The 56,079-nt window shown below is 70.6% G+C and carries 50 protein-coding genes, 4 tRNA genes, 1 other RNA gene and 2 pseudogenes (1 of these 57 only partly in view); 26 read left to right on the top strand and 31 right to left on the bottom strand.

The annotated features are described in order from the left end of the window. Positions 1-1,621, top strand: partial view of a long-chain fatty acid--CoA ligase gene (locus tag KVT44_RS28805; RefSeq protein ID WP_217569744.1) — the 3' portion only. It extends 56 nt beyond the left edge of the window; only the last 1,621 of its 1,677 coding nucleotides appear in the window; the start codon falls outside the window, past its left edge; the stop codon is at positions 1,619-1,621. Positions 1,622-1,722: 101 nt separating this feature from the next. On the opposite strand, the gene KVT44_RS28800 is transcribed toward KVT44_RS28805, so the two are convergent. Together KVT44_RS28800 and KVT44_RS28795 are read right to left on the bottom strand one after the other, a co-directional pair. Then, a complete protein-coding gene (locus tag KVT44_RS28800) occupies positions 1,723-5,817 on the bottom strand; it encodes a PAS domain-containing protein (RefSeq protein WP_217569742.1) in 4,095 nt (1,364 codons plus the stop codon). Positions 5,818-6,019: 202 nt separating this feature from the next. Beyond that, on the bottom strand, positions 6,020-6,517 hold the full coding sequence (locus KVT44_RS28795) for an SSI family serine proteinase inhibitor (protein ID WP_099921785.1): 498 nt from the start codon (positions 6,515-6,517) through the stop codon (positions 6,020-6,022). Between the two features lie 218 nt (positions 6,518-6,735). On the opposite strand from KVT44_RS28795, the gene KVT44_RS28790 reads away from it, so the two are divergent. The 4 genes from KVT44_RS28790 (at position 6,736) to KVT44_RS61095 (ending at position 8,104) form a co-directional block, all read left to right on the top strand. Further along, a tRNA-Ser gene (locus KVT44_RS28790) sits at positions 6,736-6,826 on the top strand. A 194-nt stretch (positions 6,827-7,020) separates the two neighbouring features. Beyond that, positions 7,021-7,093 (top strand) — tRNA-Arg (locus KVT44_RS28785). Between the two features lie 91 nt (positions 7,094-7,184). Next, positions 7,185-7,652: a VOC family protein gene (locus KVT44_RS61100; RefSeq protein WP_368857594.1), complete on the top strand. Its 468-nt coding sequence runs from the start codon at positions 7,185-7,187 to the stop codon at positions 7,650-7,652. Next, a complete protein-coding gene (locus tag KVT44_RS61095; protein WP_368857595.1) occupies positions 7,649-8,104 on the top strand; it encodes a putative Ig domain-containing protein in 456 nt (151 codons plus the stop codon). The genes KVT44_RS61100 and KVT44_RS61095 overlap by 4 nt, the downstream gene beginning before the upstream one ends. On the opposite strand, the gene KVT44_RS28775 is transcribed toward KVT44_RS61095, so the two are convergent. Next, a complete protein-coding gene (locus KVT44_RS28775) occupies positions 7,998-8,660 on the bottom strand; it encodes a hypothetical protein (RefSeq protein WP_217569738.1) in 663 nt (220 codons plus the stop codon). The genes KVT44_RS61095 and KVT44_RS28775 overlap by 107 nt on opposite strands. Positions 8,661-8,995: 335 nt before the next feature. Here KVT44_RS28775 and KVT44_RS28770 point away from each other — a divergent pair, with 335 nt between their 5' ends. Beyond that, entirely contained in the window at positions 8,996-10,096 is a 1,101-nt protein-coding gene (locus KVT44_RS28770; protein ID WP_217569736.1) for a Bro-N domain-containing protein, read from the top strand. Between the two features lie 151 nt (positions 10,097-10,247). Here the strand turns inward: KVT44_RS28770 and KVT44_RS28765 are convergent, their stop codons facing one another. Then, positions 10,248-10,733, bottom strand: a complete 486-nt coding sequence (locus KVT44_RS28765; protein WP_190173652.1) for a MarR family winged helix-turn-helix transcriptional regulator — start codon at positions 10,731-10,733, stop codon at positions 10,248-10,250. 105 nt (positions 10,734-10,838) lie between these two features. Here KVT44_RS28765 and KVT44_RS28760 point away from each other — a divergent pair, with 105 nt between their 5' ends. The 10 genes from KVT44_RS28760 (at position 10,839) to KVT44_RS28715 (ending at position 22,505) form a co-directional block, all read left to right on the top strand. Beyond that, positions 10,839-11,207 (top strand): HGxxPAAW family protein, encoded by a 369-nt coding sequence (locus KVT44_RS28760; RefSeq protein WP_308314138.1) that lies wholly within the window; start codon positions 10,839-10,841, stop codon positions 11,205-11,207. Between the two features lie 70 nt (positions 11,208-11,277). Further along, positions 11,278-12,147, top strand: a complete 870-nt coding sequence (locus tag KVT44_RS28755; RefSeq protein ID WP_190173653.1) for a DUF2797 domain-containing protein — start codon at positions 11,278-11,280, stop codon at positions 12,145-12,147. A gap of 147 nt (positions 12,148-12,294) precedes the next feature. Then, positions 12,295-12,648 carry an antibiotic biosynthesis monooxygenase gene (locus tag KVT44_RS28750; RefSeq protein ID WP_190173654.1) on the top strand — a complete coding sequence of 118 codons (354 nt, stop codon included), beginning with the start codon at positions 12,295-12,297 and terminating at the stop codon, positions 12,646-12,648. A 56-nt stretch (positions 12,649-12,704) separates the two neighbouring features. Further along, on the top strand, positions 12,705-13,655 hold the full coding sequence (locus tag KVT44_RS28745; protein WP_217569733.1) for an amidohydrolase family protein: 951 nt from the start codon (positions 12,705-12,707) through the stop codon (positions 13,653-13,655). 135 nt (positions 13,656-13,790) lie between these two features. Beyond that, positions 13,791-14,531 (top strand): response regulator transcription factor, encoded by a 741-nt coding sequence (locus KVT44_RS28740; protein ID WP_054235077.1) that lies wholly within the window; start codon positions 13,791-13,793, stop codon positions 14,529-14,531. After that, positions 14,528-16,144 (top strand): HAMP domain-containing sensor histidine kinase, encoded by a 1,617-nt coding sequence (locus KVT44_RS28735; RefSeq protein ID WP_217569731.1) that lies wholly within the window; start codon positions 14,528-14,530, stop codon positions 16,142-16,144. Before KVT44_RS28740 ends, KVT44_RS28735 begins: the two co-directional genes overlap by 4 nt. A gap of 14 nt (positions 16,145-16,158) precedes the next feature. Next, positions 16,159-17,724 carry a bifunctional glycosyltransferase family 2/GtrA family protein gene (locus KVT44_RS28730; RefSeq protein WP_217569729.1) on the top strand — a complete coding sequence of 522 codons (1,566 nt, stop codon included), beginning with the start codon at positions 16,159-16,161 and terminating at the stop codon, positions 17,722-17,724. Beyond that, positions 17,721-19,991: a glycosyltransferase family 39 protein gene (locus tag KVT44_RS28725; RefSeq protein ID WP_217569727.1), complete on the top strand. Its 2,271-nt coding sequence runs from the start codon at positions 17,721-17,723 to the stop codon at positions 19,989-19,991. Before KVT44_RS28730 ends, KVT44_RS28725 begins: the two co-directional genes overlap by 4 nt. A gap of 149 nt (positions 19,992-20,140) precedes the next feature. Then, positions 20,141-21,646 carry an MFS transporter gene (locus tag KVT44_RS28720; protein WP_099925548.1) on the top strand — a complete coding sequence of 502 codons (1,506 nt, stop codon included), beginning with the start codon at positions 20,141-20,143 and terminating at the stop codon, positions 21,644-21,646. A gap of 85 nt (positions 21,647-21,731) precedes the next feature. Beyond that, entirely contained in the window at positions 21,732-22,505 is a 774-nt protein-coding gene (locus tag KVT44_RS28715) for a TetR/AcrR family transcriptional regulator (RefSeq protein WP_217569725.1), read from the top strand. A 33-nt stretch (positions 22,506-22,538) separates the two neighbouring features. Here the strand turns inward: KVT44_RS28715 and KVT44_RS28710 are convergent, their stop codons facing one another. From KVT44_RS28710 to KVT44_RS28695, 4 genes are all read right to left on the bottom strand, one after another. Beyond that, positions 22,539-23,009 carry a PPOX class F420-dependent oxidoreductase gene (locus KVT44_RS28710; RefSeq protein WP_054235072.1) on the bottom strand — a complete coding sequence of 157 codons (471 nt, stop codon included), beginning with the start codon at positions 23,007-23,009 and terminating at the stop codon, positions 22,539-22,541. 143 nt (positions 23,010-23,152) lie between these two features. Then, entirely contained in the window at positions 23,153-23,974 is an 822-nt protein-coding gene (locus KVT44_RS28705; RefSeq protein WP_217569724.1) for a YceI family protein, read from the bottom strand. A gap of 106 nt (positions 23,975-24,080) precedes the next feature. Next, positions 24,081-26,612, bottom strand: a complete 2,532-nt coding sequence (locus KVT44_RS28700) for an MFS transporter (RefSeq protein WP_217569722.1) — start codon at positions 26,610-26,612, stop codon at positions 24,081-24,083. 18 nt (positions 26,613-26,630) lie between these two features. Next, positions 26,631-27,122 carry a MarR family winged helix-turn-helix transcriptional regulator gene (locus KVT44_RS28695; RefSeq protein WP_217569720.1) on the bottom strand — a complete coding sequence of 164 codons (492 nt, stop codon included), beginning with the start codon at positions 27,120-27,122 and terminating at the stop codon, positions 26,631-26,633. A gap of 1,251 nt (positions 27,123-28,373) precedes the next feature. On the opposite strand from KVT44_RS28695, the gene KVT44_RS28690 reads away from it, so the two are divergent. Continuing rightward, positions 28,374-28,571, top strand: a complete 198-nt coding sequence (locus KVT44_RS28690; RefSeq protein WP_054235117.1) for a hypothetical protein — start codon at positions 28,374-28,376, stop codon at positions 28,569-28,571. Between the two features lie 45 nt (positions 28,572-28,616). Here KVT44_RS28690 and KVT44_RS28685 read toward each other — a convergent pair whose 3' ends face one another. The 9 genes from KVT44_RS28685 to KVT44_RS28645 form a co-directional block, all read right to left on the bottom strand. After that, complete coding sequence (locus KVT44_RS28685) at positions 28,617-29,348, bottom strand: hypothetical protein (RefSeq protein ID WP_217569719.1); 732 nt, start codon at positions 29,346-29,348, stop codon at positions 28,617-28,619. Between the two features lie 54 nt (positions 29,349-29,402). Continuing rightward, positions 29,403-30,311, bottom strand: a complete 909-nt coding sequence (locus tag KVT44_RS28680) for an RNA polymerase sigma factor SigF (RefSeq protein ID WP_054235068.1) — start codon at positions 30,309-30,311, stop codon at positions 29,403-29,405. Positions 30,312-30,555: 244 nt separating this feature from the next. Next, on the bottom strand, positions 30,556-31,500 hold the full coding sequence (locus tag KVT44_RS28675; RefSeq protein WP_254650019.1) for an RNA polymerase sigma factor SigF: 945 nt from the start codon (positions 31,498-31,500) through the stop codon (positions 30,556-30,558). 196 nt (positions 31,501-31,696) lie between these two features. Further along, the gene (locus tag KVT44_RS28670; RefSeq protein WP_060899671.1) at positions 31,697-31,990 is read right to left on the bottom strand and encodes a Dabb family protein; all 294 of its coding nucleotides are present in this window, start codon (positions 31,988-31,990) and stop codon (positions 31,697-31,699) included. A gap of 40 nt (positions 31,991-32,030) precedes the next feature. Further along, complete coding sequence (locus tag KVT44_RS28665) at positions 32,031-32,210, bottom strand: hypothetical protein (protein WP_067377012.1); 180 nt, start codon at positions 32,208-32,210, stop codon at positions 32,031-32,033. Positions 32,211-32,363: 153 nt separating this feature from the next. Next, positions 32,364-32,448 (bottom strand) — tRNA-Ser (locus tag KVT44_RS28660). Between the two features lie 62 nt (positions 32,449-32,510). Continuing rightward, positions 32,511-32,942 carry a tRNA adenosine(34) deaminase TadA gene (gene tadA, locus KVT44_RS28655; protein WP_060899669.1) on the bottom strand — a complete coding sequence of 144 codons (432 nt, stop codon included), beginning with the start codon at positions 32,940-32,942 and terminating at the stop codon, positions 32,511-32,513. 174 nt (positions 32,943-33,116) lie between these two features. Next, positions 33,117-33,662: a hypothetical protein gene (locus KVT44_RS28650; RefSeq protein WP_054235064.1), complete on the bottom strand. Its 546-nt coding sequence runs from the start codon at positions 33,660-33,662 to the stop codon at positions 33,117-33,119. Between the two features lie 287 nt (positions 33,663-33,949). After that, a complete protein-coding gene (locus KVT44_RS28645) occupies positions 33,950-34,258 on the bottom strand; it encodes a hypothetical protein (protein WP_217569885.1) in 309 nt (102 codons plus the stop codon). A gap of 96 nt (positions 34,259-34,354) precedes the next feature. Here KVT44_RS28645 and upp point away from each other — a divergent pair, with 96 nt between their 5' ends. Continuing rightward, the gene (gene upp, locus KVT44_RS28640; RefSeq protein ID WP_054235115.1) at positions 34,355-34,990 is read left to right on the top strand and encodes a uracil phosphoribosyltransferase; all 636 of its coding nucleotides are present in this window, start codon (positions 34,355-34,357) and stop codon (positions 34,988-34,990) included. A 198-nt stretch (positions 34,991-35,188) separates the two neighbouring features. On the opposite strand, the gene KVT44_RS28635 is transcribed toward upp, so the two are convergent. Both KVT44_RS28635 and KVT44_RS28630 read right to left on the bottom strand, forming a co-directional pair. Further along, positions 35,189-35,833, bottom strand: a complete 645-nt coding sequence (locus KVT44_RS28635; RefSeq protein WP_099921803.1) for a LytR C-terminal domain-containing protein — start codon at positions 35,831-35,833, stop codon at positions 35,189-35,191. A 142-nt stretch (positions 35,834-35,975) separates the two neighbouring features. Next, positions 35,976-36,272, bottom strand: coding sequence for a type II toxin-antitoxin system VapB family antitoxin (locus KVT44_RS28630; RefSeq protein WP_003999914.1), 297 nt, complete (start codon positions 36,270-36,272; stop codon positions 35,976-35,978). 105 nt (positions 36,273-36,377) lie between these two features. Between KVT44_RS28630 and KVT44_RS28625 the strand changes: the two genes are divergently transcribed. Continuing rightward, positions 36,378-37,982 carry a helicase HerA-like domain-containing protein gene (locus KVT44_RS28625; protein ID WP_217569715.1) on the top strand — a complete coding sequence of 535 codons (1,605 nt, stop codon included), beginning with the start codon at positions 36,378-36,380 and terminating at the stop codon, positions 37,980-37,982. A 146-nt stretch (positions 37,983-38,128) separates the two neighbouring features. On the opposite strand, the gene KVT44_RS28620 is transcribed toward KVT44_RS28625, so the two are convergent. The 5 genes and pseudogenes from KVT44_RS28620 to KVT44_RS28600 all read right to left on the bottom strand — a co-directional run bounded on the left by KVT44_RS28620 (position 38,129) and on the right by KVT44_RS28600 (position 40,555). Continuing rightward, positions 38,129-38,275, bottom strand: a complete 147-nt coding sequence (locus tag KVT44_RS28620; protein ID WP_180292934.1) for a hypothetical protein — start codon at positions 38,273-38,275, stop codon at positions 38,129-38,131. A 71-nt stretch (positions 38,276-38,346) separates the two neighbouring features. Beyond that, entirely contained in the window at positions 38,347-38,688 is a 342-nt protein-coding gene (locus KVT44_RS28615; protein WP_190173667.1) for a hypothetical protein, read from the bottom strand. Positions 38,689-38,814: 126 nt separating this feature from the next. Continuing rightward, the gene (locus tag KVT44_RS28610; protein WP_190173668.1) at positions 38,815-39,459 is read right to left on the bottom strand and encodes an HdeD family acid-resistance protein; all 645 of its coding nucleotides are present in this window, start codon (positions 39,457-39,459) and stop codon (positions 38,815-38,817) included. A gap of 198 nt (positions 39,460-39,657) precedes the next feature. Next, positions 39,658-40,242: an HhH-GPD-type base excision DNA repair protein gene (locus tag KVT44_RS28605; RefSeq protein WP_099921806.1), complete on the bottom strand. Its 585-nt coding sequence runs from the start codon at positions 40,240-40,242 to the stop codon at positions 39,658-39,660. Between the two features lie 36 nt (positions 40,243-40,278). Beyond that, positions 40,279-40,555: pseudogene (locus tag KVT44_RS28600) on the bottom strand (SIP domain-containing protein). A gap of 78 nt (positions 40,556-40,633) precedes the next feature. On the opposite strand from KVT44_RS28600, the gene KVT44_RS28595 reads away from it, so the two are divergent. The 3 genes from KVT44_RS28595 (at position 40,634) to KVT44_RS28585 (ending at position 45,524) form a co-directional block, all read left to right on the top strand. Further along, a complete protein-coding gene (locus KVT44_RS28595) occupies positions 40,634-42,781 on the top strand; it encodes a penicillin acylase family protein (RefSeq protein ID WP_217569713.1) in 2,148 nt (715 codons plus the stop codon). Beyond that, complete coding sequence (locus KVT44_RS28590) at positions 42,771-43,436, top strand: GNAT family N-acetyltransferase (protein ID WP_217569711.1); 666 nt, start codon at positions 42,771-42,773, stop codon at positions 43,434-43,436. The genes KVT44_RS28595 and KVT44_RS28590 overlap by 11 nt, the downstream gene beginning before the upstream one ends. A 132-nt stretch (positions 43,437-43,568) precedes the next feature. Continuing rightward, positions 43,569-45,524, top strand: coding sequence for a copper resistance protein CopC (locus tag KVT44_RS28585; RefSeq protein WP_308314136.1), 1,956 nt, complete (start codon positions 43,569-43,571; stop codon positions 45,522-45,524). An 18-nt stretch (positions 45,525-45,542) separates the two neighbouring features. Here the strand turns inward: KVT44_RS28585 and KVT44_RS28580 are convergent, their stop codons facing one another. The 3 genes from KVT44_RS28580 to KVT44_RS28570 are packed head-to-tail and all read right to left on the bottom strand — an operon-like array spanning position 45,543 to position 48,293. After that, positions 45,543-46,646 carry a CU044_5270 family protein gene (locus KVT44_RS28580; RefSeq protein ID WP_217569707.1) on the bottom strand — a complete coding sequence of 368 codons (1,104 nt, stop codon included), beginning with the start codon at positions 46,644-46,646 and terminating at the stop codon, positions 45,543-45,545. Next, the gene (locus KVT44_RS28575) at positions 46,643-47,299 is read right to left on the bottom strand and encodes an RNA polymerase sigma factor (RefSeq protein WP_190173674.1); all 657 of its coding nucleotides are present in this window, start codon (positions 47,297-47,299) and stop codon (positions 46,643-46,645) included. The genes KVT44_RS28580 and KVT44_RS28575 overlap by 4 nt, the downstream gene beginning before the upstream one ends. A 58-nt stretch (positions 47,300-47,357) precedes the next feature. After that, the gene (locus KVT44_RS28570; RefSeq protein WP_217569705.1) at positions 47,358-48,293 is read right to left on the bottom strand and encodes a phosphorothioated DNA-binding restriction endonuclease; all 936 of its coding nucleotides are present in this window, start codon (positions 48,291-48,293) and stop codon (positions 47,358-47,360) included. A 252-nt stretch (positions 48,294-48,545) separates the two neighbouring features. Here KVT44_RS28570 and KVT44_RS58405 point away from each other — a divergent pair. After that, positions 48,546-48,644: pseudogene (locus KVT44_RS58405) on the top strand (superoxide dismutase); the annotation flags it as partial. A 19-nt stretch (positions 48,645-48,663) separates the two neighbouring features. Here KVT44_RS58405 and KVT44_RS28565 read toward each other — a convergent pair. The 3 genes from KVT44_RS28565 to KVT44_RS28555 all read right to left on the bottom strand — a co-directional run bounded on the left by KVT44_RS28565 (position 48,664) and on the right by KVT44_RS28555 (position 51,648). Beyond that, the gene (locus KVT44_RS28565) at positions 48,664-49,266 is read right to left on the bottom strand and encodes a GtrA family protein (RefSeq protein ID WP_254650004.1); all 603 of its coding nucleotides are present in this window, start codon (positions 49,264-49,266) and stop codon (positions 48,664-48,666) included. Positions 49,267-49,413: 147 nt separating this feature from the next. After that, positions 49,414-50,091, bottom strand: coding sequence for a hypothetical protein (locus KVT44_RS28560; RefSeq protein ID WP_229889475.1), 678 nt, complete (start codon positions 50,089-50,091; stop codon positions 49,414-49,416). Positions 50,092-50,265: 174 nt separating this feature from the next. Continuing rightward, on the bottom strand, positions 50,266-51,648 hold the full coding sequence (locus tag KVT44_RS28555; RefSeq protein WP_254650003.1) for a PHB depolymerase family esterase: 1,383 nt from the start codon (positions 51,646-51,648) through the stop codon (positions 50,266-50,268). 298 nt (positions 51,649-51,946) lie between these two features. On the opposite strand from KVT44_RS28555, the gene KVT44_RS28550 reads away from it, so the two are divergent. Then, positions 51,947-53,368 (top strand): hypothetical protein, encoded by a 1,422-nt coding sequence (locus KVT44_RS28550; protein WP_217569703.1) that lies wholly within the window; start codon positions 51,947-51,949, stop codon positions 53,366-53,368. An 868-nt stretch (positions 53,369-54,236) separates the two neighbouring features. Here the strand turns inward: KVT44_RS28550 and KVT44_RS28545 are convergent. Next, positions 54,237-54,324 (bottom strand) — tRNA-Ser (locus KVT44_RS28545). Positions 54,325-54,395: 71 nt separating this feature from the next. Here KVT44_RS28545 and ffs point away from each other — a divergent pair. Beyond that, an RNA gene (gene ffs, locus KVT44_RS28540) (signal recognition particle sRNA small type) lies at positions 54,396-54,494 on the top strand. 108 nt (positions 54,495-54,602) lie between these two features. Next, positions 54,603-56,079 (top strand): DNA polymerase III subunit gamma and tau (locus KVT44_RS28535; RefSeq protein WP_217569701.1); only part of this gene is annotated, 1,477 nt, incomplete at its 3' end.

Raw genomic sequence — 56,079 nt, 5'->3', positions numbered from 1 at the left:
CTCGAGGATCCTGACCCACGGGTCGGCCATCCATGGCACCTCGCAGGTGATCACCTGGACGGGTGAGGGAGAGCCGCAGCGCCGTTCCTACGCCGAGATCGGCGACCGGGCCGCCCAACTCGCGCACGCGCTGCGCGAGGACCTCGGTGTCGAGGACGACGACCGTGTGGCGACGCTGATGTGGAACAACGCCGAGCATGTCGAGGCGTACTTCGGGATCCCCTCCATGGGCGCGGTCCTGCACACGCTCAACCTCCGCCTCCCCGCGGAACAACTCGTCTTCATCGTCAACCACGCCGCCGACCGCGTGATCATCGCCAACGGCTCGCTGCTCCCGCTGCTCGCGCCGCTGCTCCCCCATCTGCCGACGGTCGAGCACGTGGTCGTCTCGGGCCCCGGTGACCGTTCGCTGCTCGAGGGCGCGAGCGTCCAGGTGCACGAGTACGACGAGCTGATCGCGGGCAAGCCGACCACGTACGACTGGCCGGAGCTGGACGAGCGTGCCGCCGCGGCCATGTGTTACACCTCCGGCACCACCGGCGACCCCAAGGGCGTCATCTACTCCCACCGTTCGATCTATCTGCACTCCATGCAGGTCAACATGGCCCAGTCGATGGGGCTCACCGACCAGGACACCTCGCTCGTGGTGGTCCCCCAGTTCCACGTCAACGCCTGGGGCTTGCCGCACGCCACGTTCATGACCGGCGTCAACCTCCTCATGCCGGACCGTTTCCTCCAGCCCGCGCCGCTCGCCGAGATGATCGAGTCCGAGCGGCCGACGCACGCCGCGGCCGTCCCCACCATCTGGCAGGGCCTGCTCGGCGAACTGCACGCCAAGCCCCGGGACGTCTCCTCGCTCACCCAGGTCACCATCGGTGGCTCGGCCTGCCCGCCCTCCCTCATGGAGGCCTTCGACAAGCTGGGCATGCGCGTCTGCCACGCCTGGGGCATGACGGAGACCTCCCCGCTGGGCACGATCGCCCGGCCGCCGGCCAGTGTCGTCGGCACGGACGAGGAGTTCGCGTACCGCCTCACCCAGGGCCGCTTCCCGGCCGGCGTGGAGGCCCGACTCACCGGCCCCGGCGGCGAACGCCTCCCCTGGGACGGCGAGTCCGCGGGCGAGCTGGAGGTGCGCGGCCCCTGGATCGCGGGCGCCTACTACGGCGGCCAGGGCTCCGAACCGGTTCGCCCCGCCGACAAGTTCAGCGAGGACGGCTGGCTCAAGACCGGCGACGTCGGCACGATAAGCCACGACGGCTTCCTGACCCTCACCGACCGCGCCAAGGACGTCATCAAGTCGGGCGGCGAGTGGATCTCCTCCGTCGACCTGGAGAACGCGCTGATGTCCCACCCGGCCGTCGCCGAGGCCGCCGTCGTCGCCGTCCCTGACGACAAGTGGGGCGAGCGCCCCCTCGCCACGGTCGTCCTGAGGGAGGGCGCCACCACCGACTTCGTGTCGCTGCGCACCTTCCTCGCCGAGGAGGGCAAGATCGCCAAGTGGCAGCTCCCCGAGCGCTGGACGATCATCGAGTCGGTCCCGAAGACGAGCGTCGGCAAGTTCGACAAGAAGGTGCTGCGCAGGCAGTACGCGGAGGGCACGCTGGACGTCACCCAGCTCTGAGGTCCTCGACGGCAGAATGACGGTTGGGGTGCTGTTTCACGTGAAACAGCACCCCAACCGTCGTATGTGTGAACCCAGTTAGAGGCCTGCGGCGCAGCGGGTCAGTTCGTGCCGATGCGCGCCAGCAGATCCACGATCCGGTCCTGCACCTCGACGCTCGTCGAGCGCTCGGCGAGGAACAGGACCGTCTCACCCGCGGCGAGGCGCGGCAGTTCGGCCTGGTCGACAGCCGCGGTGTAGACGACGAGCGGGGTGCGGTTCAACTGCCCGTTCGCCCGCAGCCAGTCCACGATCCCGGCGCGCCGACGCCGTACCTGCATCAGATCCATCACGACCAGGTTCGGCCGCATCTGAGAGGCCAGCGTGACGGCGTCCGCGTCCGTGGACGCCCGCGCCACCTGCATTCCGCGCCGCTCCAGCGTCGAGGTCAACGCCAGCGCGATCTCCGCGTGCTCCTCGATGAGCAGGACACGCGGCGGGTGCTGGTCGGAGTCCCGCGGCGCGAGCGCCTTCAGGAGTACGGCGGGATCGGCGCCGTACGCCGCCTCCCGCGTCGCCTGCCCCAGTCCCGCCGTCACCAGTACCGGGACCTCGGCGGCGACGGCGGCCTGGCGCAGCGACTGCAGCGCGGTGCGGGTGATCGGACCGGTCAGCGGGTCCACGAACAGCGCGGCCGGGAACGCGGCGATCTGCGCGTCCACCTCCTCGCGCGAGTTCACGATGACGGGCCGGTAGCCGCGGTCGCTCAGCGCCTGCTGGGTCGTCACGTCCGGCGCGGGCCACACGAGGAGGCGGCGCGGGTTGTCCAGCGGCTCCGGGGGCAGCTCGTCGTCCACGGGCCGCGGCTGCGGCTGGTCGGCGACCTCGACCGCGCCACCGGGACCGTCCAGCGGCTCAGGACCCTCGTCGGCGTTCTTGTCCGGGGCTCCTATGGCGTACGACCGACCGGCGCCCTCGGTCGCTCCGGGCAGCCTCGGCCCGGGAGCCGTGGCGGTCTGCCCGGCCTGCGGGTGCGGACGCGCCGTCGTTTCGGGGCGCTCGGAGGCGGGCTCGGGGGGAGTGCCGAGCTTGCGGCGGCGGCCGGAGCCGTTGGTCTGGTGCGGGGGAGGCGTGGCGGTCTGCTGTGCCTGCGCCTGGGCCTGGGCCGGTACGGCCCCCGGCTGGTTCGGCGTCGACTGACGGCTGAACGGCACGCCCTGCCCGAGCGTCCGCACGCTGAACGCGCGCCCCTGCGTCGAGTTGGGGTCGATCGGCGCGGCGGCCTCGGCGGGCAGCGGCTGGGCGACCCGCGGCTGAGCACCCGGCCGGGGCACCGGCTGCGCGGGCTGCTCCGGCGGGAGGGGGGTGCCGGGGGCAGGAGTCTGCGCCTGCGGTTGCGGCTGGGCCCGGCGGGCGGCGGCCGCCGCCGGGGCGGGGGCACCAGGCGGTACGGGGGTGCCGGCGCCGGAGGTGTCGTCGGCGTTCGGGGCCGGCCAAGGGGCCGGGGCCTGCGCGGGGACGGCCTGTGCCGGGGCTCCGGGTGCCGGGGTGGCCGGTACGGGGACGCCCTGGGCCGGAACCGCCGCCGCGTCCGGCCGAGCCGGGGCCGGGGCCGGGGCCTGGCGTTTCCGCACTCCCGACGGCGCGGAAACCGGGTGCGGCTGGGGCGGAGTGTGATCGTCGGCCGGGTCGTGCGGCATCCCGTCGTGCCGGCCCTCGTCCCCCTGGCCCCGACCGGCGACGGCACCGACGGCGTCGCCCGCCTGTTCCAGGAGCTGCTGCTGGGCCCTTTGCGCCTGCTGGGCCTGTTCGGCCTGGATGTACTCGGGTGAACGGTCCGCCTCCGCGGGCGGAAGCGCGAACACGGTCCGGGCGCCCCCTTCCTGCACGGCTGCCCGCTCGGCCGCCGCGGCCAGCGCCCGCCGACGTCGACCGGTCGGCTGCGCGCCGGCACCTTCGGCGGGGACGGCCTCCGGGGCACCCGGAGCAACGGGCGCGCTCGGGGCGCTGGGAGCCGCGGGCAACGCGGGCGGCAGCGCGTGCTGTTCGCCGTCACGCCGCGCCCGCCGCCCGGACGGCACGGGCACCCCTTGCGGAGAAGCCACGGGAACCCCCTGCGGAGGCACCGTCCCGCCCAGTCCCGTACCCACGGCCGCGGTTCCCGCCGCGTGCTCGGCCGCCATGACGACCGCGCCCTCCGACACACCCTCGGCCGCGTCGCCGTCCGCGCCCTCGACCGGGCTCGGCCGCCCACGACGGCGCCCGGTGGCGACGCCATCGCCGTCACCGGGACCCTGGGCCTGCGCGGGCACGGACGCCCCGGCGGCCTCCTGCTCCGCGGCCGTACGGCGCCTGCGCCGCCCGGTGGGAGCGGCCGCACCGCCCTCGGTCGTGACCGGCTCCGCGGGGGCGACCTCGCTCTCCAGGAAGGCGTCCACGGAGGACCGTCGGGCCCGCCGCCTGCCGCCCTGGTTGCCGCCGTTCTGGTGAGAGGCCTGCTCGGGGAGGGCGATCTCGGCACCGGTCGACGCCGGGGCCTCGGGGGCCATCGCTCCGGCCCCGTCGCCGATCGGCACCTCCAGCACGAACGCGCTGCCGCTCATCCCCGGCACCTCGTGCGTCTGCAGCACGCCGCCGTGCGCGCGCACGATCCCACGCACGATCGGCTCGTGCACCGGGTCTCCCCCGCTGTACGGCCCGCGCACCTCGATCCGTACGACCTCGCCGCGCTGCGCCGCCGCCACGACGACGGTGTTGTCCATGTAGCCGCCCGCGGACACCGGCGCGTTGCCGGTCGCGTCGACGCCGGCCACGTCCGCGATGAGGTGCGCCAGCGCCTGCGCGAGCCGCTGCGGGTCGACCTCGGCCTCGATGGGCGGCGCGTGCACGGCGAACTGCACCCGCCCGGGCCCGATCAGTTCGACGGCCCCGTCGACACCGGCCGCGACGACCGCGTCCAGCATCACGTTCGTACGGACGATCTGCTCGGCCCCGGCGTCCAGCCGCTGATAGCCGAGCACGTTGTCGACGAGGGTCGTGATCCGCGAGTAGCCCGCCGCGAGGTGGTGAAGTACCTGGTTGGCCTCGGGCCACAGCTGGCCGGCGTCGTCGGCGGCGAGCTTGGAGAGCTCACCGCGCAGCTGGTCGAGGGGCCCGCGCAGGGACTGGCCGAGCACCGAGAGGAGCTGATCGTGCCGGGCGGTCAGTGCCTCGTAGCGGTCCTTCTCGCGCTCGCCGAGCGCCGCGTACCGCTCGTCGCCCGCGGCGAGTTCCTCCTCGTGGCGCTCGCTCACCTCGGCGAGCTCGGCGGCGTGCCGCTCGCGCAGCTCCGCCAGCTCCGCCGCGTGCTCCTCGCCGATCCGCTCGATCTCCTCCGCGTGCTGGGTGGCCTCGGCGTCCTTCTCCTCGACGAGGCTGTCGTACGGCCGTCGGTCGGTGAAGGTCATCACGGCGCCGACGAGCTGGTCCCCGTCGCGCACCGGAGCGGTCGTCAGGTCGACCGGCACCTTGTTCCCGGACTTGGACCACAGCACCTGCCCGCGCACCCGGTGCTTGCGCCCGGAGCGCAGGGTGTCGGCGAGCGGGGACTCCTCGTACGCGAAGGGCTCGCCGTCCGCGCGCGAGTGAAGGATGAGGGCGTGCAGGTCCTGCCCGCCGAGATCACTGGCCCGATATCCCAGTATCTGAGCGGCCGCCGGATTGACGAGGACGACCCGCCCCTCCGTGTCCGTGCCCACGACCCCCTCGGCCGCCGCGCGCAGGATCATCTCGGTCTGTCGTTGCGAACGCGCGAGTTCGGCCTCGGTGTCGACGGTGCCCGACAGATCGCGTACGACGAGCATGAGCAGCTCGTCAGGGGTGGGACCGTAACTGTCGTAGGCCTGCTGGCCGTTCTCCAGGTTCGCGCTGGTGACCTCGACCGGGAACTCGCTGCCGTCGGTCCGCCGCGCGATCATCCTGGTCGGCTTGGTCCGCCCGCGCTGGTCGATCGTCTCGGGCCGCCGCATGGACCCGGGGATCAGCCGCGAGTCGAACTGCGGCAGCAGATCGAGCAGCCCCCGGCCCACCAGAGCCGTACCCGGGGCCTCGAAGGCCTCCAGGGCGATGGTGTTGGCGTTGACGACCGTGCCATTGGCGTTGACCAGCACCAACGCATCGGGCAGCGCGTCCAGTATGGCTGCGAGGCGAGCAGCGCCTCGGGATGGCCTGCTGCTCACGAGACGCTTCCTCCCTGTTACCGCACCTTGCCGACCGCGAGGGCCATCTTGCCAACCTGCCCGCAGCGTGTCACGCGAGGGAGTCTACGGGCAGAGGTTGCGCTCGCGGCGCCGGATGAGAGGGAGGTCGCACGCAGAAGAACGGAAGAACCTGTGACCGCGCATTTCATTCCTTCCCTCCCTGCCTCGCCGAACCGTGGCGTCACCATGACCGAGCCGTGCCGCGGCTGTGGGCGGAGCCGGGGAGCAGGGGGACGAGGGCGTCCCAGCGCGCGATCTGGCAGCCGTCCGCCCGGTCGAACCGCGCGTCGACGGGCCGCCCGGCCCAGGTCCCGGTCACATGGGCGGTGGCCGGACCGCCGTACATCATCGTGCACATCGTGCCGGGCGCCACGGGGGCGAAGGGGTCCTTGCCCCACGTGGTCCGCTGGTCCAGCGCCGCGCACGCCTTGCCCACGTCGGGGTGACTGCCGCCATCGGGATGACACCGCAGCTCGTACGTCCCGTCGCCGCCTTCCGTGTGCTGGACGGTCACGGTCAGCCGGTCCCCGGAATCCTCCCCGCGGGCCGGCGGAGGCATCAGGCTCAGGGAGGCCGGTTCCGCGCGGGCGGCTCCGGCCTGGGCGACGGCGGGCAGGGCGGGTACGGCGGACAGTGCCGCGACGGACGCGGCGGCGGTGAGGACGAGACGACGCAACATGACCTGACTAACGCGAGGGGCCCCGAGCGGTTGCGCGCGGCAGACGCCTGCCCCCGCGCCTCTCAGAGGTTCGGCTCTCCGGCTCCTCGGCTCTCCGGCTCCTCGGGACTTTGCTCTGTGACCCGACTGCCTAGTACCGTGGGAGCCGATTGGTGACACCCCACCCGGCTGTGTCATCATCTGCACGCACCACTCGCGCTCGCGTGGGCGGTTGTGCGGGAGGCGTCGCCTAGTCCGGTCTATGGCGCCGCACTGCTAATGCGGTTTGGGCCTTAAAGCCCATCGAGGGTTCAAATCCCTCCGCCTCCGCGCCAAGATCCGAAGCCCCGGTCCACCTGGACCGGGGCTTCGGCGTTGAGCCCCTCTGGAGCGCGTTTGCCCAGCTCACAAGGGGTGCGGCAAACGGATTTCACATGGCGGCGGCAGTCATGTAATGTTCTTCCTGTCGCCGCGGGCGGGCCGAAAGCCCGGGAAGCGGGACGAAGCAGGAAACAAGAAAACAAGCACTCGTAGCTTAACGGATAGAGCATCTGACTACGGATCAGAAGGTTGCAGGTTCGAATCCTGCCGAGTGCACACCAGACCAGAGGCCCCGTGGAGTGATCCACGGGGCCTCTGGCTTTTGCCTTGACGGCAGTGTTTGACGGCAACCGCTTCCGTTCTGTCCATGAGCTCAGATCCTGTCCGAGCGGGAGCGGGAGGTCGTGATCGGGCCGGACGAGACTGCCCGGTGGGAATCTGCTTCATGCCGGTGACCGACCGCAAGGTCGTCAAGAACCGCCTGCACCTCGATCTGACCTCCATGGCGGAGGACCGGGAAGCCGAGATCGAGCGAATCCTTGCCCTCGGCGCGGTCGTGGACCGTGCTGGCCGATCCGGAGGGGAACGAGTTCTGCGTAGTCCGTCCGAAGGACACCCTCATCGGATAGTCCTGGGTGTCGATCAGACAGCTACCGGGACACCAGCTGCACAGTGCCTCGAAGGAGCGGTTCCGGGCCGCTGGCCGGAGCACGTACGGCGTGCACGAGCGGCCGGCGGTGGTGGAGGGGGTGCTTCGGCCGCCACCCTGGGGACCACCGGCGGTACCGAGGACCCCACCTTCGCGGTTACTGCCGGCTCCCTGCCCCCGGCCTGAGCCTCGACCCGGACAGCGGAGAGATCTCCGGCACTCCCACCACAAATGGCACGTTCAGGCTCACTGCCACGGCCACCGATCCCAACCCGAACGTGCCTGCGGCCTCACGGCAGTTCACACTCACCGTGCAGTCCCCCGCCCCCCTACCTGCGCCACCAGCCCCGCCGACCTGCGGGCCCAAGGCTTCAACGTCATCACCGGCAACGACCGCCCCAACATCCGAGGCCAGGTGTGCGGACGGCGCGCAGGCGGTTCAGAGGCCCCGGAGGGATCCGGGGCCTCTGGCGTTCGGGGAGTACGGGGCTGTGGGTTCGGTCGGTGTCGGAGCGCTCGGTCTTTTGGGTGTCAGTCGGCACGGGTGGCGTGGGCGTGCGGGTCGTGGACGCTCGCGAGGAGTTGCTGGTACGTCTCCTGCATGGGCTTCTCCTTCCCCTTCGGGCCGAGAGAGATGATCTCGATGAAGTGGGCGTCGCCGGCGATGAGGCGGGCGGAACCCGCAGCCCCGTCAGGGGCGGAGAGACGCGCGTCGAGGCCCGGCTGGCCGTGGACCGTGATCTTGTGGACGTTGGTGCTGGAGAGCTTGTGCTTGGGGGACTGGGTGCCCGCGTTGTAGCCGTCCACCAAGCCCCGAAGAGCGTCGTCGAGTTCCCCCTGGGCGCGGGGCAGGTCGAAGACCGCGAAGACGATGACCCCGTTATCGGTCCTCACCTTGTAAAGGCGACCGTTCATTCCGTCCACGGCCTGGGTGAACTGCATGACCTCGGGCTTTCCGGGGAGCCGGAACTTGATGCCGCTCACGGCGTCGGTGGTCTCCACCCATTGCTTGGCGGAAGCGGGGCTGCCGTGCTGACGGTGAGCGTCGTGATCGGAGGCGACCGTGGTGACGGTGGCCGTGTGCGGCGCCGCCGTGGCGGCCATCGCGCTGCTGGGCAACACCGCGCCTCCGGCGATCACGGTGGTCGAGGCGGCGAGCAGCAGAAGGCGCTGGAAATGGGAACGGCGAGTCATGGAAATTCACATCCCGTGGAATTGGGGAGAGGGTGGACAGTGGGTTGACGAATGGTCTGCGACTTATGGGTTTCCGGCCGTGCATCGCATGTGTCCATTAGGCCCGGTCCTTTGAATCGGGTCATGCCCCTGAATCACGTGACGCGAGAAGCCGGGACTTGACCGATGCCGTTGGTCCGAGCACAATCCCCGGCCCGCACGCCGTCGCCGCGGGCTTCCCGTGTGGGGGTGCTTGCGGGGAATCGATCCTGCTGTCGTCTATCGAGTGAACGTCATTGATTTCTAAGGGAGTTGCATGCTTCCTCGCCTATTTTCCGGCGTGGAGGTGGTGCTCGATGTACGAGCAGGACGCGATCGACGTCAACGACTTCGTGTTCGCGGCGACGGGGGCGCGGGTGCGGAGGCTCACGCCGGCTGAGGGGGAGCACTGGTTCCCGGCGGCGGACGTGGCCAAGGACCTCGGCTACACCAACACCCGCCAAGCCCTTCTCTGGCATGTCGCGGAAGATTGCCAACAGAGCCTCGAGGATCTTGCACGAAGCGTCTATGGAGTAGACGCATTGAGCAAGATTGCAGGTCACGGGCTCAAGAAGTCGATGAAGATGGTGAATCTGCAGGGGCTCGTCAGACTGGTCAACGGGTGCACCAAGCCCGAGTGCGAGCCCTTCAAGGCCTGGGTGGCCGAGGTCGTCGTGACCATCCAGCGCGACGGCTGCTACGAACTCGAGCCGGCCCCCGTACAGCCCGCCCCCGGCGGTGGCGTCGCCTACGTCGTGCCCCAGCAGGTCGCCGATGCCATCGTGCGGCTCGAGGAGCGGAACATTCGGGCGGACGAGGAGTTCGCGGCGCGGGCGGCGGCGCGGAACGAATTGCTGGCCGAGCGCAATGCCCTGATGGCTGAGGGTAATCGGCTGGCGGCTCAACGGGAGCAGTTGATGGCCGAGAGGAATCAGCTGTTGCGGGAGTCGAACGCTGACCGGAGCGCCATGGCCCGGAACCAGGACGCGATGGCGCGCAGCCAGGAAATGATCTTTAGAAGTCAGGAGGTGATCGCTCGCAGCCAGGAGGTGATCGCCCGGAGCCAGGACGCGATGGCGGCGGCCCTGGGGCGCATGGCCGAGTCGTTGGACCGGATCGCGGGGCGGATGGGGGCGGGCGGCGGGGGCCGGAAGCCGCCGGTGATGACTCCGCAGGAACTGCTGGCGGGGTGGCAGGCGAGGAATCTTGTCGTCACCGCGGATGTGCACGCCGTGGCGGCGTATCTCGCGCCCGCCCTCGTGCGGGGGAAGGCGCAGTACCGGCTGGAGGACATCGCCGGGCGGACCGGGCTGACGGTGGAGCGCGTGCACGACAGTGTGCGGATGCTGCTCAAGCGCGGATGTATGAAGCAGAGCGGGTGCGCAGCGGACGGGGCGCCGGTGTACGTGCTGCCTTAGGGGGTTGCCAGGGGGACGCCGGGGGGCCAGGGAACGCCGAAGGACGCCGAGGACGTCGGGCGAAGGGCGCCGGACGAAGGAGAAGGGCCCGAAGTCGCATCCCATACTTGCGGCTTCGGGCCCTCCCCACGTTAGGTGAAGGCGCGCCGGCTCAGTCGCCCTTCCGCAGCTCCTCCAGGTATTCGCCCATCAGCCTTCCCGTACGGGTGAACCAGTCGTACAGGACTGCGATTTCGGCGGGCGAGTAGTCGGAGAAGAGTTCGGTGACGCGGGCGTAGTGCGGCTCGTAGAGGGCCTTGACGCGGGCGACCGCGTCCGGGTTCGCGGCCACGCGGACGCGGCGGCGGTCGTCGGGGTCGGGACGGCGGGTGACGTAGTCGGCGCGTTCGAGGCGGTTGAGGATCCCCGTGACGGCGCCCGTCGTGACATGGGCCCGCTCTGCGAGGTCGCCGGCCGTGAGCAGCGTGTCGCCCGCCTCCAGGACGAAGCCGAAGCACGTGAGGTCGGTGACGTTCAGGTTCAGCCGCTGGGCCATCTCCTGCTGGCCGATCATGCCCGTCGCGATGAGGTGGTCCATCGCGCTCAGCGCCTGGGCCGGAGTCGCGGGTGGGCGCGGCGTGCCCTGCTGCATGGGCATTTCCCTTAGTGCGTGAGATGTTTCTGGGGTAGATTTCTTAGCGTATGAGGGATTCTAGTCCCTCACATCACGAAACTCCGCTGTTCGGACAGAGGGAGGCAATACGTGAGCAAGCATGACGAGGGGCACACCCTCGCGGGCTGGACCGGATTCGGGATCGCCACCGTGGGGGTGGTGGGCATCGGGCTGGGGGTCTGCGCCGACAACGCCCTCGGCGAGTGGGGCGGGCTGGCGGTCGTGGCCGTGAGCGTGCTGGTCACCTGGGTGCTCCATCTCGCCGGATGGGGCAAGCCGCCCGGGCGACGGCCGACCTCGGAGTGGGGACTGCGGGTCAGGGACCTCGGCGCGCGGCAGGGGCACCCCGGGTGTGTGGGGTGCCGACTGGCGGGGCGCGGGCGGCCCGCGATCAGGTCGGACGTGGCTGTCGGCGGTAAGCCTGTGAGTGGTGAACCCGTGACCGAGTCCATCACCTGAACGGCTGCCCGGGCGGAGGCGGCTTGATCGCCGGTCCCGTTGTCGGTGGCAACGCCTACGCTCGTGAGTGATGGCACAGACGTGGAGATGTTCGGGTCTGCGGTGGTCTGCGGACGGCCCCGTGCTGATGTGGGGCGGCGGGCGGGGCAGTGCGCTGTCCTGGGGGAAGCGGGTGGCCTTTGGGGTGGTGGACGAGGGCGTACGGACCTGTGTGGGGGCGCGGGGGAACGCGTGTCCGGTGCGGGCGGTGGTGTCGGGGCGGAGTGCGGGGGCCCGTTGTGAGGAGTGCGCGCGGCTGGACCGTGCGCACTCCGTGGCCGCCGACACGATGGCCGACGACCCGCGGCCCTACCGCGTGTATCTCGCCTGGTTCGGGCCCGGCATGGTCAAGGTCGGGATCACCGGGGCCGCCCGCGGGTCGGCGCGGCTGCTGGAGCAGGGGGCCGTCGTCTTCAGCTGGCTGGGGCAGGGGCCGTTGATGGCGGCGCGGCGGACGGAGGAACTGCTGCGGGCCGCGCTCCGGGTGCCGGACCGGATCCCGTACGCCGAGAAGCGGGCGGTGCGGGCCGCGCTGCCGGGGGCGGCCGAGCGGCTCGAGGAGATCCGGGAGCTGCACGCGCGGGTCATGGAGCTCGAAGGCTGGCCCGAGTCCCTGGAGCGGGCGCCCTTCCAGGCCGTCGATCACACCGAGGTGTTCGGGCTCGAAGGGCTCCCGCCCGCCATCGGTGTCGTGAGCGAGCTGGTCGCGGGTGGTGTGGTGAGCGGGGAGCTGGTCGCCGCGGCCGGGCCCGATCTGCATCTGGCGACCGGGCGTGGGGTCGTCGTGGTCGATACGCGGCTCATGACCGGGTGGGAGCTGACCGCGGTCAGGGGTGAGCAACTGACGGTTCCCGTAAGGGAGTGGGAGGACAGGAGTGTGAGGCAGGACGGGCTCTTCTGAGTGCCCGGGTCCGAGTGCCCGCGTGAGCGCCCGAGTCCGAGTGCCCGCGCGGATGCCGTTCTCCGAGGGTCAAGAGTTGGATCCCTCTTGGATCCCGTTCGGAAAGGGCCTGGACGGGTGGGGACACGCGGCCCGACAGTGGCTGACATGAGTGATCACTCCACCGCACCTGTCGCAGCCCACGAACCCCCCTACTACGTAGCCGTGTTCACCTCCGTCAGGACCGAGGACGACGGAGGGTACGGAGAGACCGCCGAGCGCATGGAGGAGCTGGTGAAGGACATCCCGGGCTACCTCGGCATGGACCAGGCGCACACGCCGGGCGGACTGTCGATCACCGTCGGGTACTTCCGGGACGCGGACGCGATCAGGGAGTGGAGCGGACACGCCGAGCACCGCGCGGCGCAGCGGCGTGGCCGCGCCGAGTGGTACGAGCGCTACACGCTGCACATCGCCAAGGTCGAGCGGAGCCATGAGTTCGAGCGGACTCCAGGGGACTGAGCGGAACATCGGGACTCAGCAGGGCACGAAGGCAGGGCGGAGTGGCAGGAGCGAGCGTGCGGGCGACTGGCGGGACTGGCGGGACTGGCGGGTCTGGTGGGACTGACGGGTCCGGCGGGACTGACGGGTCCGGCGGGGAAGACGTACGGCGGTTCTGGGAGCGGCTCGGGCTTCCGGGGCTCGTCGATGTCCACACGCACTTCATGCCCGAGCGCGTCCTGCGCAAGGTGTGGGACTACTTCGACGCGCTCGGGCCGCTGACCGGCGGCGTCGAGTGGCCCATCACCTACCGCGCGGAGGAGAGCGAGCGGCTCGCGGTCATCCGGGAGTTCGGGGTACGGGCCTTCACCGCGATGCTCTACCCGCACAAGGCCGGCATGGCGCAGTGGCTGAACTCCTGGGCCGTCGACTTCGCCCGCCGGACGCCCGACTGTCTGCACACCGCGACCCTGTTCCCCGAGCCGGGCGTCGAGGGGTATGTGCGGGAGGCCCTGGAGCAAGGGGCTCGCGTCTTCAAGGCGCACGTCCAGGTGGGAGCGTACGACCCGAGTGATCGACTCCTCGACTCCACCTGGGGGCTGCTCGCCGAGGCCGGGGTCCCTGTCGTGATCCACTGCGGGTCCGGTCCCGCGCCCGGCAAACACACCGGGCCCGAACCGGTCGCCCGTGTCCTCGCCCGGCATCCCCGACTGCGTCTGATCGTGGCGCACATGGGGATGCCCGAGTACGAGGACTTCCTCGCCCTCGCGGAGCGCTACGGGGAGGTGCGGCTGGACACGACGATGGCGTTCACGGACTTCAGCGAGCGGTTCGCGCCGTTTCCGCGGGAGGCCAGGAACCGGCTCGTCGCCCTCGGTGACCGGGTCCTGCTGGGGACCGACTTCCCGAACATCCCCTATCCGTACGTCCATCAGCTGCACGCCCTCGAACGGCTCGGGCTGGGGGACGACTGGCTGAGGGCCGTCTGCTACGAGAACGGCGCTCGTCTCTTCGCGATCAGTCCCTGAACGGGGCGCCCCGGAACGCCCCTCGGGAACTTCGTGATCTTCCCAGGAGTTCCCTGAGAGGCACCTGTGTGTTTCTCAGGAAAATCACAGGTTCCCGAAAGCGTGCTCTCAGAGGACCCCGACAAGGTGTCCGCTATGACCACGACCTCGCCCCAGGGGCGCACCGAACTGCTGAGGCCGGACGGGAGCCCCGTCCGAGTGCTGGTAGTGGACGACGAGCTGTCGATCACCGAACTGCTCTCCATGGCCCTTCGCTACGAAGGCTGGCAGATCCGCAGCGCGGGTGACGGACAGGGCGCGGTGCAGACCGCGCGCGAGTTTCGGCCCGACGCCGTTGTCCTCGACATGATGCTGCCGGACATGGACGGCCTCGCGGTCCTGGGGCGCCTGCGCCGCGATCTGCCCGACGTACCCGTCCTCTTCCTCACGGCCAAGGACGCCGTCGAGGACCGCATCGCGGGGCTTACGGCCGGCGGCGACGACTACGTCACCAAGCCCTTCAGCCTCGAGGAGGTCGTGGCCCGGCTGCGCGGACTGATCCGCCGTTCCGGTGCCGCCGACAGGCGTTCCGACTCCGTGCTCGTCGTCGGCGACCTCACCCTCGACGAGGACAGCCACGAGGTCTCGCGTGCCGGGGAGAACATCCACCTCACCGCGACCGAGTTCGAACTCCTGCGGTTCCTCATGCGTAATCCCCGGCGTGTACTCAGCAAGGCACAGATACTCGACCGCGTGTGGTCGTACGACTTCGGCGGCCAGGCCAACGTCGTCGAGCTCTACATCTCGTACCTGCGCCGCAAGATCGACGCCGGACGTGAGCCGATGATCCACACCAGGCGTGGGGCCGGTTACCTGATCAAGCCCGCGGCGTCATGAGCGGGCGACGACGGCCGCGTAAGCAGGGGCGAGGACGACAGCCGCGCACGCTGCGGACGCGGCTCGTCGTCTCCGCGGTGACGCTGATCGCGGTGGTGTGTGCGGTGATCGCTACCGTGACGACCCTCGCGCTGCGGGATCACTTGTACGGGCAGCTGGACACCACGCTGGGCGAGACCGTCGGGCGGGCGACCGGCGGTGGCCCGGACAAGCCGGGGGGCCTACCGCCGAACAACACGCAGAACCAGTCCAACGGCAGCCTGCAGAACGACACATTCAGCTTCCTCAAGCGTGGGCCGAACCAAGAGAACACCATCGCCGCCGTCGTGAAGAACGGCAGGATCACCGAGGGGGTCATCTCCAAGGAGGGGGCGACCACCACCACTGTCGGCGTCCCGGAGATGGTGACCAACAAGCTCAACGAGGCCCAGTTGGCCGCGCTCGGCTCCGTGTCGAAGACCGGCGCGCACAGCGTCGACATCCCCGGCCTCGGCGAGTACCGCGTCACGTACCAGGAAGGCCCCAGGGGCGCCTACTACGTCGCCATCCCGACGGCTTCCGTCACCAACACCATCAACACCCTCATCTGGGTAGAAGTCAGCGTCACTGCCGCCGGTCTCATCGCCGCCGGTATCGCCGGCAGCGTCCTCGTCGGGCTCGCCCTGCGCCCCCTGCGCAAGGTCGCCTCCACCGCCACCCGCGTCTCCGAACTCCCCCTGCACACCGGCGAGGTCACCCTCTACGAGCGGGTGCCGGAGTCCGAGGCCGACCCGCACACCGAGGTCGGTCAGGTCGGCGCCGCGCTCAACCGCATGCTCGACCACATCCACAGCGCCCTGCACGCACGCCAGCAGAGCGAGATGCGCGTACGGCAGTTCGTCGCGGACGCGAGTCATGAGCTGCGTACACCGCTGGCGTCGATCCGCGGTTATGCCGAGCTGACCAGACGCGGCCGCGAGGAGACCGGGCCCGACACCCGGCACGCCCTCGGCCGGATCGAGTCCGAGGCCGGGCGCATGACCCTGCTCGTCGAGGACCTGCTGCTGCTCGCGCGGCTGGACGCCGGACGCCCGCTCCAGTACGACCAGACCGACCTCGTACCGCTCGTCATCGACGCCGTGAGCGACGCCCGGGCGGCCGGACGCGACCACAACTGGCGGCTCGAACTGCCGGAGGAGCCCGCGCTGGTCCTCGCGGACGCCGCACGGCTGCAACAGGTCATGGTCAATCTCTTCGCGAACGCCAGAACGCACACCCCACCCGGTACGACCGTCACCGCACGCGTGCACCGGCACGGACCGTGGCTGTGCGTGGACGTCCAGGACGACGGGCCCGGCATCCCGCCCGACCTGCTTCCGCGCGTCTTCGAACGCTTCGCACGCGGTGATTCCTCGCGTTCCCGGTCCTCCGGCTCGACGGGCCTGGGACTGGCCATCGTGCAGGCCGTCGCGGCCGCGCACGGCGGTGCCGTCACCGTGGACAGCATGCCCGGACGGACCGTGTTCACCCTTCATTTGCCCGCGATCGCCGTCGATCCGTTCGTGGAAACAAAGGCGCAACTGTTCTCACAGGCACAGCACAGCGCCACCACATGGGTGCAACAGGGCGTTTGACGAGAGTCGTTCGCATGCGAACCGACTCTTCTCCCGGCAACCTGCCGGCGCGGGAGCACCTCCCGGCCGGGTCCGCCGGTACGCCTGTCCTGGACGTAGTGATCCCCGTTTACAACGAGGAGAAGGATCTCCAGCCGTGTGTGGTGAGACTGCACGAGCATCTCAAGCGCACCTTCCCGTACGCGTTCCGCATCACGGTCGCGGACAACGCCTCGACGGACACCACCCCTCAGGTGGCCGCACGGCTGGAGTCGGAGCTACCGGAAGTCAGGTCCTTCCGGCTTGAGCAGAAGGGCCGCGGGCGCGCGCTGCGCACCGTGTGGTCGGCCTCGGACGCTCCGATCCTCGCCTACATGGACGTGGACCTGTCCACCGACCTCAACGCCCTCCTCCCGCTGGTGGCCCCGCTGATCTCGGGCCACTCGGACCTCGCGATCGGCTCCCGGCTCGCCCGCAGCTCGCGCGTGGTGCGCGGGGCCAAGCGGGAGTTCATCAGCCGCACCTACAACCTGATCCTGCGCGGCTCGCTGCAGGCCCGCTTCTCGGACGCGCAGTGCGGCTTCAAGGCGATCCGCCGCGATGTCGCCCAGGTACTGCTGCCGCTGATCGAGGACACCGGCTGGTTCTTCGACACCGAGATGCTGGTGCTCGCCGAGCGCGCCGGACTGCGCATCCACGAGGTGCCGGTCGACTGGGTCGACGACCCGAACTCGACCGTGCACATCGTGAAGACCGCGACCGACGACCTGAAGGGCGTGTGGCGCGTGGGGCGCGCCCTCGCCACCGGTTCGCTCCCGCTCGACCGGCTCGCGCGCCCCTTCGGGGACGATCCGCGCGACCGCGACCTGACCGACGTACCCAAGGGCCTGGCCCGCCAGCTCGTCGGCTTCTGTGTGGTGGGCGCCCTGTCCACCCTCTTCTACCTGCTTCTGTACAGCGGCTTCCGCTCGTTCTCGGGCTCGCAGATCGCCAACGCGCTCGCCCTGCTCGTGTCGGCCGTCGCCAACACCGCGGCCAACCGCCGCCTGACCTTCGGCGTCCGCGGTCGCGGCAGCGCGGTCCGGCACCAGGCACAGGGCCTGGTCGTCTTCGGTATCGGCCTCGCCCTCACCAGCGGCTCGCTCGCCGCCCTGAACGCGGCGACGAGCAGCCCGGCGCACTCCACCGAACTCGCGGTGCTCATCGCCGCCAACCTCGCGGCGACCGTGCTGCGGTTCCTGCTCTTCCGCGCCTGGGTCTTCCCGGACCGACGTGACGAGACGGGGGCCTCGACCGTCGTCGCCTCGCACAACCCGGCCGCGCACAACCCGGCCTCGCCCACCTACGGCACGACGACGGCGGCGCACCAGCAGCACCAGCACCCGCAGCAGCTCCCGCACCAGCATCACCCGCACACGCCGCTGCCCCAGCGCCCGAACGCGACGGCGCCCCAAGCTCCGTACATCAACTACGACCACAACCAGACCAACGAGTTCCGCGCCGGTGAAGCCGCGGACCGCACCTGGGGGGACGCAACCATGCAGCTGCAAGCGGTGCGCCCGCACGATCACGACCCGAGGGACACGAGGGACGCACGATGACGACTCAGTCCGACACGAGCCATCAGGGGGGCGCGAGCCCCTCCGGGGGCGCCGAGCTCTCCTGGGGACCGCCGAGCTCGACGGCTCTGCAGGAGCCCGTGGCGCCGCCCACCGCGGCCCCCCGGTCCGGTGAGCCCAAGCAGCCGTTCTTCCACCGCGTCTGGCGCGGCCGGCCCGAGGACCCGCGCTGGGCGCGCCCCGCCTTCCTCGCCCTGCTCGTCGCCACCGGCCTGCTCTACCTCTACAACCTGAGCGCCTCCGGGTACGCCAACTCCTTCTACTCCGCGGCAGTCCAGGCCGGCAGCCAGAGCTGGAAGGCCCTCTTCTTCGGCTCGCTCGACTCGGCCAACGCCATCACCGTCGACAAGCCCCCGGCCTCACTGTGGCCGATGGCCCTGTCGGTACGGATCTTCGGTCTCAACTCGTGGGCGATCCTCGTCCCCGAGGTGCTGATGGGCGTCGCCACGGTCGGCGTCCTGTACGGGGCACTGCGCCGTCGCTTCAGCCCAGCGGCCGGTCTGATCGCGGGTGCGGTGCTCGCGCTCACTCCCGTCGCCGCGCTGATGTTCCGGTTCAACAACCCGGACGCGATGCTCGCGCTGCTGATGACCGTCACGATCTACTGCGTGGTCCGCGCTCTGGAGGACGGCCGGACGAAGTGGCTGGTCTGGGCGGGTGTCGCGGTCGGCTTCGCGTTCCTCGCGAAGACCCTGCAGGCCTTCCTGATCCTGCCGCCGCTCGCGGTCGTGTACGCGGTCTGCGCGCCGGTGCAGCTCAGGAAGCGGTTCGCCCAGCTGGGTCTTTCGGCGGTGGCGATGGTCGTCGCCGGCGGCTGGTGGGTGGCGATCGTGGAGCTGTGGCCCGCGTCCTCCCGCCCGTACATCGGCGGCTCGCAGAACAACTCCTTCCTCGAGCTGACCTTCGGCTACAACGGCCTCGGCCGTATCAACGGCGACGAGACCGGCAGCGTCGGTGGTGGCGGCGGTGGCGGTGGCACCGGCCAGTGGGGCGAGACCGGCTGGAACCGGATGTTCAACTCGGAGATCGGCAGCCAGATCGCATGGCTGCTGCCCGCCGCGCTGATCCTGTTCGTCGCGGGGATCGTGCTCACGCGCAAGGCCAGGCGGACCGACCTGACGCGCAGCTCGTTCCTCGCCTGGGGCGGCGCGCTGCTGATGACGACGATCATCTTCAGCTACATGGCCGGCATCTTCCACCAGTACTACACGGTGGCCCTGGCCCCCTACATCGCGGCCGTCGTCGGCATGGGCGCGACGGTGCTGTGGGAGGAGCGGAGCAAGGTCTGGGCCTCGCTCACCCTCGCCGGCGCGGTCACCGCGACCGCCGCCTGGGGATACGTTCTCCTCAACCGCACCCCCACCTACCTCCCGTGGCTGAAGTGGCTGGTCCTCATCGGCGGTCTGGTCGGCGCGCTCGGCCTGATCTTCGCGGCCAGGCTGGGCCGTCAACTGGCCCTCGCGGCGGTCGGACTGAGCTTCGTGGCCTCAGTCGCGGGCCCGACGGCGTACACGCTGTCCACGGTGAACACCGGGCACACCGGTTCGATCGTCACGGCCGGTCCCGCGGGCGCCAGCATGATGGGCGGCCGGGGTGGTCCCGGTGGCGGCGGTGGCACGCGGGGCGGCTTCCCCGGTGGCGGCAACACCCAGGGCCAGAACCAGCAGGGCGGCAACGGCACCACCCAGCAGGGCGGCGGCATGGGCCAGCCCCCGACGGGCGGCACGGGCGGCACCGGTGGAACCGGCGGCTTCCCCGGTCAGAACCAGCAGGGCAACGGCAACACCCAGGGCCAGAACCAGCAGGGCGGCATGCCCGGCGGTGGCGCGATGGGCGAGGGCGGCATGGGCGGTGGCGGCGTGGGCGGTCTGCTCAACGGCGCGACCGTCGGCTCCGCGGCCAAGAAGCTGCTGGAGACGAACGCGGACGACTACACCTGGGCGGCCGCGGCCATCGGTTCCCAGAACTCCGCGAGCTACCAGCTTGCCACCGGCAAGCCGGTGATGGCGATCGGCGGCTTCAACGGCACCGACCCGTCCCCGACGCTGGCCCAGTTCAAGAAGTACGTGACGGACGGCAAGATCCACTACTTCATCTCGGGCGGCGGCATGGGCGGTGGCATGGGCGGCGGCAACTCCTCCTCCACCACCTCCACCTCCTCCCAGATCAGCTCGTGGGTCACGGCCAACTTCAAGAAGGTGACGGTCGGTTCGGCCACCTTCTACGACCTGACGCAGCCGACCAAGTAGCTGACGGCAGGTCCTGTACGCAGGGCGGTGGCCCGGAGCGATCCAGCTCCGGGCCACCGCCCTTTTCGTACGCCCCTCTCGTGCGCCCTTTTCGTACGCCCGGAGAACCGCGTTGTACGCTGTATGGGAACTGCTCTACGGTGTACAGCATGTCGACGACTCCCCCAGGGCACCCCGAGGACCAGCCGCAAGGCCACCCCCAACGCTGGCTGATCCTCGGCGTCATCTGCCTCGCCCAACTGACCGTGCTGCTCGACAACACCGTCCTGAACGTCGCGATCCCCTCCCTCACCCGGGAGCTGGGCGCGGCCACCTCCGACATCCAGTGGATGATCAACGCCTACTCGCTGGTGCAGTCCGGGCTGCTGCTCACGGCGGGCAGCGCGGCCGACCGCTACGGCCGCAAGAAGATGCTGATCGCGGGTCTCGTCCTCTTCGGGATCGGCTCGGTGGTGGCCGGACTCGCCGACTCCACGGGCCAGTTGATCGCCGCACGGGCCGGTATGGGTGTCGGCGGCGCGCTCCTGCTGACCACCACGCTCGCCGTCGCCATGCAGGTCTTCACCCCCGCGGAGCACCCGAAGGCCATCGGCATCTGGAGCGCCGTCAACGCCCTCGGCTTCGCGGCCGGACCGCTCCTCGGCGGCTTCATACTGAACCACTTCTGGTGGGGTGCGATCTTCCTGGTCAACCTGCCGGTGGTGGCCCTGGGCCTCGCCGCGGTGGTGGCCCTCGTACCGGAGTCGAAGAGTCCGCGCGGGGACCGCCCCGACCTCCTGGGAGCGCTGCTTTCCACGATCGGCATGACCGCACTCGTGTACGCGATCATCTCCGGACCCGAACACGGCTGGACGTCGGGCCGGGTCCTGGCCACGGACGCGGTCGCCGTGCTGGTGCTGGCCGCCTTCGCGTACTGGGAGAGCCGGATCCCGTACCCCATGCTCGACCTGCACTTCTTCCGCGACCGGCGCTTCACCGGAGCCGTCGCGGGAGCCGTCCTCATCACCTTCGGCATGGGCGGTGCCCTCTTCCTCCTCACCCAGCACCTGCAATTCGTCCTGGGATACGGCCCGCTGGAAGCCGGACTGCGTACGGCGCCGCTCGCGCTCGCGGTCGTGGCGCTGAACTTCTCAGGCCTCTCGGCGAAGTGGACGGCGAGACTCGGCACACCGGTGTCGATCGCGCTCGGCATGACGCTGATGTCGGCCGGGCTGGTGTCGATCGCCACGCTCGCCGCGCACGGGTACGGCGGCACACTGCTCGGGCTGTTGCTGATCGGCGCGGGCGCCGCCGTGGCCAACCCGGCCATGGCACACGCCATCATGAGCGCGATTCCGCCGGAGAAGGCGGGCGTGGGCGCGGGCATCAACGGCACGCTCGCCGAGTTCGGCAACGGCCTCGGCGTGGCGGTGCTCGGGGCGATCCTCAACTCCCGGTTCGCGGCGCTGATTCCGGTGGCGGCGGCCTCGCTCCCGGCGGCGCTGGCCTCGGCGGGTTCGGAGGAGGAGCGCGGGCGGATCACGGACGCGTTCTCGTCGGGGCTGGAGACCAGCCAACTGGTGGGCGCGGTGGCCGTCCTTCTCGGTGGACTGCTGGCCGCGGCGTTGCTAGGGCGTGCGGAGAGGGCAGACTCCGCGGTGGCGGTGTCGGCGTAGCGCCCGCTTAGCATCAGGGTTCCGAGTTCCGATCATCAGTCATGAGTTTCGAGTCTCGAGTTTCGAGTTCCGAGGAAGGTGCGCCATGGTGAGGGCAGCCGACCGTGCCGAGCGTCCGGCGCGGACCAGTGTCTGGCTGGAGGGCAAGGCTCCCCGGGGCGCTGCGGCGCGCGGGGGCGGGCAGCCGTCGGGGCTCGACCGGGACCGGATCACCGAGGTCACCGTACGGCTGCTGGATGCCGAGGGCATGGCGAAGTTCTCCATGCGCCGACTGGCCGCCGAGCTGAACGTCACCGCGATGTCCGTGTACTGGTACGTCGACACCAAGGACGACCTGCTCGAGCTCGCCCTCGACGCGGTCTTCGGCGAACTGGAGCTGCCCGACGCGGAGTCGGGCGAGGACTGGCGCGACCAGCTCCGCTCCCTCGCCACCGGCTACCGCGCGCTGCTGGTCCGCCACCCCTGGGTGTCCCCGCTGATCGGGACCTTCCTGAACATCGGCCCGCACTCCATGGCCTTCTCGCTCTGCGTCCAGCAGGTGATCCGCAACACCGGCCTGCCCCGGCACGGCCAGATGGGCGCGCTCTCGGCGGTCTTCCAGTTCGTGTACGGGTTCGGCACCATCGAGGGTCACTTCGTGCAGCGCTGCGCCTCGGCGGGGATGACCCAGGACGAGTACTTCCGTCAGGCCATGAGCACGATCGGCGAACAGCCGCAGTTCTCCGCCAACTTCGAGAACGCCGCGGACCTCATGGAGGCCCGCGGCGGTGACACGGTCGAGGAGATGCGGGAGCGGGACTTCACGTTCGCGCTGGAAACGCTGATCGCGGGGATCGAGACGATGGTCGCCCGGGGTTAGGGCCTGTCCCGTTCCTCCTCGGCCGTTCCCGGGTTACTCCTGGGGTGACAGCCGGGCCGGGAAGCCGCCCGTCGCGACCGGGCCCCACTTCACCGGCGTGACCCGGATGATCGACTTGCCCTGCTTGAGCATGGCCTCCCGGTACTCGTCCCAGTCCGGGTGTTCGCCCGCGATGTTGCGGTAGTACTCGACGAGCGGCTCGACGGATTCGGGGGAGTCGACGACCTCGGCCGTGCCGTCGATCTGGACCCAGGGTCCGTTCCACTCGTCGCTCAGCACGATCAGGCTGACCCGCTCGTCCCGCTTGGCGTTACGGGTCTTCGCGCGTTCGGGGTAGGTCGAGACGACGATCCGCCCGGCGTCGTCGACCCCGCAGGTCAGGGGGGAGCCCTGGGGGCTGCCGTCCGCCCTCCGGGTCAGCAGGATGGCGCGGTGGCGGGGGCGTACGAAGTCGAGCAGTTCGTCCAGGGACACGGCGGTGTTCGTAGCGATGTTCGGTGCCATGTGAGTCAGCCTAGGCTGCCCGCTTTGAAGGTGCGGTCTTTTGAAGGCGCGGTCTTTCGGGTGCGGGTTGTTCGTGGCTGGTCGCGCCCACGCGGCGGAGCCGCACAATGTCAGGGCCCCGCGCCCCTCAAGGGGCGCTCACCTCACGCCTGGGGGAGTGGCACCCCTTGCACCGCCTGGACGTCCAACTCCACCTTCAGCGTGGTGCCGATCGCCGAGATGCCTGCCTGGATGACCTGGTTGTAGTTCATGGCGAAGTCCTCGCGGTGGAGTTCGGTCGTCGCCCGGAAGGCGGCCCGCGTGCCGCCCCAGGGGTCCCCGCCCGTGCCCAGGTAGGCGAGGTCCAGGTCGACCGGGCGGGCGATGCCGCGCATGGTGAGTTCGCCGTGGACGGTCCAGCGGTCGGAGCCGGCCGGGGTCAGGCCGGTCGAGCGGTAGGTGATCTGCGGGTACGTCTCGACGTCGAGGAAGTCGGGGGACTTCAGGTGGCCGTCGCGCATGCCGTTGCCGGTGTCGATCGAGGCCGCGGTGATCACGGCCTCGACGCGGGACTTGGACACGTCGTCCGGGGCGATCTCGATCGTCGCGGAGAAGTCCGTGAAACGGCCGTGCACGCTGGAGATGCCCAGGTGCTGCGCGACGGCGCCGACGGAGGAGTGCGCCGGGTCGACGGTCCAGGGTCCGGGCGGCGGCAGTTCGTTGCCGCCCTGGCGGGCGAGGGTCACGTTGCCGATCTCGGCCCGGCCGCTCGCCGTGACGATCGCGCTGGAGGCGGCGGGCGCGTACCCGACCGCGGTCACGATCACGGTGTACGCGCCGGGCGTGAGGGGGGTCGGGTCGTGCACGGTGCCTTCGGTGTCCGCCTCGGCGCGCAGCACCTGCGTCCCGGTCATGTCGGTCACCGTGACGACGGCGTGCGACACGGCCCATCCGTCCCGCGTGCGAATCCGTGCGGTCAGTCCCATCCCGTTTTCTCCCTGCAAAGCACTAAAAATCGGTCGCAATGAAACCGGCCCGTGGGGGGCGCACCTCCGCTCAGAGTGCGCGCGTCCCCACGGGCCGGGGTATCAACTACTCGCCGGGGTGGGCGAGGGTGATGTCGTGGTCGTCGACGCCACGGCCGGTGACCGTGAGAGCCGTCGCCACCGGGGGGTAACCCGTCGCGATGACGGTGTACTCGCCACCGTCCAGGTCGGTGAAGGCGTACGCGCCGTCCGTGCCGGTCCTGGCGGTGCCGATCACGTTGCCGGCCGCGTCGACCAGCGTGACCCGGGCGTCGCCCAGGGGGCCGCCGGGGGCCCGTACGACGCCCTGGAGCTGGGCGCCCGCGCTGAGCTCGACCTCGACCCGGGTGACCCCGGCGCCGCCGACCTCGACGGTGAGGGCCTGCGGGCGGTGGCCGGCCGCGTTCACCGCGATGGTCACCGGACCCGGAACCAGTTCGGCGAAGGTGAACTGGCCCTGCTCACCGGTGGTCCCGGTGGCCAGCACGTCACCGCGGACGTCGGTCACGATGACCATGGCGTCCTTGACCGGGGTGCCGGTCCCGGCGGCCCGGACGAATCCGCTCAGCCCGCTCGTGCCGCTCAGCAGGATGTCGTACGCCACCGGCTCGTCGTTCACGATGATCGTCGAGGCCTGCGGCTGGAAGCCGTCGGCGGAGGCGATCAGGACGTACGAGCCCGTGCCGGGCGCGTCCACCGTGTAGAAGCCGTCGGCCTGCGCGACCGACCGGCCCAGCTGCCGTCCCGCGAGCGAGATCAGCGTGACCGCGGCCTGCGGGACGGGGGCGCTCTCGGCGCCGCGGACGTGACCGCGGACCGGTATGCCGCCGGAGGCGGGCAGCGGGGCGCTCTCCCGTGTCGCGGTGGCGACAGCGGCGAGCCGCTGCGTGCCCTCGGGTCCGGCCGCGAGGCTCGTCTCGGCGACGGCCGCCCAGCTCGGGATCCTCTCGTCGGCGGCGGGTGCCTCGGCGGTGGCCGAAGCCGTCGGCGCGGTGGCCTCCGCCTTCGCCTCCGCGGCCTGGGCGAGTGCGCCCGAGGTCCGCAGCGGGACCTCCTTGATGAACAGGACGATGAAGAAGGCGAGCAGCGCCAGGGCGGAGCCGATCATGAAGACGTCCGCGATGCCGTGACCGTAGGCGCTCTCCAGGACGGTGCGCAGCGGGGCGGGCAGTGCGTCCATGTTCGGGATGGTGCCGGAGCCGGAGCCGGACGCGGCGGCCGCGTACTTGGGGTCGATGCCGGCCAGGCCGTCCTTGACGTAGTCGGTGATCCGGGTGGACATGATCGCGCCGAGCGCGGAGACGCCGATCGCACCGCCGAGGGAGCGGAAGAACGTCACCGTGGAGCTGGCCGAGCCGAGGTCGGACGGGGCCACCTGGTTCTGCGTGGACAGCACCAGGTTCTGCATCGTCATGCCGACGCCGAGACCGAGCAGCGCCATGAAGATCGCGACGTGCCAGTAGGTCGTGTCGTAGCGGATGGTGCCCAGCAGGCCCAGGCCCGCGGTGATCAGGACGGTGCCGCTGACCAGCCAGTACTTCCACCGGCCGGTCTTGGTGATGACCTGGCCGGAGACCGTGGAGGCGATGAACAGGCCGCCGATCATCGGGATGGTCATGACGCCCGACATCGTCGGGGACTTGTCCCGGGCCAGCTGGAAGTACTGGCTGAAGAAGACGGTGCCGGTGAACATCGCGACGCCCACGAAGAGCGAGGCGAGGGAGGAAAGGGTGATGGTGCGGTTGCGGAACAGCCGCAGCGGGATGATCGGCTCGCTCGCCTTGGACTCGACGAGCACGAACAGCAGGCCGAGGACGATCGCGCCTCCGACCATCGCGTACGTCTGCCCCGACACCCAGTCGTACTTGTCACCGGCGAAGGTGACCCAGACCAGCAGCAGCGAGACCGCGGCGGAGATGAAGAACGCGCCGCCCCAGTCGACCTTCACGTCCCGCTTCACGGTGGGCAGGTGCAGGGTCTTCTGCAGCACGATCAGCGCGATGATCGCGAACGGCACGCCGACGTAGAAGCACCAGCGCCAGCCGAGCCACGAGGTGTCGGTGATGACACCGCCGAGCAGCGGGCCGCCGACGGTTGCGACAGCGAAGGTCGCGCCGAGGTAGCCGGAGTAACGCCCGCGCTCACGCGGGGAGATCATCGCCGCCATGACGATCTGGGCGAGGGCGGACAGACCGCCGACGCCGACGCCCTGGACCACGCGGCATGCGATGAGCATGCCGGGGTTCTGGGACAGACCGGCGGCGGCCGATCCCAGCACGTATATGACGAGGGCTATCTGTACGAGCGCCTTCTTGCTGTACAGGTCGGAGAGCTTGCCCCACAGAGGCGTGGTCGCGGTCATGGCCAGCAGCGAGGCCGTGACGACCCAGGTGTAGGCGGACTGGCCGCCGCCCAGGTCGCCGATGATCTCGGGGAGTGCGTTGGTGACGATCGTCGACGACAGGATCGCGACGAACATACCGAGCAGCAGCCCGGAGAGGGCCTCCATGATCTGCCGGTGCGTCATCGGAGCGCCGTCGGAGGGCGCACCTCCGTGCTTGGCGTGAGCCCGCACACCGGCTGGTGTGGTCGTTGCCATGGGCTTCCTTTTCTTGTCTTACGCGGGTGTACGGGTGGTCAGTTCGGTTGCTTCCGGCGCGTAGGGCGGCCGGGGTACGGCACGGCAGTCGCCGAAGCTCTCGCGCAGCCGGCCCATCAGGTGGATGAGCAGGCCGACCTCGTGGTCGGACCAGTCGCTCAGCCGGTCGGCGAACAGCCGTGAGGAGCGGCGGGAGAGTTCGGTGAGCTGCTCGCGTCCCGCGTCGGTGAGGCGCAGGATGCGGGAGCGTTTGTCGGCGGGGTCGGGGAGGCGTTCGATCCAGCCCCGGTCGGCGACGTGGGCGACGTGGCGGCTGGTCACCGACATGTCCACGGCGAGCAGCTCGGCGAGCTTGCTCATCCGCATGTCGCCGTGCCGGCCGAGGAGGGTCAGTACGGCGGCGGAGCCCGCGGGGCAGTCGTGCGGCAGGATCCGCCCGAGCTCCCGCTTCACGGCACCGATGGCACTGAGCTGACGAGCCAATTCCTCGTACTGCGCCTGCTCGGCCATCACACCTCCTGTATTCGTTGCTTGGGGCAACCATAAATCCAGTTGGTTGCTGCAGGCAAACGATATCGCTGCCGCTGGGCTAAAAAGATGGCAAAGGCAAGTATTGGCGAATGTAAACCTGCTGGTGGGCGGCGTGCGTGGCTTTGAAGCCGCTGTGGATCGACGGAGCGTGACCTTCGCGGGGCGGGGTCCGGGCGCATGCGCGCCGGCCGCTGTGGGGCGGGGCGGGACGTGGTGGGACGGGGTGGTGGCCGGACTGTGCGGCTTGCACCCTGCAGCCCGCACCTTGTCGTCCGGTCCTTGGCCGGCGCTGCGCTCCGGCCGCCGGTTGGGCTTTGTGCCGCTCGGGTGGCTTCGTGCTGCCTGGATGGGGGTGGGTGTCTGGCCTCACCTGGGGCTGCGCCCCGCCCGCCCCCGCCCGGGGAGGGATTCCCTGGCCGGGCGCTGCGCTTCGCCCCCTGCGGGGACGATGGCCGGGGTTGTGCCGCTGCATCTTGTTAGGGGCCGAGCTCCCGTCACTGCGGGGCGGGGCGTCTGGCTCCTGCGGGGGCGGGCTCCGGTCATCTGGGGGCTGTGCGTCTGACCTCTGCGGGGTTGCGCGTCTGACCCCTGCTGGGTCGAGCGTCTGGCCCCTGCAGGGTTGCGCGTCTGGCCCCGGCGGGGCTGAGCTCCGGTCACCTGCGGGGCTTGCGCGCCCGGCCCCCGCGGGGCTGCCGCCCTAACCGGGCGGGACCCCCGCTGGGGCTGCCGCCCTCATCGGGCGGGGGCTGTGCGTCGGGCTCGTGGTCGGGACTGTTCTTTTGCGCCCTCGCTTCTGCCATCTGCGGGTCCCGCGCTCGGCGTGCTCGCAGGTGGCTGGGTCCCCGTTGCTCCTGCGGGGGGTCGCCTCGGGGGCCCGCTGGGTTCCGTTCCACCCGGGCGGGGCCGGGGGCCGGCTCCGTCTGGGGCCGCGCCTTCGCGCTCGTGGGGGCCGCCGTCCTGGTGGGCTGTGCGGTCTTGTCGAGTAGGGGGCGCTTCGCGCGAATTGGGCGGGGGTCCCGGGCCGCTGGGCGGGCGAGCCGTTCATCCGGAGGTCTCCGGCTGTCGGGCGGTGGGGGCTGGGCGCGCGGTTCCTGGCGTTCCTGGCGGGGCGCTGCCGGCGGGGCGTGCGTCATCCGGCTCGTCGCCCAGGCCATCCAGAACCGGGGAACGGGAGGGCGAGGGGAACCCGGCGCTTGGGTAGGGGGCATGTATTCGCTAGGGTCCTGGGCCATGGCAAACACCCAGGGCCCCGAGGGCAACTACGACCCCGCGGGTAGCACCCAGATGTTCCGCGCTTTCGTCGACGAGGGCCCCCAGGCCCGGCAGCAGCAGGCGGCCGCCCCGGCGGGCCCCCGCATCGGCCTGATCATCGGCATCGTCGTCGCCGTGGCGGTCGTCGCCGCCGTGGCGTGGCTCGCGCTGGCGTAAGGGCAACACCCCGCCCGCCCCGCCGGTAGGACCGGTGGAGGCGGGTCACTTCCACTGGACGGACACGTCCCGCGTCTCGATGTGCATGCCGAGCGGCACGCGCCAGTCGTCGACGCACACCGTCCAGGTCTTTGTGCTGCCCGCTCCGGCCGCGATCGGCACGGGCAGATCCCGCGTCGAGTCGATCGTCGCCCAGTCGATGCCGAGCGCCCCGATGATGTGCGTCCCGAGGGTCACCGTGCCCGAACGCACGGCACTGCCACCGGTGTTGCGGAAGGAGACCGTCACCTTCTCGCACCAGCGCTTGTCGGTGGCCTCCCGCGCGGGCTCGCTCACGTCGAGAACGGCGGGACCGGGAGGGCTGGGGGTACTGGGGAGACCCGAGGGACTGGTACCTGCCGTGGAACCCGGGGTCGGCCGAGCGGAGGGCGCCGACGTCGCGCCCGAACCGGCGCCCGTACGGGGTGAGTTGTCGTCACCGGGATCCGTCGCCGTGCCGGGCGAAGCGGAAAGCGGGGGCTGCGGGGGTGAACTGCCCTGCTGGGGGGCTCCCTTGGCGGCTTCCGCGAGTGGCGTGGACTCGGGCAGTGGGGTCAGTGAGACGCTCCCGGTCGGGGCCACCACGGGTCCCGAATCGGCCGGCGCCCCCACCGCCACGTATCCGCCGCCGCTCCCACCGTCCCCGCACGCGGCCAGTACGGCACCCAGACAGACAACAGCCGTCGAGGCGCCCACCAGGGCGCCTCGACGGCCATGGAGCCAAGTCGCTCGACGCATCGCGCCAGTGTGGCTGACGATCCGTCAATTATGAAGGGTTGAGCGCGGGAGGTCTCAGTCGGAGATCAGGCCCTCGCGGAGCTGGGCCAGGGTGCGGGTGAGAAGGCGGGAGACGTGCATCTGTGAGATGCCGACCTCCTCGCCGATCTGCGACTGGGTCATGTTGGCGAAGAACCGCAGCATGATGATCCGGCGCTCGCGGGGCGGGAGTTTGGCGAGCAGCGGCTTCAGCGACTCGCGGTACTCGACGCCCTCCAGGGCCGTGTCCTCGTAGCCGAGGCGGTCCGCGAGGGAACCCTCGCCACCGTCGTCCTCGGGGGCCGGGGAGTCGAGGGAGGAGGCCGTGTAGGCGTTGCCGACCGCGAGGCCGTCGACGACGTCCTCCTCCGACACGCCCAGGACCGCGGCGAGTTCGGCGACGGTCGGCGACCGGTCGAGCTTCTGGGAGAGCTCGTCGCTGGCCTTGGTGAGGGCCAGACGCAGCTCCTGGAGGCGCCGCGGGACGCGGACGGACCACGAGGTGTCACGGAAGAACCGCTTGATCTCGCCCACGACCGTCGGCATCGCGAACGTCGGGAACTCCACTCCGCGTTCGCAGTCGAAGCGGTCGATCGCCTTGATCAGGCCGATGGTGCCGACCTGGACGATGTCCTCCATCGGCTCGTTGCGGGAGCGGAAGCGGGCCGCCGCGTACCGAACGAGCGGGAGGTTGAGCTCGATGAGGGTGTCCCGGACGTAGGCACGCTCGGGGCTGTTCTCGCCGAGTGCGGCGAGCCGCAGGAACAGGGAGCGGGACAGGGTGCGGGTGTCGATGGCTCCCGAGGTCTCGGGGGCCGCCGGGACGGCTTCGAGGGCCGGAGCGGCATCGGGGGCCGGGAGGGCCGGGACATCGTGAAGCGCGTCGGGCGCGGATTCGCTCTTCGTGAGCGTGAGCACCTTCGAGCTGCCCTGGTCTGCGGACATGCCACCCCCTTTGGGTCGCGGACGGTCGCGGCGGACGCTCCCGTCGGAGGAACGCAGCCTCCACCTGAATACCGGCGGCGAGGCCGCGGCAAACGCTCTTCGGGGAGAATGTCACATGTCGGCAACACGCTGTAGTGACATGTCGACATGGAAGGGGTGAATCGGCCCTGGAAAAGGGGGGTCTGACGGTTTTTCGACGCTGAACTGTCGGAAAAGTAGCCCTTGAGCGATTCGCTCTTTTCGGTTACGCCTCGATCCTGTTTGCGGATCGAAGACGTGCGAAGCTCCGGGCGAGCAGCCTTGACACATGCATCTGGGAGACTCCCAGTTCCGCGCTGATCTGTGACTGCGTCAGATTGCTGTAGTAGCGCAGGAGAAGGATGCGCTGCTCGCGCTCGGGCAGTTGTACGAGGAGATGGCGGACGAGGTCGCGGTGTTCGACCCCGTCGAGGGCCGGGTCCTCGTAGCCGAGCCGGTCGAGCAGTCCGGGCAGCCCGTCACCCTCCTGGGCGGCTTCGAGGGAGGTCGCGTGGTACGAGCGTCCGGCCTCGATGCAGGACAGCACCTCCTCCTCGGTGATGCGCAGCCGCTCGGCGATCTCGGCGGTCGAGGGGGAGCGTCCGAAGGCCGTCGTCAGGTCCTCCGTCGCGCTGTTCACCTGCACCCACAGCTCGTGCAGCCGGCGGGGTACGTGGACGGTGCGGACGTTGTCGCGGAAGTACCGCTTGATCTCGCCGACGACGGTCGGCATCGCGAAGGTCGGGAACTGCACGCCCCGGTCGGGGTCGAAGCGGTCGATCGCGTTGATCAGGCCGATGGTGCCGACCTGGACCACGTCCTCCATCGGCTCGTTGCGGGAGCGGAAGCGGGCGGCCGCGTACCGCACGAGCGGCAGGTTCGCCTCGATGAGCGCCCCGCGTACGCGGTCGTGCTCCGTGGTGCCCGGCTCCAGCGTCTTGAGCTGGCCGAAGAGCAGCTGGGTGAGGGCCCGGGTGTCGGCGCCGCGGCGTCGCTCAGGGGTGACCTGCTCGGGGGTGACGCGTTCGTGGGCGATGTGCTCCGGGGCGAGGGGTTCCGTGGTGACGCGCTCCGTGGCGACGCGTTCCTGGGTGAGGGGTTCCGTGCTGATGTGTTCCGTGGGGATTTCCTGTGGCGGTGCTTGAGGCGCAGTACTGGCCGGCACGGTCAACTCCACCTCTCTGATCCGTCAGATCCATCAACTCATCCGTCAAAAGCGGTCATAGCATCACAAGACATGTGCACTGTGTGCAAGCACCGCATAACCCCGTGTTGAACAGGATTTAGGGAGAGTTGGGGCATACGAAACGGAAAAGCCCCCCGCCGGTTTCCGGCGAGGGGCCCAGAGCGTGTCGGCCCGGATCGGTTCAGAACGGATAGTCGGCGATCACCCAGGTCGCGAACTCGCGCCACAGCGCGACGCCCGCCTGGTGCGCGGGATGCTCCAAGTACCGCTTCAGGGCGTCGGGGTCGTCGACCGCGGAGTTGATCGCGAAGTCGTACGCGACGGGCCGGTCGGTGATGTTCCAGCCGCACTCCCAGAACCGCAGCTCGGGGATCTGGTCGCCGAGCGGACGGAAGGCGGCCACGCCCTCGACGACGCGGGGGTCGTCACGCTCGACGCCTTCGTTGAGCTTGAAGAGGACCAGATGGCGGATCACGGGTACTCCCTGGTGGTACGGGCCGTGCGGGGGCGGCCGATCAGTTCTTGGCCCCGTCGGCGATCCACGTCATGAAGTCGCCGATGGACCGGGCGGCGGTCGAAATGCCCTCGAACCCTATCTGGACGTAGTCGGCCGCCTTCGCCGGATCCGTGATGATCACGTAGAGCGCGAAGACCACGAGTATGTAGACGGCGATCTTCTTCGAATTCACCGCCATCGCGGCCTCCCCTGTGACTGCTGCGCCCACTGGGCCCCGTGTGCCGGCGGCGAGTGTAACCTTCACCCCACTTTTTTGGACCAACGGCCCGCTGGCCTAGGTCCTTTGCCGTACGCACGAAGGGCCCCGTCTTGCGACGAGGCCCTTCTCAAGCGGTAGCGGAGGGATTTGAACCCTCGGTGACTTGCGCCACACTCGCTTTCGAGGCGAGCTCCTTCGGCCGCTCGGACACGCTACCGAGGGAGACCCTACCCCAAGGTGGGCCGTGGTCTGAAATCCGTTTCCCGCCTCCCCCTGGAGTCAGCGGTCGCGGAAGAAACGCGTGAGCAGACCCGCGCACTCGTCCTCGAGTACGCCCCCGATCACCTCGGGGCGGTGGTTGAGCCGGCGGTCGCGTACGAGGTCCCAGACGGAACCGACCGCGCCCGCCTTCTCGTCGCGGGCGCCGTAGACGACCCGGTCCACCCGGGACTGGACGAGCGCGCCCGCGCACATCGTGCAGGGCTCCAGGGTGACGACGAGCGTGCAGCCGGCCAGCCGCCACTCGCCGAGCCGCTGGGCGGCCCCGCGGATCGCGAGCACCTCGGCGTGCGCCGTCGGATCGCCCGTGGCCTCGCGTTCGTTGTGTCCGGTCGCGAGCACCGTCGTACCGTCCGTGGACAGCACGACGGCGCCGACGGGAACATCCCCGCCCTGGACGGCCCGGTGGGCCTCGTCCAGGGCGAGCCGCATCGCGGCCCGCCAGCGGTCGCGTACCGGATCTGCCGGATCTGCTGGAAAGGTCTCTTTTGTCGGGCTCACCCGGGAAATCTATCGGGCTCGCCAGGGAAACCGCCTCCCCCGGAACCGCGGGAGCCGGGCCCTGCCTTCCGGATCGGGTCCTGGGCCCGTCCGGCGGATCAGGCCCTAGCGGACGGTCTCCAGGACCTCTGCCGCTCCCAGGGCTTCGGCGATCGTGCTGAGCGCGTCGCCTTCGTCCAGGGCGAGCAGTTCCTTCTCGCTCACACCGAGGTCGGCGAGGATCTCGCGGTCCCCGACGGGGCTGTGCGAGACGATCTCGCCGGAGACGCTCTCCTCCTCCTCGTCGTCCTCGGAGTCGTTTGCGTCGTCGGGTTCACCGTCCTCGGTGCCGTCCAGGTCGAGGGAGTCCAGGTCGGCGTCGTCGTCGCCGGGCTCCCGTCCTAGTAGTTCGTCCGTGAGCAGGATCTCGCCGTACGAGCTGCGGGCTGCGGCTGCGGCGTCCGAGACGTAGATGCGAGGGTCCTCCTCACCGTCCACGCGGACGACGCCGAACCACGCGTCCTCCTGCTCGATGAGTACGAGCACCGTGTCCTCCTCCGAGGCTTCACGGGCCAGATCGGTCAGATCCGACAGGGTCTCCACATCGTCGAGCTCTGTGTCGCTCGCTTCCCACCCGTCTTCGGTGCGCGCGAGCAGTGCGGCGAAGTACACCGTGACTCTCCCACTGGTCATAGGCGTGCCGGTTGGGGGTCCCCCCGGCGGAGGTCGATTGGGCGGGGAGTGCTGCTCCGAGACCCCACCCACTCGGAATCGTGGCAGAAACAGAGCGTTCAGGGGACGTCTTCGGCCTGCTGTGTCTGCCTCTTTTGATCGCTAACAGCGGATCGTACGCGGCCCTCGGCGTCGTGTGTGCATGTCCCCGCCCTCACGGCGTGGGCGGGACACCAAGGAGCTACCGAAGGACTACCAAAGGACTACCAACGGAGCCACCGGCGGAGCTACCAACGGAAGGTGCGCATGCGCATGGCGTGACGGAGGCGGGCGACCTTGGCGCGGCGGGGCTGGACGCGGTCGCGCAGCTCACGCGCCTCGGTCAGGTCCCGGAGGAACTGGGCCCGGCGCCGCCGGCGCTCGGCGTCCGTCTCCGGCTGCCCGATCGGTTCGGGCGGTTCGGCCCGTTCGGATTGTTCGACGCGGCGAAGTCGTCCCGTCCGTTCGGCCCCATCGGCCCGTTCGGCCCCCTCGGCCCCCTCGGCTCGTCCGAGTCGGTCCAGCTGCTCCGGGGACTCCTTTTCCCGGTCCGGCATAGGCACACCACCCCAGGTTCGTCCCTACCGCCTTCCCTCTGACGGGCGGTTTGATGCCAGCGCGAGGGACACGGGGGCACGGCTACTGTTATGGGCATGCGTCTCCACGTCGTCGACCACCCCTTGGTCGCCCATAAGCTCACCACCCTGCGCGACCGGCGCACCGACTCCGCGACCTTCCGGCGGCTCGCCGACGAGCTGGTCACCCTGCTCGCCTACGAGGCCACCCGCGACGTGCGCACCGAGCAGGTCGACATCGTGACCCCGGTCGCCCCCACCACGGGCGTCAAGCTGTCCTACCCGCGCCCGCTGGTCGTGCCGATCCTGCGTGCGGGCCTCGGCATGCTCGACGGCATGGTGCGGCTGCTGCCGACCGCCGAGGTGGGCTTCCTGGGCATGGTGCGCGACGAGGAGACGCTCCAGGCGTCCACGTACGCGACCCGGATGCCGGACGACCTCTCCGGGCGCCAGGTGTACGTCCTCGACCCGATGCTGGCCACCGGCGGCACGCTCGTCGCGGCGATCCAGGAGCTGATCAAGCGCGGCGCCGACGACGTCACCGCCGTGGTGCTGCTCGCAGCCCCGGAGGGCGTCGAGGTCATGGAGCGCGAGCTCGCGGGCACGCCGGTGACGGTCGTGACCGCGTCGGTCGACGAACGGCTCAACGAGCACGGTTACATCGTGCCGGGGCTGGGCGACGCGGGGGACCGGATGTACGGGGCGGCCGAGTAGGTTCCCGCACCTGCGCGGGACCTGCCACGGTCCTACGGGACCCGTCGCGGCCCTACGGGGCCTGCAGTCGCCCTTGGTCCCTCAGCGGCCTTGTCGGGGCCATCCAGGGGTCCAGGGCCCAGTGGTCGGTTCCGAACGATCAGTGGTCTCGCGAAGGCTGTCTGCGGTCCCTACGGGGCTGCCGACAGCCTTCGCCGTTCAGCAGCTCTTCGGAGAGGCGGACGCGGCCGGCCGGGGCCCGGACAGGGTGGCCAGGGCCTTGTCGGCGTCCTCCTTCTTCGTGAGGCTCTTGAAGGCGGTGCCGATGATCAGGTCGACCCGGTCGGCCTGGGCGCGGCCGTCCGTCTTCACCTCGGCGCCGGACAACTGCGTGCCCAGCACCGGCAGCGCGGCCTGTGCGGCCCCCTTGGCGCCGAGCAGTATCCCGGCGCCGTTGACCTTCTTGTCGTACGTGGCCGTCGCGTTGCCCACGTCGCCGATGCGGAACCCGCGCTTCTTCAGCTCGTCCGCCGTCTGCTTGGCGAGCCCGCTGCGCGGCGTGGCGTTCAGGACGTTGACGGTGATCTGCCCGGGCCTGGGCAGCGTCCCGGCGGCGGTGGACGTCGTGGACGCCGTGGTCGCCTTGGCCGACGGGCCGGCCGTGGACGTGCAGTCGCCCTTCGTACCGGCCGCCGTGGCCTTGTCGCCCTTGCCCGTGAAGACGTCGATGAGCTGCAGGGTTCCCCACCCGACCAGCCCTAGCGCGGTGACGGAGGCGACGACCAGGAACACGAGCCTGCGACGCCCCCGGGGTCGGCGCATCCGTGGGTATTTGTCCCCCGTGATCCGGTACTGGCCGCCCATGCCAGGGGGAGTGAGCATGCTCATGGGCGCAGCGTAGTGTGCCGCGGCGGTGATTCCTACTAAATGATCATCGGTCGAGGTTCAGTCCAACCCAAAAGGGTCAACGAGCCGGGATCTTGGGCCTCGAGGAGGCTCTCGCGAGTCAGTCGAGCTCGAGCACACGTGCGTGGAGCACCTGGCGCTGTTGCAGCGCGGCGCGTACGGCGCGGTGCAGGCCGTCCTCGAGGTACAGGTCGCCCTGCCACTTCACTACGTGCGCGAACAGGTCGCCGTAGAACGTGGAGTCCTCGGCGAGGAGGGTCTCCAGGTCCAGCTGGCCCTTGGTCGTCACGAGCTGATCGAGGCGGACCGGGCGCGGCGCGACGTCCGCCCACTGCCGGGTGCTTTCCCGGCCGTGGTCGGGGTACGGCCGTCCGTTTCCGATGCGCTTGAAGATCACACGGAAAGCCTACCGGCCCAGACCTTCCGGGCGCAGCCATGGCGACGTAGTGCGACGCTGGAAAAGACGCCGTAAATCAGTGCAAACCGGGAACAGGGGCCTGATATGAGCGACAGCGAAGCACCTCCCGCGGTGGCACCCGAAGGTGTGAGCGGCGCTCCCGGGCTCTCCCAGGAGGCGCTGGAGATCGCCTCCGGTTACGCGTTCGCCGGACCTGCGCTCGACCTGGGCGCTCTGCTCTGGGACGGGCGGTGTCTGCCGGACGCCCGGATCCGCATTCCGCTGCCCGTGCTCAACCGGCACGGGCTGGTCGCCGGAGCCACCGGCACCGGCAAGACCAAGACGCTGCAGCTGATCGCCGAACAGTTGTCCGTGCAGGGCGTGCCGGTGTTCCTCGCCGACATCAAGGGTGATGTCTCCGGGATCTCGGCCCCGGGCGTGTCGAACGACAAGGTGCTGGCGCGTGCCCAGGAGGTCCACCAGGAGTGGACGCCGACCGCCTGCCCGGCCGAGTTCTACGCGCTCGGCGGCATGGGCAGGGGCATCCCCGTACGGGCGACGGTCACCAGCTTCGGCCCGGTGCTGCTCTCCAAGGTGCTCCAGCTGAACCAGACTCAGGAGCAGTCGCTCGGCCTGATCTTCCACTACGCCGACCAGAAGGGTCTTGAACTGTTCGACCTCAAGGACCTGCGGGCCGTCGTCACCTTCCTGACCTCGGACGAAGGCAAGGCGGAGCTGAAGGGCATCGGTGGCCTGTCGCCCGCGACGGCGGGCGTGATCCTGCGCTCCCTGACCGCCTTCGAGGCGCAGGGCATGAGCCCGTTCTTCGGGGAGCCGGAGTTCGACACGAGCGAGCTGCTGCGGACGGCGTCGGACGGGCGCGGGACGGTGTCCGTCCTCGAACTCCCCGAGGTCCAGGACAAACCGCAGCTCTTTTCGACCTTCCTGATGTGGATGCTCGCCGATCTCTTCCACGACCTCCCGGAGGTCGGCGACATCGACAAGCCGAAACTGGTCTTCTTCTTCGACGAGGCGCACCTGCTCTTCACCGGCGCGTCGAAGGCCTTCCTGGAGTCGATCACCCAGACCGTGCGGCTCATTCGTTCGAAGGGGGTCGGCGTCTTCTTCGTGACGCAGACCCCGAAGGACGTGCCGTCCGACGTCCTCGCCCAGCTCGGCAACCGCGTTCAGCACGCGTTGCGCGCCTTCACCCCGGACGACCAGAAGGCGCTGAAGGCCACGGTGAAGACCTTCCCCAACTCCGCGTACGACCTGGAGGAGGTCCTCACCGGCATCGGCACCGGCGAGGCCGTGGTGACCGTGCTGAGCGAGAAGGGCGCGCCGACGCCGGTCGCGGTGACCCGGCTGCGGGCCCCGCAGTCCCTGATGGGCCCTGTCGATCCGGCCGCGCTGGACCGGGCGGTGCAGGCGTCCCCGCTGTACGGGCGTTACGCGCAGGCGGTCGACCGCGAGTCCGCGTACGAGAAGCTCGCGGCGCGGGACGCGGCCGCCGCGCAGGCCGCCGCCCAGGCGGCTGCGGAGGCCGGCCGGGCGCCCGCGAAGGGCGGCGGCCGGGCGAAGGAGGAACCCTCGGTCGTCGAACAGGTCGTCGGCAGCGGGATCTTCAAGGCGCTGGCACGGTCGATGGGCACGCAGATCGGCAGGGAGATCACCCGCTCCCTCTTCGGGACGGCTCGGCGCAGGCGGTAGCTGGTAGCTGGTAGCCGGTGGTTGGTGGTCGTTTTTTTGTCATCTGTCACCTGTCACCTGTCACCTGTCAGGCGGTGAGGCGACCGCCCCGCCCACGGGCGGGACGGTCGCCTCACCGTTCCCTCGGTTGTGACTGGCTGCTGTGCCTAGCTGTTTCCGTGCTCCTTGGCCGGGGGCACCTGCACCTGCCGGGCGTCCGGTGTGGGCCTGGGCTCGGGCTGCGGCTTGGGCGTGTTGCGGACGGCTTCCGCGCGCAGGAGGGCGCGCAGGACCGCGTACGGGTCGGTGGGCATGGCTGTGTCCTTGCGTTCGCTTGGTTCACTGACTGGCTGGTGGGGACGGTCCGGAGGCCGGGCCGGGCCTGTCAGCAGCGCAGGACCACGGAGCGCAGGGCGTGCAGCGTGCGGGAGTGCGACGGCGGTACGTGACGGGGGCGGGGCGCCGGCTCCGGGCAGTCGGGAGCGGTCGGCGCGGGGCGCAGCGGGGTGAGGGGGCGGTGGTCCTGCCGGGCGGGCGGGCGAAGGGCCGTGTCGAGTACGTCGTGTTCGGCGCCGCAGCCCGCTTCGGCGGAGGCCACGACGGGGTTCGGGGCGAGGGCGTCGACGTGGGCGCCCGCCGCGAGGATCGTGACGACGAGGAGCGTCAGAACCCGCATCCACGCGTGCCGGTGCGGCGGGCGCGGCCGGCGGTGCGAAGAGGAGCTCATAGGAGGTCATGTCCCCATCCGGAGTGGGTGGTTCATCGGGTCGGCGGCGAGATCCGCCCTCATGGGCTACGGGGGAGGCGCGGAGTTGACGTACGGCGTGGACTCGTCGTGCGGTCGGGTGTGCGGTCAGACGACGGCCGGGATGTGCTTGGCGCGGCCACGGATCACGAACGCCGTGACGATTTCCGTGACGCCGACCGCGATGAGCCAGCAGCCGCCGACGAGGGTGAGGACGGCGACCGAGGTGAACGGGGACACGATGAGGACGATCCCCGCGAGGAAACTGACGATCCCGAGGAAGATCTGCCAGCCGCGGGCCGGCACGGTCGGGTCGGACGCGGCGGCCAGGGTCTGGGTGATGCCGCGGAACAGCCAGCCGATGCCGATCCACAGGGCGAGCAGGAGGATCGACTGCATCGGGCCGCGGAAGCAGAACAGGCCGAGCAGGATCGAGAGGGCGCCGCTGATGAAGGCCATGACGCGCAGCGAGGTCGCGACGTGGGTGCCGAACGCGGCGACGAGCTGGAGTACGCCGCTGAAGAGCAGGTAGAGGCCGAAGAGCACGCCTGCGGCCAGCAGGGAGGCGCCCGGCCAGACCAGCACCAGCACGCCCAGGACGAAGGCCGCGATGCCGGCGAGCAGGACGGCTTGCCAGGCGCTGCGGGCGATGAAGTGCAGGGGGCCTTCGGGGGTGACGCGTGGTTCGCGGTCGTGGACGTGGCGGTCGTCGTACTGCGGGCCTTGGTGGGGGGCGTTCGGTACCTCGCTCATGGTTCATGTTTGGCCGCGTGGGGCCGCTCTGCCACCGCGGTGACCCATCCGACGGACCCACGGGCGGCCTCGTCCTCAAACGCCGGACGGGCTGAAGACGCGGGGCGAAGCCGCCGCCCGAGGGGCGCGGGGAACTGCGCGACCAGCCCCCACCGCCCCGCAGCCGGCAAACTCACCCCGGGGTCGGGAAGTGGCGGGCTACTTGCCGGAAGCCTTCGCCTGGGCCTTCATTTCCTGTTTGTGGGCGCGGACCTTCGCCAGGGACTCCGGCCCGGTGATGTCGGCGACGGAGCGGAAGGAGTCCGGCTCGCCGTACGCCCCCGCCGCCTCGCGCCAGCCCTTGGGCCGCACACCGAACTGCTTGCCGAGCAGGGCCAGGAAGATCTGGGCCTTCTGGGCGCCGAACCCGGGCAGTTCCTTGAGCCGCCGCAGAAGCTCCTCGCCGCTCTTGACGCCCTCCCAGACCTTGGCCGCGTCCCCGTCGTAGTGCTCCACGAGGTACTGGCACAGCTGCTGGATCCGCTTGGCCATGGAGCCGGGATAGCGATGCACGGCCGGCTTCGCCGTGAGCAGCGCGGCGAACTTCTCCGGGTCGTACGCGGCGATCTCGTGCGCGTCCAACTCGTCCGCCCCCATGCGCGAGGCGATCGTGCGCGGCCCCTTGAACGCCCACTCCATCGGCACCTGCTGGTCCAGCAGCATCCCGGTCAGGGCGGCGAGGGGACTGCGGCTGAGCAACGCGTCCGCATCGGGATCCTGGGCGATGTGAAGGCTGACGTCCATGCCTCGATGATCCCGCGTGAGGGTGCCGAACGCCTCTCAGGCCGCCGTGCGCCAGTAGCCCATCGCGTTCACCCGTTGCCTCGGGACGGAGAGTTCCCTGCGGACGTACGTCGTGAGGGCGCGGGTCGTGGTGGTGTCGCAGGCGAAGACGTGGGACGGCGCCGGATCCGGCTCCGTGAACGCGGTGCCGTGGACCGTGGCCTCAATGGTGTCCCCGGGTTTCGCCGCCCGTGACCAGTCGCTCGCGCGTCTCGAAGTCCTTGCCGCGCAGCAGCTTGAGCACCGCGCCTTCCCAGCCGTGCCCCTGGCCCATCGGCCCTCCACCCCTCGCGTACGATTTCGCCGTAATGGAAGTTAGGTTAGCCTAACCTGACAAAAATGGGGATGGATTGTGACCGCCGAGCTCTACCGTGACCCTTGGGGGATCCCCCACCTGCGCGCCACCGACGCCCGCGCCCTCGCCCGTGCCCAGGGCCGTGTCACCGCCCTCGACCGTGCCTGGCAACTGGAGGTCGAACGGCACCGCGCGCGGGGCACCTCCGCCGCGTTCCTCGGCGCCGAGGCCGTCGGCTGGGACCGGTTCGTACGCCGGGCCCGGCTCGACGACACCGCGAGACGTTGCTTCGCGGCGCTGGAGAGACGGGATCCGGAGACCGCCGACTGGGTGGTGGCGTACGTCGACGGGGTCAACGAGGGGCTGGCCGAAGGCGCCCGGCGCGCACCGGAGTTCGCGGAGACCGGGCTCGCCCCGGGGCGCTGGGAGCCCTGGACCCCGCTCGGCGTCTGGCTCGGCGCGCACATCCTCTTCGCCGGTTTCCCCGCCAAGCTGTGGAGGGAGGAGGTCGTCCGCCGGATCGGACCGGAGGCCGTGGACCTCTTCGCCGCCGACGGTCCCGGCACCTCCGGCAGCAACGGCTGGCTCGTCACGGGCGAGCGGACCGCCACCGGTCGGCCGGTCATCGCGGGCGACCCCCACCGCTTCATCGAGGACCCCGGCGTCTACCAGCAGATCCACCTCTCCTGCCCCGAGTTCGACGTCGTCGGCCTCGCCGTCCCCGGGGTTCCGGGCATCGCCCACTTCGCCCACACGGGCACGGTCGCCTGGGCCATCACCAACGCGATGGCCGACTACCAGGACCTGTACCGGGAACGACTGCGACGCGTTCGACCCCAGGGACCGGAAGGACCGGAGCGATCGGAAGGACCTGAGGGATCGGAAGGATCGGAAGGATGGGAGGCGCTCGATCCCGACGGGGAGTGGCGGGCCGTCGCCCGGCACGTGGAGACGGTCGAGGTGGCGGGCGGTGAACCCGTCGAGGTCGAGGTCGTCGAGACCCCGCGCGGACCGGTCGTCATCGGGGGAGCGGAGCAGACCGAGGGCGTCGAAACCATCAGCCTCCGCTACCCGCCCCGCGTCACCGAAGACCTCGGCTTCAGCGCGCTCCTCCCGCTCCTCCGGGCCCGCGAAGTCGCGGACGTCGACCGGGCGTTCGACCACTGGGCCGAGCCCGTGAACGTCGTCCAGGCCGCCGACACCGAGGGCGGCGTACTGCACCGGGTCGCCGGCCGGGTCCCGCTCCGCGGCGCGGACAACCGCACCCGGATCGTCGCCGCCTGGGAGCCCGGGCACGAATGGCGGGGCTGGCACGAGATGCCCTACGGGACGGTCGAGGACGGCGTCGCCGTGATGGCGAACCAGCGCGGCCCCGCCGGCCCGCTCGGTGTCGAGTTCGCCCCGTTCCACCGGGCCGCCCGGATCCGGCAGCTCCTCGACGAGCGGCCGAAGTGGTCGGCCCAGGACATGGCGGACATCCACATGGACACCCATCTCGCCTCCGCCGCGCCCCTGATGGACCACCTCGCCGCGCTCGACGGACTCAGCATCGAGGCGACCGCCCTGCGCGACTGGCTGCTCGGCTGGGACCGCCGGATGACGGCCGACAGCATGGCGGCGGCCGCCTACGCCGCGGTGCGCGGCGCGGTCGTACGGCGGCTCGCCGCGCACCCCGCCTTCGCCGCGCTGGCCGACCCGCCCGCGTACCCCGAGGTCTCCCGCCCCTGGCTCGCCCTCCTCCCCCGTGTCGGCTTCGCCCTCGAACACCTGTTGAAGGCCGAGGAGTTGTACGGCATCGATCGCGCCGCGCTCGTCCGCGAGGCCGTCGAGGAGGCGGCCGCGCAACCGCTCGGTGTCTGGGGCGACACCCACCGCCTCGCGCCCTGGCGCGCGCTCGCGACCACCTCGTACGACGAACCGGGGCTCTCCGGAGACCACGACTGTGTGCTGTGCACCTCGGCGGTCCCCGGCCTGACCGACCTGAGCGCGCGCGGCCCGGCGGCCCGTTACGTCTGGGACCTCGCCGACCGGGACCAGAGCCTCTGGGTGGTCCCCTTCGGCGCCTCGGGCGTCCCGGGCTCGGCCCACCACCGCGACCAACTCCCCTTGTGGCTCAAGGGAGAACTGGCACCGGTCAGCACCGACTGGAGCCGGCTGACACAGGAGCAGGAGACAGAGAAGGTTGAGGACGACCATGAGCAGTGAGCCGTACGCCGCCGACCGCGCGGCCGTGCACGAGCAGAAGTTCGACGGCTTCGGGACCGTGCGCGTCCTGCCCGTCGACCCGCACGCCGACCTGGACGTCATCCACCGCTGGGTGAGCGAGGAGCGTGCCGTGTTCTGGGGCATGAACGGGCTCACGAAGCAGCAGGTGCTGGAGACGTACGTCCATCTGGACTCCCTCGACACCCACCACGCCTTCCTCGCGGTCAAGGACGGCGAGCCCGCCGCGCTCTTCCAGACGTACGAGCCCGAGGCCGACCGGGTCAGCGAGTGCTACGCCGTCGAACCCGGCGACATCGGCGTCCACCTGCTGATCGGCCCCGCGGGGTCCGGAGGTGGCCGGCCGGGCTGGTCGTCCGCGCTGCTGACCGCGTTCACCATGTACGTGCTGGTCGGCCTCGACCGGCAGCGGGTCGTGGTCGAACCCGACGCGCTCAACGAGAAGGCGATCGCGCGTCTGGTCCGACAGGGCTTCGTACCCGGCCCGGAGATCGTGCTTCCCGAAATCGACCTTCCCGGGGTCTACTTGCCCGAGAAGCGGGCCCGGCTGGCCTTTCTGACGCGGGAGACGGCCCTCCCAGGGGGTTCCTCGGCGGGTTCCTCGCCGGGTTCCTCGGTGGGCCGATCGGTGGGCTGATCGGTGGGTTCCTCGCCGGGGGAGTGAGCACGGCGTCGGATTCGTCCGTACGTATCCGTGACTCTGGAAGTGCGGACCGGGCGGACCGGAATGCGGAGACCGCAGGGACGACGGAGACGACGGAGACGGCGTGTGAGCGGACGTGGAGGCGGACAGCGGGAGCGACGGCGGATCGCCCAGGGGCTGGCGCTGCTGGGCACGGTCCTGGTCCTGGTGCTGTTCGGCGGTGTCGGCGGCGCGTCCGCCCACGCCGCGCTGACCGGCACCGATCCGCAGGACGGCAGCGTGCTGAAGACGGCGCCCACCGAGGTGACGCTGTCCTTCAGCGAGTCCATCGGGCTCCTCGACGACTCCTTCCGCGTGCTCGACCCGGACAACCGACGCGTCCACACCGGCGACCCGGGGCACGCGGGCGACCGTTCCGACACCGCCCGTGTGACCCTGCCGAAGGGCCTGGGCACCGGCACCTTCACGGTGGCCTGGCGGGTCGTCTCGGCCGACAGCCACCCGGTCTCCGGCGCCTTCACCTTCTCCATCGGCAAACCCTCCGCGACCGCCCCGCCCGTCCCCGTGGACCCCTCCGGGACCACCGTCGCGGGCACGCTCTACGACGCCGCCCGCTACTTGGCGTACGGGGGTCTGGCCCTCCTCATCGGCGCGGCCACCTTCGTCCTGGTCTGCGGGTTCCCGGGCCCGGTGCGGCGACTGCTCCTCACCGGCTGGTGGATCCTGGCGGGTTCCACCGTCGCGCTGCTGCTCCTGCGCGGACCCTACGAGCGCGGCAGCGGCCCGGCGGACGCCTTCGACCCGTCCGTCCTCAGCGAGACCCTGACCAGCAGGCCGGGACTGGCCCTGCTGGCGCGGCTGGTGCTGCTCGGGGCGGCGGTGTTCTATCCGGTACGCGAGCAGGCGCGGGGGCGGCTCGTCCTCGCGCTCGGCGGGCTGCTCACCGTCTCCCTCGCCGTCACCTGGGCCGTCGCCGAGCACGCGTCCGCCGGGATCCAGGTCCCCGTGGCGATGGTCTCCTCCGTACTGCACCTGCTGTCGATGGCGGTCTGGCTGGGCGGCCTCGCGGCCCTGCTCACCGCGCTGTACCGGTCGGCCGAGCCGCTCCCCGCGGCCGTCGTCAACCGCTTCTCCCGCCTCGCCCTCGCCTCGGTCACCGTCCTGGTCGTCACCGGCGTCTACCAGTCCTGGCGCGGCCTCGGCTCCTGGGACGCGCTGACCTCCACCTCGTACGGCCGGCTCCTCCTCGCCAAGCTGGTGGCGGTGCTGGTGCTGCTGGCGGGGGCGGGGGCCTCGCGGCGCTGGACCGGGCGGCTGATGCTCGCGGCGGAGGAGGCACGGACAGCGGCGGCGGTGCCGGTGGAGGAGCGGGTGCCGCAGACGGTGGGGGCCTCGGCCGCCCCCACCGACGTACGGGTCGGGAGGGCGGACGGCCCGTCGGACGGCGGCCCCTCGGACGGCGGTGCATCGGACGACGGCGCACCGGATCCGGATCACGAGCCCTCGGACAAGGCTTCCGACAAGAGCTCGGGCAAGACCTCCGACAAGGACTCCGACAAGGCCTCGGGCACGGCCTCCGACGAGGCCGACCGGTACCGGCGGGCGTTGCGCCGTTCGGTGCTGGTCGAGGTCGTCGTCGGCATCGTCGTGCTGGTGATCACCACCCTGCTCACCGGTACCCAGCCGGGCCGCGCGGCCACCGAGGCCGCGGCGGCCTCCGCCACCGCGGCCGCCGGGGAGACCACGGCCTCGACGACGACGATCCCGTTCGACGTGGGCACGAAGGGCGGACACGGCAAGGTGCAGATCGAACTGACACCGAGCCGGGTGGGCGAGAACTCCGTGCAGGCCGTGATCTACGGCCCCGACGGCGGCTTCGCCACCGTGCCCGAACTGCGCCTCACCTTCACTCTGGAATCCCAGCAGATCGGCCCGATCGACGCCGAGCTGGCGGACAAGGGCGGCTACTGGGCCGCGGACGGCGTCACCCTCCCGGTGGCCGGCACCTGGACCATGAAGGCCACCGTCCGCACCACTGACATCGACCAGGTCACGGTGTCGAAGACCGTGAAGATCGGCTGACGGGACCACCGCGTCGGCTCACGGGGTCTGCTTCATCCCGTCGACGACGGCCCGGGTGACGATGGCGTTGGTGAAGGTCACCGTGCCGGGCTTGATCAGAGCGTCCTCGCCGGTGCTCGCAGTCACCTTGACCGAGCGGTCGCCCAGGAAGACATGGGTCTTCTTGTCGAAGATCCACTCTTCGCGTTCGCCGCTGGTCTCGTCCAGCCGGGCCACCGCGATCCCGTGCCGGCCCACCGCGTCCACCGCGTCGTTCACCACGACGACTCCGGGGATCTTCGCGGCGGCCTTGAACAGGGCCGAGTACAGCTCCGCCGGCGGGTAGCTCTCGACGAGCAGGTCGCCGATGGTGGTGAACGCCTCCTGGTCGGGTGAGTTGCCGTGGCCCTTGGTCTCCTTGTAGATCTTGGCCAGGATCTCGTCGGGGTCGGTGGTCAGCTTGGCCAGGTAGTCGTACGTGGGGTGGTTCAGGCCGCCGACCGGGGTGTTGCCCTGTTCGTCGGGCAGGCTCAGGGTCTCGCCCTCGGAGCTGTCGTTGACGGCCGGGTCGATCAGCCAGCCCTTGGTGCCGTCGGAGGACATCCAGACCTGGCGGCGGTGCAGCGCGTGACTGGCGAGGCTGCTCTTGTCGTCGACGGTCTTCACGAACGAGTCGGCCGTCTTGGACTCTATGTAGACGTACTGGCCGGGCTTGACGGCCGGGTGGCTCCCCCCGGTCTCGGCCGCGGCCAGTGAGATCTGGCCCAGCAACTGAGGGACGCCCTTGGTGGTCGCGGCACCGATGTGGGTGGTGAGGGCGGGTCCGGTGGCGACACCGCCGTCCCTGACCCCGCCGCCGTCGTTCATCACCACTACGGCGACGACCGTACCGGCCAGGGCGGCGGCCAGCGCGGGCAGCGTGATCGCCGGACGCGGCAGCCGGAACCGCCGGGTCCGCGCCGGGGCCACCGCCTCCGCGGCCGCCGCGCGCTCTTCCTGCTGGATCTGGTGAATCTGGGCCATCAGGCGCTCCTTGTGGAACTGGTGACGGCCCGCCGGGAGGTCGCGCGCCGTGCGGGACAGGAGCTGCTGGGCGCTCTCGTCCCGCTCGGCCGGACTCTGCCGGGGCGTGTTCTCGTTCATCGGTTTCCTTCCTGTGCGGGCCGGATCACTTGGGTGCGATCGCCTGTTATCTGTCGGTCGAGGCGGCTGCCTTCCCGTCTTCCGCGAACTTTTTTCAGCGGCTGTTCGGGTTCTTGGCGCGCCGGTCCGGGGTCGGTGAGGGTGCGCAGCTTCTTGCGGGCGCGGGAGAGCCGGGAGGCGACCGTGCCGACCGGAATCCCCAGCGCCTCGGCCGCGGCCTCGTAGTCCAGGCCCTCCCCCAGGCAGAGCGCGATGACCTCGCGCTCCGGGGGACGCAGCGTCGCGAGGGCAGTGAGGGCGGTCGCGAGGCGGCGCCGGTCGTCGACCCGCCCTGCCACGTCCTCGGCGTGGTCGGGCACCGACAGCTCGGCCGCGGCGGCGGCCTGGGCCGCCTGCCGGTAACGCCGGTTGCTCCGGTACTGGTTGCGCGCGGTGTTGGTGGCGATGCCCAGCAGCCAGGGCCGCAGCGAGCCGCCCTCGGGGTCGACCCGGTCCCGCAGCCGCCATGCCTCCAGGAAGGTCGCGGCCATCACGTCCTCGGCCGTCGACCAGTCGGCGGTCAGCCGGAAGGCATGGTTGTAGACCGCGCGCGCATAACTGTCGAAGAGCTCCGCGAAGGCGCTCGATTCCCCGGCCCGTACCCGGGTACGCATATCAATGCTCACCCCTATGAGCTGTCCGGCACCCGACACCGACTTCCCGTGACCTGCGTCACAGCTCGCCGTGTGCCGTGGGGACCGGCGCGGCAGGGCGCGGAGCTCCGTGGAACACCTGCCGGGTGTGCCAGGTCCGGTGGTGCGCGGCGACGGGCGCGGTGCCCGGCTGGGGACCGGTCAGCGGACGGCCCGCCAGCGCGATGACATGGTCGCGGGCCGCCGGGCTCCGTCCGACGAAGCGCTGCGACACCAGGATGCGGTGCCCGTCCCCGATACCGAGGACGCCCTTGTCGAACAGTTTGTGGTGCAGCGAGCACAGGCACAGACCGTTGTCGATGTCGTCCGGCCCGTCGAACGCCCACCAGCGCACATGCGCGGCCTCCAGCCCGACCGGCACCGACCCGATCCGGCCGTCGTACCCGCAGAACGCGCACTGGTACTCGTACGCCGTCAGGACCAGCTCCCGCATCCGCCCGTCGCGCCGGCGCCGGTCCCGCGGCCCCGCGTCCGACAGGTGCACCGACCCCTCCGGCTCCCACTCCCACTCCAGGCCCACGGCCTCGCACAGTTCGTCGTGGAGCGAGGGCGGGAAGTGCAGGTCTAGCAGGATCCGGGCCATCCGGCCGAGGAGCGCGGGCTCGCGTCGCAGCGCCGCCCGCAGCTCCGGCGCCAGCCGTCCCGCCGCGCCCGTCGACCGCAGTTCCCGCACCCCGCTGCCGGGGCTGCCGGGCCCGCGATCGGTCCGCACCTCCCACACCCCGTCGCCGACCAGGTGGTGGAAGGGGTACGCCGGTGTCGTCCGGTTGGCCGGACCGTACTCGGCCAGCAGCCGCTTCAGATCGTCCTCGACAGCGCTGTAGCGCAACTCGCCGTCGGCGTCCCGCTGGAACCGGCCGAGGGCGTAGAGGAGGAGCAGGGGCTTGTGCGGGGCGCGGATCCCGTTGCCGGTCCACTGCCTCAGCTTCGCCGCGCGCCCCAGCCAGTCCTCCATGACGGGTGATCGTACGGGTGCGGTCGGGTGATCGGATTGGTGGCTTGATGGGAAGGGCGGAGGGAGGGGTGCGTGGGAAGGGCGGACGGGGTGCATGGGAAGGGGTGGACGGGGTTCTCGGCGGTGCCGCCGTGGCCGCGCTCGCGGTGGCGACCGGGGCCGGCCCGGCGAGCCCGACGAGGGCAAGGTCATCCACGAGGGCGGTACCGGCCTGGTGTCGGTCGGCATGAAGCTGGACCACGACGGCCTGCCGCCGCCCGCTGGGGCGACCGCCTCTACCTGGTCAACGCCCGCTTCACCAGTCCCCAGACGCCGGACACGACGTTCAACGCGGTGGCGGTAACCCTCTGACTCTGCGGGACGGCGGGGCCTAGGCCCAGGCCAGGGCCCGGTGCGGCCGGGGTGCCGGGCTGTTCACTCGTACCGGCTCCGTGGCCCTGGTCCGTCCGCCGGCGAAGACGTAGAGGCGCAGGAGGAGGAAGCGTCCGATGCCGGCGAGGCCGGAGGCGCTGAGGTAGACCATCTGTTCGGTGAGCATGCTCGGGGAGGTCTGAAGGGTGTGCAGGATGAGGATCGCGACGGAGGTGACGGCGTAGGCGGCCGCGGCCGATCCCGCGGACTGCCAGTGCTGGCGCCATCCGGCGCGCTTCCCGCTGCCGAAGGTGAAGCGTGCGTGCAGCTCGGTGCAGAGGATGGTCGACGCGACGGTGATGACCGCGTTGGCCACCGCCCAGGGCAGCAGTCCGGCGACGAGGGGGACGGCGAAGCTGGAGAGGACGCCGATGCCGCCGCCGCAGAGGACGAACCGGGCGAAGGAGGCGAGCGGACCGGGGGCGGCCGAGGTCACCGGTATCCGACGGGCGTCGTAGGCCCCGGCCCCGGTCGGCTCCGCACCCCGCACCGCGGACTCCGTCTCCGTGCCCATCTTCGTGCCCGTCTCCGTCTCCGGCTTCGACGAGAGCAGCGCGTTCATGGGCTTTCCTTCCGGACGGGGGAGCTGTGAACCTCTGGGACCAGCTGGGTTCAACGATGCCGTCGTCCGTGCGCCGAAACGATGAGGTGCACTCCCGAACCGGGGGTGTAGCCAGCTGCACCCCCGCCCCGGGGGAGAGCGGGGTGTTCAGAAGGGGGAAGCGTCCGGGTGGGTGGGTGAACGATCGGCGCCCTTCAGCAAGTTGACGACGCGCTCGTGGACATCGCCGACCCGGTCCACCACACGCACCCGCACGTATACGCTCTCCAGCTCGCGCATGGCCTTCTCGGTGAACCAGCCCAGGAACAGCTGCCCCTGCCCCTGCCCGGGGATGGGGTAACCGCGTCCGACAAGGTTCAGCTGGAAGTCCTGTCGCTCCGCCAGCTCACGGCTCGCGATCGCCGCTGTCGCCTCCGGCTGGCTCATCCACTCCGACGAGTCGACGGCGCCGGCGGCGCGTGCCGCGGAGGTGTACTCGATCCAGTAGCCGGTGTCCGCGGTGATCGCCACCTCCTGCCCGCCGTTGAGGAGCTTGCACATCCAGGCCAGCCGCTCGTTCGGAGCCGTGTTCGCGACGACGCGACCCCCGTATCCGATGGCGGGCCGCACCGTCCGCGCGTACTGGGCCCGGGCCAGCGCGGCTCCTCCCGTACCGAGCACCGCCGTGACGGCGCTCTGTATGTCCAGCAGTTTGAGCTTCCAGGGCCAGTCACGGGTCAGCCGTGCCGACAGGTTCTCCCTGAACAGGCTGTAGCCGAGCAGCAGGACCGCCACGCCCACCAGCACGACCAGCAGCCGTGAGAACAGCCCACTCCGGTGGATCACACGCTGCGCCGACTCCATACACACCCACCCCACCCCGCTCGCCCGTCACTCCGACGAGACTGTAGGCGCAGGGAGTTGACGAGGCGACAGGGCATCGGCTCCCGCCGGGAGGAAGTCGGCACAGCGCTCACCGAGCATGACCGGGGCGTCCGCGACGCGCGGGCCCGGCGGGGCTCAGCGGGACTGGCGCATGATCCAGTCGCGGATGCCGGGGATGGTGTAGGCGATCTGCCAGGTGGCCATGTGCGCACTGGTGGTGGAACCGGACGGTACGACGGTGCCGGTCTCGAAGGCGGCGAAGTTCACCGGAGCCCGCTGTGACTTCATGCTCCGGACGTCCGCGGCGAACTCCGCGGCCGTGGACCGGCCGTCCCACAGGGCGGTGCTGACCTGCGTGCCCTGGTCCTGGATGACCTCGGTGATGGCCTGCTCGCCGGGATAGGCCTTGGTGTCGTCCGCGGAGACGAGGATCCACAGCTTCTTCCGGGCCAGCGGCGCGGCCTGGGTCTCCGGCCACTGGCCGGCGACGATGAACGCGGCCGCGAACAGGTCGGGGTACCTGATGTTCAGACCCAGCGACATCATCGCGCCCATCGACTGCCCGGTCGTGTAGAGCCGGTCCGGGTCGATGCTGTACTCCCGCGTCACCGACTGGACGAGGTTGGCGGTGGCCTCGAACAGCGTCGACGGCTCGTAGTTGTCGTCGATCACCACGGAGCCGTATTCGGGGGCGAGGACGAAGGACTCGTGCCGGGCCTGGTCTTCCGGGCTCGCCCAGCACACGGCGCCGAGGCCCTGGACCAGGGGGCCCTGCGTCGCGACGTTGACCACGCTCGCGTCGTGCATGAACAGCACCATCGGGTAGCTCTTGCGGCGGTCGTAGTTCTTCGGGACGAACAGGTTGTACCTCAGGGTCTGCCCGGTCGCGGGGTCGCTGAACGAGAGCTGCCGGAAGTCGTCCACGATCAGGTTGACCACGGCGTCGGTGGACCGCGCCGTGCTGTCCGCGGCGTAGCGGCGACCGCGGGTCGTGGTGACGGTGCCCGGCTGGGTCAGCGTGGCCCGCGCCGCGACGATGGTTCCTCCCGGTGTGGAGTCGCCGACCACCGGGCCCCCCGCCCCGGGGCCGCCACCGTCATCGCCGGACCCGCCGCCCGACCCGCCGGGAGGAGTGCCGGGACCCTGCTGTGTCACCCACAGGGCCGCCGCCGTGTCGTCCGGCGACAGCTCCACGATGACGTAGCGGCCGGAATTGCCCCGCTGCGCGAGGTCGGCCGTCCTGTTCGTGTAGACCTTGGTCACGGTGCGGTCGGTGACCGCGAACGTCGACGCCGACAGGGTCGAACCGTCGATGTCGCTGTCGTACTCGACCGCCACCGCGACCAACTTCTGCCCGGAGCCGAAGACCCGCGTGATGGCGGTGACGCTCCGCACGTGGTCGCCCCCCGAGCCCGTCCGGCCTGCCTCGTCGGCCGAGCCGGGGGTCGCGCTGCCGAACACCGCCAGGGCGCCGGCGGTCGCGGTCGCAGATCCGGCCATGAACGTACGCCTGTCCATGAAGATGAGCTCCTTCGAGAGTGATTGCCAGGGCTACTGAGCGCCCACTGTTTCGCCCCATGCTGTGAAGCGCTTCGAGAAAGCAGCCCCTTTTTCACAGGCTACGCAGAGGTTTCCTGGTCGCGTACTTGAATTCGCGGCGCGCAATCTTAGATAACGCGCCGCAATTGTTGACGTCCTGAATTTCCGGTGTGACGATCCTGGCGCGCCGGGCCGTTCCGGTTCTCACTTTGCCGATGGCGAAAATTCGCAGAACTCTGGCTGATTACCGCGTGTCTTGAATACGAAGGAGAAAGCTGTGGTTCCCAAGAACGTGAACGTGAACGTGAACAGGAACGAGAACACCCGGCTCGGCAGCCCGCTGCATCGGCGGTCGTTCCTGAACGGCTCCGTCGCCGCGGCGGTGACAGCCACTGCTCTGGGGGGCGCCACGGCGGCGCAGGCGGCGGACGCCGAACCGGTACCGAAGGAACAGGAACCGGTACTGAAGGCGGGGGCCGGCCGGGCCGTGATCGACATCCCGTCCGCACTCCTGCCGCTCGACGGTTTCACCACGGTCCACGACGACCTCTACGTACGGATCCTCCTGCTGGAGAACGGCTCGCGGCGCGTCGCTCTCGCCGTGCTGGACCTGACGTCGATCAGCGCGGAGGCGATCGCCGCGATGAGGACGACCATCGCGAAGGCGTCCGGCGTGGCGACGGCCGACATCGTCGTGACCGTGACGCACACGTTCTCCGCCCCGCACGTGCAGGCGACCACCTCTTCGACGGCAGCGGCTCAGTACGTGCAGCAGATCACGAAGGCCACCGCGACCGCGATCGCGGCGGCGGTCAAGGGGCTCAGGCCCGCGCGGGTCGGCTTCGGCATCGGCACCTGCGACGTCAACGTCAACCGGGACGTCCTCACCGCCGACGGCTGGTGGCTCGGCACCGGCGAGGCGGGCTCGTCCGACAAGAGCGTGGGCGTCACCCGCCTCGACGACCTGGACGGCAACCCCATCGCCGTCCTCATCAACTACGCCGTCCAGTCCTCGGTCATGATGGAGTCGGTCATGGCAGGCGGCGACCTGCCGATCACGGCCGACCTGGCGGGCGCCGCGGTGCAGCACGTGGAGAAGCAGTACGACGGCGACGTCGTCGGGTTCTTCCTGGTCGGCTCCTGCGGGGACCAGGCACCGGCGTTCAGGTCGAAGCGGTACACCATCGACAAGGACAAGAAGTGGTCCCAGGTCGATGCCCAGGACGCCGGCTGGCTGCTTCTCACGGTGCAGGGCGAGCGGCTTGGCACCGAGGCCGTCCGGGTCAGCGAGACCATCAGGACCTCCGGCGGCGGTTCCGGCTCGACCGTGCGCCTCCTCACCGACACCGTCACGGTCGACACGATGGCGATGGGACACCCGACGGGACCGACGAAGACGTACGACTTCACCCCGACCGGCACGGCCGACGTACCGGTCTGGATCCTCCAGCTCGGGAACGGCGTGTTCGTGGGGGTGGAGCCCGAGCTGTCCACCGACACCGCGCTGGCCGTCAAGAAGCACTCGCCGTTCCCGCACACCGCCGTCATGTCGATGCTCGAAGGCGGCTCGAAGAACATGGCCGAGGCGCAGAGCTACGCCCGGATCACGTACGAGGCGATGGACTCGTCGTACGCCCAGGGCTCGGCCGAGACGGTCGCCGCAAAGATCGGCACCCTGCTGCACTCCCTACGCGCCTGACCCGGCGGATGCCATCGAGTCCGGCTCCATCGCTAATCGGGAGGGTCGATGGTCTTGGTCCATCCCACCGAGAGTCCCCAGGCCCCACTCGTCTTGCTGGTGACCGAAACAGCGACGTTCTTGTGGCTGTGGCTCATACCTACTTCGTTGACCTGCCCAGGATCGCCGTCCGCGCAGACGACGGTGAAGCTCACGAGAGAGCCGACATTGACGTCGATGGTCCCGGAACCCGAACAGATGACCGCGACTTCCAGAGTTCCCCGCTGGATTCGAGCAAGCGCCGGAAATGAGTGAGGTCCGGTCTTTCCACCTGTTTTGATGAATGTTTTCTGCGCGTCTGGAAGCTGGGGCGGAAAGCGAGGGTCCGCGGTGACGGAGGGTGTGGCGGAAGGGCCGGCTGAGGGTGTACCGGACGAAGCTGTGTCGACCGGCGTCTCACTCGCAGTCGCCCGACCACCCGTCGCCGTCGTACTGGTGCACCCGGTCAACGCAAGTAGGACCACCGGGACGACTGTCCCTATTCGTCCCATGTGTGCCACCCCTTCGTCGCAGTCACCGGCCGAGGGGCATGTCTGTCCAGGCGCGCACGTGCCGCCGGGGATGGAAATGGCTGGTCAGACCGTTGATCACGGAGCCTAGGGACCCAAAAGACGCTGCGTGCGAAATTGAGCGAACCTTGAGGCTGCTGACGGGTCCACGAAGTCGCGGGCGGGGCGCCGCACGATCGGTCTGCCCGGTCACGGGCCACTTCATGACGCTCGCCACACGGCTACGACCGAGACCGACTGAGACGGAAGCCGAGACGGCCAACGTCGAAGGGCCCCACCGCAAGCGGTGGGGCCCTTCGACATCGTGCCCGGTGAGGCACTGGCGGAGGATACGAGATTCGAACTCGTGAGGGGTTGCCCCCAACACGCTTTCCAAGCGTGCGCCCTAGGCCTCTAGGCGAATCCTCCGCGGCAAACAATACAAGACGTTGAGGAGTGCTCGCGAACTCGTTCCCCCCTCCCGGATCAGGTACTCTGTGCGGAGCCCCTCACGTGGCGCTATCTGACTGAACTCCCCCAGGGCCGGAAGGCAGCAAGGGTAGGTTGGCTCTGGCGGGTGCGTGGGGGGCGCTTGCGTTCACGGGGCGGGATGCGGCACGGGGGTCCGGCCGCTGGGGGCCGGGGCCTGGGGCCCGGGGGCCGGTGAGCGGTCCCTGTTGTCAGTGGGCGCCTATAACCTCGTATGTGTGTCGTCTCTCGCGCTGTACCGCCGCTATCGCCCGGAGTCGTTCGCCGAGGTCATCGGGCAGGAGCATGTCACCGACCCGTTGCAGCAGGCGCTGCGGAACAACCGGGTCAATCACGCGTACCTGTTCAGCGGGCCGCGCGGATGCGGGAAGACGACCAGCGCGCGGATTCTGGCCCGGTGTCTGAACTGCGAGCAGGGGCCGACGCCGACTCCTTGCGGGGAGTGCCAGTCCTGCAGGGACCTCGCGCGGAACGGGCCGGGGTCGATCGACGTCATCGAGATCGACGCCGCCTCGCACGGTGGTGTCGACGACGCTCGTGACCTGCGGGAAAAGGCCTTCTTCGGGCCTGCGAGCAGTCGGTACAAGATCTACATCATCGACGAGGCCCACATGGTCACCCCGGCGGGCTTCAACGCCCTGCTGAAGGTGGTCGAGGAGCCGCCCGAGCACCTCAAGTTCATCTTCGCCACGACCGAGCCCGAGAAGGTCATCGGGACGATCCGGTCGCGGACCCACCACTATCCGTTCCGGCTCGTGCCGCCGGGGACCCTGCGCGGGTACCTGGGCGAGGTCTGCGGGCATGAGGGCATTCCCGTCGAGGACGGCGTGCTGCCGCTGGTCGTGCGGGCCGGCGCCGGCTCCGTGCGTGACTCCATGTCCGTCATGGATCAGCTCCTCGCGGGGGCGAGCACCGACGGTGTGACGTACGCCATGGCCACCTCGCTGCTGGGGTACACGGACGCGTCGTTGCTCGACTCCGTGGTCGAGGCGTTCGCCGCGGGCGACGGCGCCGCGGCCTTCGAGATCGTGGACCGCGTCATCGAGGGGGGCAACGATCCCCGGAGGTTCGTCGCGGACCTGCTGGAGCGGCTGCGCGACCTGGTGATCCTGGCCGCCGTTCCCGACGCCGCCGAGAAGGGGCTCATCGACGCCCCGTCGGATGTCATCGAGCGCATGCAGGCCCAGGCCGGGGTCTTCGGCGCCGCCGAGCTGAGCCGCGCCGCCGATCTCGTCAACGAGGGGCTGACGGAGATGCGCGGCGCCACCTCGCCGCGACTCCAACTCGAGCTCATCTGCGCGCGTGTGCTCCTGCCCGCGGCGTACGGGGACGAGCGCTCCGTCATGGCCCGCCTGGACCGCATCGAGCGCGGGGTGAACTTCTCCGGTGCCGGCGCGGGCGCCCCCGCCATGGGGTACGTACCCGGCCCCGAAGTACATGGAGGGGCGCCGGCCGTGGCCGCTCCGATGGTTCCGCCGGGCGGCGGGGTCGCCGCGGCCCGGGCCGCCGTGCGGGGCACGGGCCCCGGCGGGCAGGGAGCGGCGAACGAGGGGTACGGGGCCGGTGGTGCGGGGGGTGCCGGCGGGGTTGCTGCGGCGCCGGGTGCGGGGGCTTCCCCTGCCCCTGCCCCTGCCCCTGCCCCTGCCCCTGCCCCTGCCCCTGCCCCTGCCTCGGCCCCGGCACCCGCCCCGGGTC

The organism is Streptomyces sp. GbtcB7 (assembly GCF_019091445.1).
Taxonomy (GTDB): domain Bacteria; phylum Actinomycetota; class Actinomycetes; order Streptomycetales; family Streptomycetaceae; genus Streptomyces; species Streptomyces mirabilis.
Note: the sequence above shows the minus strand (reverse complement) of the source record. Positions and strands in the feature narration are given on the sequence as shown.

Coding starts and splice junctions, on each gene's coding strand:
- KVT44_RS28730 (WP_217569729.1), top strand. CDS start 16,159: ATGCGAACCGACTCTTCTCCCGGCAACCTGCCGGCGCGGGAGCACCTC.
- KVT44_RS28610 (WP_190173668.1), bottom strand. CDS start 39,459: ATGAGCGAGGTACCGAACGCCCCCCACCAAGGCCCGCAGTACGACGAC.
- KVT44_RS28795 (WP_099921785.1), bottom strand. CDS start 6,517: ATGTTGCGTCGTCTCGTCCTCACCGCCGCCGCGTCCGTCGCGGCACTG.
- KVT44_RS28565 (WP_254650004.1), bottom strand. CDS start 49,266: ATGAACGCGCTGCTCTCGTCGAAGCCGGAGACGGAGACGGGCACGAAG.
- KVT44_RS28580 (WP_217569707.1), bottom strand. CDS start 46,646: ATGAACGAGAACACGCCCCGGCAGAGTCCGGCCGAGCGGGACGAGAGC.
- KVT44_RS28680 (WP_054235068.1), bottom strand. CDS start 30,311: ATGTCCGCAGACCAGGGCAGCTCGAAGGTGCTCACGCTCACGAAGAGC.
- KVT44_RS28715 (WP_217569725.1), top strand. CDS start 21,732: ATGGTGAGGGCAGCCGACCGTGCCGAGCGTCCGGCGCGGACCAGTGTC.
- KVT44_RS28685 (WP_217569719.1), bottom strand. CDS start 29,348: ATGCGTCGAGCGACTTGGCTCCATGGCCGTCGAGGCGCCCTGGTGGGC.
- KVT44_RS28710 (WP_054235072.1), bottom strand. CDS start 23,009: ATGGCACCGAACATCGCTACGAACACCGCCGTGTCCCTGGACGAACTG.
- KVT44_RS28625 (WP_217569715.1), top strand. CDS start 36,378: ATGAGCGACAGCGAAGCACCTCCCGCGGTGGCACCCGAAGGTGTGAGC.
- KVT44_RS28770 (WP_217569736.1), top strand. CDS start 8,996: ATGTACGAGCAGGACGCGATCGACGTCAACGACTTCGTGTTCGCGGCG.
- KVT44_RS28700 (WP_217569722.1), bottom strand. CDS start 26,612: ATGGCAACGACCACACCAGCCGGTGTGCGGGCTCACGCCAAGCACGGA.
- KVT44_RS28620 (WP_180292934.1), bottom strand. CDS start 38,275: ATGCCCACCGACCCGTACGCGGTCCTGCGCGCCCTCCTGCGCGCGGAA.
- KVT44_RS28725 (WP_217569727.1), top strand. CDS start 17,721: ATGACGACTCAGTCCGACACGAGCCATCAGGGGGGCGCGAGCCCCTCC.
- KVT44_RS28695 (WP_217569720.1), bottom strand. CDS start 27,122: ATGGCCGAGCAGGCGCAGTACGAGGAATTGGCTCGTCAGCTCAGTGCC.
- KVT44_RS28645 (WP_217569885.1), bottom strand. CDS start 34,258: ATGCCGGACCGGGAAAAGGAGTCCCCGGAGCAGCTGGACCGACTCGGA.
- KVT44_RS61100 (WP_368857594.1), top strand. CDS start 7,185: ATGAGCTCAGATCCTGTCCGAGCGGGAGCGGGAGGTCGTGATCGGGCC.
- KVT44_RS28635 (WP_099921803.1), bottom strand. CDS start 35,833: ATGGGCGGCCAGTACCGGATCACGGGGGACAAATACCCACGGATGCGC.
- KVT44_RS28775 (WP_217569738.1), bottom strand. CDS start 8,660: ATGACTCGCCGTTCCCATTTCCAGCGCCTTCTGCTGCTCGCCGCCTCG.
- KVT44_RS28750 (WP_190173654.1), top strand. CDS start 12,295: ATGAGTGATCACTCCACCGCACCTGTCGCAGCCCACGAACCCCCCTAC.
- upp (WP_054235115.1), top strand. CDS start 34,355: ATGCGTCTCCACGTCGTCGACCACCCCTTGGTCGCCCATAAGCTCACC.
- tadA (WP_060899669.1), bottom strand. CDS start 32,942: ATGCGGCTCGCCCTGGACGAGGCCCACCGGGCCGTCCAGGGCGGGGAT.
- KVT44_RS28765 (WP_190173652.1), bottom strand. CDS start 10,733: ATGCCCATGCAGCAGGGCACGCCGCGCCCACCCGCGACTCCGGCCCAG.
- KVT44_RS28590 (WP_217569711.1), top strand. CDS start 42,771: ATGAGCAGTGAGCCGTACGCCGCCGACCGCGCGGCCGTGCACGAGCAG.
- KVT44_RS28605 (WP_099921806.1), bottom strand. CDS start 40,242: ATGGACGTCAGCCTTCACATCGCCCAGGATCCCGATGCGGACGCGTTG.
- KVT44_RS28735 (WP_217569731.1), top strand. CDS start 14,528: ATGAGCGGGCGACGACGGCCGCGTAAGCAGGGGCGAGGACGACAGCCG.
- KVT44_RS28665 (WP_067377012.1), bottom strand. CDS start 32,210: ATGGCGGTGAATTCGAAGAAGATCGCCGTCTACATACTCGTGGTCTTC.
- KVT44_RS28570 (WP_217569705.1), bottom strand. CDS start 48,293: ATGGAGGACTGGCTGGGGCGCGCGGCGAAGCTGAGGCAGTGGACCGGC.
- KVT44_RS28755 (WP_190173653.1), top strand. CDS start 11,278: ATGGCACAGACGTGGAGATGTTCGGGTCTGCGGTGGTCTGCGGACGGC.
- KVT44_RS28615 (WP_190173667.1), bottom strand. CDS start 38,688: ATGAGCTCCTCTTCGCACCGCCGGCCGCGCCCGCCGCACCGGCACGCG.
- KVT44_RS28555 (WP_254650003.1), bottom strand. CDS start 51,648: ATGGACAGGCGTACGTTCATGGCCGGATCTGCGACCGCGACCGCCGGC.
- KVT44_RS28720 (WP_099925548.1), top strand. CDS start 20,141: ATGTCGACGACTCCCCCAGGGCACCCCGAGGACCAGCCGCAAGGCCAC.
- KVT44_RS28690 (WP_054235117.1), top strand. CDS start 28,374: ATGGCAAACACCCAGGGCCCCGAGGGCAACTACGACCCCGCGGGTAGC.
- KVT44_RS28705 (WP_217569724.1), bottom strand. CDS start 23,974: ATGGGACTGACCGCACGGATTCGCACGCGGGACGGATGGGCCGTGTCG.
- KVT44_RS28740 (WP_054235077.1), top strand. CDS start 13,791: ATGACCACGACCTCGCCCCAGGGGCGCACCGAACTGCTGAGGCCGGAC.
- KVT44_RS28575 (WP_190173674.1), bottom strand. CDS start 47,299: ATGCGTACCCGGGTACGGGCCGGGGAATCGAGCGCCTTCGCGGAGCTC.